The organism is Pseudoalteromonas sp. Z1A8 (assembly GCF_011378855.1).
Classification (GTDB): domain Bacteria; phylum Pseudomonadota; class Gammaproteobacteria; order Enterobacterales; family Alteromonadaceae; genus Pseudoalteromonas.
The window spans coordinates 1-57,671 of sequence record NZ_WTLB01000010.1 but is presented as its reverse complement, the minus strand read 5'-3'; the positions used below and the strand labels follow the sequence as shown (position 1 = coordinate 57,671).

The window sequence follows — 57,671 nt, the reverse complement described above, 5'->3', positions numbered from 1 at the left end:
GGTAATCAAAGTGAATATCGGCTACTAGCGGAATAGTCACTTGTTCTTTAATACTTTTAAACGCTTCGGCTGCATCCATTGTTGGTACTGATACACGGACTATGTCGGCACCTGCATCTTGTATTGCCTGTATTTGTGCAACAGTTGCATCAACATCCATGGTGTCGGTGTTGGTCATTGATTGCACTGCAATAGGGGCACCATCACCAATAGGGACGTTACCTACATTGATTCGGGTGGATTTTCTGCGTTTAATTGGAGATTCTGAAAACATAGCGACTACTCTGCTAGTGGTAATGTAAATTTGGCTAAACGGTTTTGAGGAAATGCAGAAACATCTACAGGTTCACCGTTTAAAGTAATGTCTACAGCGTCATGCTTACCAAGCACAACTGAAAAAGGAGGCGTACCGCTTACGGTCATAATGTAGCCTGCTTTTTTAACGCCGAATGCTATTTTTTCGCCTTCGCCGTCGTAAATTTCAACCCAACTTTCGCCATTAAAGTTCATGACAATTGTACTGCTAGCATCGTCTTGACTTGCGCTGTTAGAAGCAATAGGAGCCGTTTCTTTAACTATTTCTGGGCTTGTTGATGTTTCACTAGACGTGCTTTGTGATTCTAATAATGATTCATCGTCAATTTCGGCTTGTTGCTGTTGCTCTGAAATACTGGGTTGAGCGGCTTGGCGCTCGCTCATTTTTGAGTTGGCAACGTTTATGTTACTCGTTTGCTCTTCAATAGGTGTCGCGTTTTGCCAAAACCATAAAGCAGATGAGCCAATAACAATCGCTAAAATTAAATAGCTAAAAAACATTAAGCGGCTGTCGTTTGCTTCTTTTTCTGTACGGCGTGAAAAACTCTGCATATTAGCGGGTTTAGCCGGCTCCGGTGGGGCTGGCATCATTGCTAATATAGGTGCGCTATCTACTTTTAATTCACGGCAATAGTTTTTTATATAGCCTTTAACAAAAGTAATAGGGCCTAGTAATGTAAATTCATCATTTTCAAGGCGTTTAATTTGAAGTTCAGACAGCTTTAACGGTGCAGCAATAGTCGCTATGCTAACGTTCGCTTGCTCTCTATGATTTTTTAATATTTGGCCTACAGTTGGCTGTTCGCTCTGTGTTTGCGTATTTTCTTCATTCATAATGTGTATGAGTCTGGATCCACTAGTAAAAGTTTGTGCCCTGGTTTTAGTGCTATATCAGGACTTAATTTATTCCATCGCATTAATTCATCAATTAATACATGCCGCTGGGTAGCTATATCGTAAAGGGAATCACCAGCTTTAATTTCGTAATAAATATTTGGATCGTTTAGGTATATTTTACTTCCATTCATTACCCGATCCGACTCTTTTAGACCATTCCATTGCAGGAGCTTTTGTAGTTTAACATTGTATCGCACCGAAATGCTAAATAGGTTTTCGCCAACAGCAATTACGTGAAATGGCACGCGTAAAGGCGATACTTTAGGGTTAAGCATTGGGAGCTCTGTTTTTTGTACTGCTTCGTAACTTTTAAATTCAATATCTGCATCATTTTGATAGCTGCTATTTTCAAATACAGTTGTATTTTTAGTCGCTTCGTAGAATACCACGTCACTACTATTTTTTTGAGCGGTAACTGCAGGAACTGAATTACTATAGTTACTAGTTTGCTGCGAATTAAACTGGCCTGTTTTAGGTGCGCCAAACGAAATTATTGTAACTTCGTCATCGGCTTTAGCTGGTTGTTTTGTTGCTATAACTTCTTTTTGAGGTTCGTAAACGGACTTAGCTTTTTTAGGTGCAGCTACTACGGAATCTGCAGAGTCGTGCTCAGTAGTAAGTGCAAGCATAACAGCCGTTGTATCGGTAGGGTTGCTTGGTGCGACGACTTTAGGAGCTTCTTCTTTTTGGGTTGTTACTTGTTTTGCTATTACGGTTGCTTCGTCGGCTTGCTTACTGACCGTGTTTTGTACCGTCTCGGCTTGCTCTTTTCTTGCTATAACCGGATTTACATCTTGGTTATTTGCTGTTGCGAGCTTTTTATCTGTTTTTTGTTCGTTGTTTGTTACCAAGCTTGTTGAACCGTCTTGTGGTGAACGTTTCTTTCTGATTACTTTTATTTTTGGTTTTGAACTAACGTGCGCGCCGCTTTCGTCATTTTTTAGTTCTTTTAACTGCGCTTTGCGGTATTTTTCTCGCAGTATTTCAAACTCATTAAAACGTGTTCTTTTCTCTTTTAGTGCATAGGCTTCGTCACTTGTAGAATAAGTTTGTAAAATAGTGCTGGAGATTTTTTCAGCCTCTTCTATTCTGCCCATTCTGTTTTTTACAAGGTAGCTAAGCATTAATGCACGAGAAGATACTCGACCTGTGCTTTCGTAGCGTTTTAAAAGTTCACTGGCTTTGTACAAGTCGCTTTTAGCGTAATACAAAGCAGCTAAGCTTATTAATGTAGATGTACGCTGAGAGCTGTGATTAAGTGCTTGTTGAAAGTAGCTTTCTGCATTTTCAAAGTCATCAAATTCAATGGCACATAAGGCTAAGTTCTCATAGCTTTCGGCAACGCGAATATAAGTAGGTACTTCAATGGCTTTTAAAAACTGATCAGTAGCACGATCGTATTCATCTATACCACATAAAAACACACCGTAGTTATTAAGGGTATTAGGATCGTCTGGTTTGATTTCAAGTGCTTTTTGGTAGGCTTTATCAGCTCGCGGGTTTTCGCCTACTTGTTGATAGTAATAAGCAAGAGAGTAATGTACTTCAGGTAGGTCAGGAGCAAATGCGGCTGCACGTTCTAAATTGTATTTGGCTTGAGAGTTATTACCCGTTTTTAAATACTGTAGGGCTAAAGCAATTCGTGTGCGTGCTGCGCCAGTATTATTAATTTTATTTTCGACGACGGGTTTATTACTGCCGTTATAACTACTTTCGCTAACACAGCCACTTAGGGCAAGTGTTGATAGTGTTATAGCAAGTATAGATCGCATTACCTTATCTCTTTATTTTTAGTCCATGGCGCCTATCTTACCTAAAACCCTTACTCTTGCATCATTTATTTAAAAATAAACAACTTAACGGCTCTATATGACTTATTTACATAGAGCCGTTACAGATTATGCTTGGTGGATATTAACGCTAATTGCGTTATCGTCACGCATTTTCTTTTTAGCTAAACGTTTAGTACGGTCAACTACGTCACCAACTAACTGTCCGCAAGCGGCGTCAATGTCGTCACCGCGAGTACGGCGCACAATACAGGTAACACCTGCTGCTTGTAATACTTTTGAAAAACGGTCGATACGGCTATTGCTTGAGCGAGTGTACTCGTTACCCGGGAACGGGTTAAACGGAATAAGGTTTACCTTACAAGGTGTGCCTTTTAACGTTTGCACTAATGCATGCGCCTGATCGGTGCTGTCGTTAATACCATTAAGCATAACGTATTCAACTGTTACATCTTTATTTGCTTTTGAACCGTCGATATAACGACGACACGAGGCCAAAAACTCTTCAATAGGGTACTTTTTATTAACCGGTACTAAAATATCACGCAGGGCGTTATCTGGTGCGTGAAGTGATATAGCCAGTGCTACGTCAATTTTCTCTTTTAATAAATCAAGAGCAGGCACAACCCCTGAAGTACTTAATGTTACGCGGCGCTTAGATAAACCAAAGCCCCAATCGTCCATCATTAGTTCCATTGCTGGCACTACGTTTTTAAGATTAAGTAAAGGCTCGCCCATACCCATCATTACAACGTTAGTTACTGGGCGCTTTTCGCTATGACCATCAAGGCCAATATCTTTAGCTACACGCCAAACTTGGCCAATAATTTCAGATACTTTTAAGTTACGGTTAAAGCCTTGTTGCGCAGTAGAACAAAAAGTACATTCAAGCGCACAACCTACTTGTGATGATACACATAAAGTAGCGCGCTCTTTTTCAGGGATCCAAACAGCTTCTACTTCTTGGCCGCCTTCAAGAATAAGCGCGTACTTAATAGTACCGTCGCTTGCTTGTTGGCGAACGGTGATTTCTGGCGCAACAATTTCGCACTCAGCTTTAAGTTTTTCTTTAAGCTTTTTGTTTACATTGCTCATATCGTCGAAGTTGTCTACGCCAAAATGATAAATCCATTTCATCACCTGGTCACTACGAAACGGCTTTTCACCGAACGATGCAAATAACTCGCGCATTGCTTCTCGGTTTAAATCTAATAAGTTAATCTTTTTTTGCTCGGTCATGAAACAACCTCAATCGGTGACGGTGGAGATAAAAATTTACGAGGACGAATTGTACACAATTCACTCAGTTTAATCATTAAGTAAAACATCAAAAAATACACTGACAAATACTTTACGTAATGACTAAAAAAGGGCCCGAAAGCCCTTTTCATTTTGTTAACGAGTTCGAATTAACGAGTACGTGAACAAAGCTCTTCGTCAGCGAAGAAGTACGCGATTTCGCGAGCAGCAGATTCAACAGCGTCAGAACCGTGAACAGCATTTTCGTCGATGCTATCAGCGTAGTCTGCACGTAAAGTGCCAGCTAGTGCTTCTGCAGGGTTAGTAGCACCCATGATTTCACGGTTTTTAAGAACAGCGTTTTCGCCTTCAAGAACTGTAACCATTACTGGACCAGATGTCATGAAAGATACTAAAGCACCGAAGAAAGGACGTTCGCTATGTTCTGCGTAGAAACCTTCAGCTTTCTCTTGTGAAAGGTGAACCATTTTAGCTGCAACGATTTTAAGGCCAGCAGACTCGAAACGGTTGTAGATAGCGCCAATGTGGTTTTTAGCTACTGCATCAGGTTTTACGATTGAAAAAGTACGTTCTAAAGCCATCTTTATGCTCCAATAATTTTAAGTAAAAGTGTGAATATTAACGGGCGCGAATTATACGCGTTTTAAGTGAAAAATCCTAATTTTATTAAAAACCAGTTTGATTGCAGTTTTGTGATCTCGATCAAAAGCAAATTGCTAATCGTACTTATACTGCCGCGCTTATAAATTAATTAATCATACAACTGGCTTAAACCCAGTTCGCTGTATGGAGCGCACATGTTACCAGCTATCTCTTCAACGCCTTTTATTCCTGAATTACTATGCCCTGCAGGCAGTTTAAAAAACATGCGCTACGCCTTTGCTTATGGCGCAGATGCGGTTTATGCAGGGCAACCTCGCTATAGTTTGCGTGTGCGTAATAATGAATTTGACCTAGACACTCTGCAAATAGGTATTGATGAAGCGCATGCGCAAAATAAAAAGTTTTATGTGGTATCAAATATTGCGCCGCATAACGCGAAAGTTAAATCGTACTTACGTGATATAGAGCCTGTTATTGCAATGAAACCTGATGCGCTAATTATGTCAGACCCTGGTTTAATCATGCTTGTTCGTGAAAAATGGCCTGCTATGCCTATTCACTTGTCCGTACAGGCAAATGCGGTAAATTATGCGAGTGTGCAATTTTGGGCAAAGCAGGGGATTGAACGCGTTATTTTGTCAAGGGAGCTATCGCTCGAAGAAATAACTGAAATACGGACACTCTGCCCAAACACCGAACTTGAAGTGTTTGTACATGGTGCGCTTTGTATGGCGTATTCAGGGCGTTGTTTACTTTCGGGCTATATTAACAAACGCGATCCAAATCAAGGTACGTGTACTAACGCATGTCGCTGGGATTACGATGTAAAACCAGGGGTTGAAAACGAAACCGGCGAAATGGTGCATAAAATTGACCCCAAACAGGTTATTCCTACACTAGGTGAAGGCGCGCCAAGTAGCGAAGTATTTATGCTTGAGGAACAAGGCCGCCCTGGCGAGTATATGCCTGCGTTTGAGGATGAACATGGCACGTATATTATGAATTCAAAAGATCTACGCGCTGTGCAATACGTAGAGCAGTTAACAAAAATGGGTGTACATAGTTTAAAAATAGAAGGGCGTACTAAGTCATTTTATTATGTGGCACGCACCGCGCAGGTATATCGCAAAGCAATAGACGATGCTGTGGCGGGTAAACCATTTGATACTAACTTATTTAAAACACTTGAGAATTTAGCACATCGTGGTTACACCGGAGGCTTTTTAAAACGACATGCTCATCAAGATTATCAAAACTATGAATACGGTCATTCGGTATCAACTAAGCAGCAATTTGTGGGAGAAGTACTTGGGCGCTGCGAAAATGGTTTAGTTAAAATAGACGTTAAAAATAAATTTTGCACAGGGCATTCACTCGAACTCATGACACCGCAAGGTAATATTACTTTTAAGCTTGAATATATGGAAAACAAAAAGGGTGAAAGTATTAACGATGCTAAAGGCTCTGGTCACATTGTAAAAATCCCCTTAGATGATGCCATTAACTTAGAACACGCTATTTTAATGCGTAACCTTGAGGATCACCAAGATACCCGTAATCCATTTAAACAAGCTGTTTAGCTACAGCTTAATATAGTTTTTTAAAAAAACTCGGGATTATAAAAAACCCGAGTTTGCGACTTTATTTAAAATAATATTAATTACTTTTCAAGCTGCTTTAGCTTATCTCTTCGCTCTTTACGTTTTTGTTTTAATGTTTTGCTTGCATGTTTTTTAGGTTTTTCTTTACTCATTACAAATAACTCCAATTAAATATATAAAATTAATAAATAAAAATTGAAATGATTTACTCTATATTTCCTCCTTAATATTTATGGCTATTATTTCCCAAAGATAGGATTCCCCAGCTTCTTTATATTCAATAATATGATTTATTTTATGCCCTAAAAGAGCGACCCCAAGAGGAGAGTGAAATGATACGTCACTAATAAAGTGCCTTCGTTGGCTTGGAGGCACTAAAGTTATACGGCGTTTAAAACCGGTGGTTATATTTTTAATAACCACCGTGCTATTAATTTGTACATGCGGATTGAATTTTGACCAAGGCCGCTGTGAATACTCGACTTCTTGTAGCAAATACGCAAGCTTTAACGGCTGTACTAGTACCGCTGCATCTGAGAAGTCATTTTTAGACAGGAAAGGTTTTTTACGCTCGAACAGAAAAGAAAGCACGGACTAATCCCCACAAAAACTAAATCGAATTTAAATATATAAAGGTACAGTGTAACTGCCGAGTGTAAGGGTTACACTCGGCTTAAATTCCGAAGATGGTATTTGTTTTTAGCAGGTATGTGATTAAAGTAAGCATATTATCCTCTTTGTTTAAATCAATCATATTGAGTTAAAAAATAAAGTCAATTGAGTTTTAGGTTAAAAAACATTTTGACGGTAAAATAATAGTTTAATAGCTATCTTTTATGCTTTTATAAACTCGTTTTTTCTCACTAAAATGTTGTAATGCCTGCGTGTTAATTTCTCACTATGAATTGAAGCTAAACGACTAAACGACTAAACGACTAAATGATTAAGTGCTATTTATGGTATCTATAGTGTCATTTATGCCTGTTTATAATATTTATAGATTAAATATACTGGTGCTGTTGTTTATTAAAGTGTGATTATGTGAAGCTTAAGCTGTTTATTTTATAGAGTGAAATTAGGTGTTGGGTAACAGTTTTATAGTGGCCACGTTCTCTATCACTTAACCTTTATGTAATAGTCATTGCATTGAACAATGTTAAATAATCACTTCTTATTCGGGTTCAACAAAGTAAATTATAAAGGGTCTCATTTATATGTGGATAATTTTTGCATTACTCGCCACTGTTTTTTTTGGTGCACGAGGAATAATGTATCAATGGACGTCGCAGAAAAAAATTAACCGTAATCTATTATTGTTCGGTGTTTTTTTTGTGGGGTTTATAATTAGTGCGCTAGGTACTGTGGTTTTTGAGCACACATGGTACGGCTGGGCAGATATTACGGTTGGACTTGCTTTAGGTTTTGGATCTTTTGCGGCCAATGGGTTTTTGCACAAAGGGTTTTCGGTTGGGAAAGCATCTTTAATTAGTATTCTATCGGGGTTAACGCCTTTATTTGTGCTTTTATTTGCCTTTTTACTATGGCATGAAACCTTAACAACGATTCAATTAATTGGCTTTTTTATTATTTTTGGCGGCCTTTATATTATTCGCTACTCCAGCGATATCTCATTGAGTAACTTACAAGGCGCGCAATGGGGGTTACTGGCTGCACTATCCTTTGCATTTAATGATTTAATGGGCAAGCAATCAACGCTCCTTGAAGCTGATACGTTTGCAACTTTAACGTCTATGTTTGGGTTTGGTAGCTTCCTTTTTGCTGTTAGTTGGTTAGTAAAACGCAAAAAGATGTTAGTAGAGCAAGGTACTTCTCAAGCATATTGGTCTGCGAGTAAAACATTTTCGTGCGGGTTACTTATTGGTTTAACTAATGTGGCTGGCATGGTTGCTATAATATCGGCTTTTGCAATCGGTAATACAGGGCTAGTTTCGGCAATTTCAGGAATGAATATTTTAATTATTTTATTGTATTCGCGCATCGTTCTAAAAGAGTCTTTTACACGCCAAGAAGTTATAGGATTAACAACTGCATTTTTAGGTGTAATTGTACTAAGGCTTAGTTTTTAAAGTTTAGCTAACTTAAAGTTTTGTTGTTGAAAATAATTCCGTTTAAGTGCTAAAGGCATACGCTGCTACACTTTAGAAAAGTGTTGCAGCGTATGCTCTATAAGTAATCGCACACGATAAGGGATTTGTTTTCTGTCGCGATAAAGCATAGAAAAAGGCTGCCCTTCGCTTTGCCAGTCAGGAAGAATACGTTTAAGCTTTCCGGCTTCAATAAGAGGCAATGCTATATAATCAGGAATGTAACTAATACCTACGCCAGACTCAACGGCTTGTTTCATCATTTGAATTTCATCAACTTCTAATCGAACATGCGTGTTTGGATTAAAGCTGTATTCCTCACTCGTTTGCTGATTTTTTAACTGCCACGGAACTAACCCAACGCAAGTAACTTTTGGGTGCTGCTCTAATTGTTTAGGATGAGTGATAGATTGACAATCATGGTGTGGGTGAGCACACAACACATTATGAGTAAGCTTTAGCTCCCTAATAACCCAATTATCAATGGCAGGGTTTCTTACTCTAAACGCTATATCAATCCCTTCTTTTTCAATATCAATAAGGTTATTTGAAAAGCGTAAATCTAATTGAATATCGGGATATTGCAGTAAAAAATTACAAAAAATAGCACTTAAAAAATGTTTGCCCATGTAAATGGGGGCAGAGATCCTAATTTTCCCTTTAGGTTGATCTTTCTCATCACAAAGTGCTTGCTCAATACACTCTACTTCGTCAAATAACTTGCGATAGCGGTCGTAATATAACTCGCCAGTATGCGTAAGTGTTACCCGATGGGCATCTCGATTTAGTAGCGTTAATTGAAGAACTTGCTCTAATAAGCGTATTCTACGGCTTAAAGTTGATAGTGACATACCAAGGTCTGCTGATGCTTTTTTAAAGCTACCTAGTTTTACTATGGTGCAAAAGTAACGTAAATCATCGAGAGAGTAACTAGCTGCCATCGGAACTACTTTATTGTTTAGGAGGTAGACAATATTAACAGCGGCGCTTTAAAATTTCATTAGAGATTGAGAGTAGAGAAGGCCGAGGTTTTTATTGTAGAAGCAGGTACCGTACTTTTTTTAGTTAACGCTTCGCGTGACATTTTTGCTTTTTTGCGACGTTCTTTTAGATGCTCTGCAAAAGCTAGCTGCACATCACCTTCGCTTAATAGTAGGTAATTAATAATGTAACCCCCAAGAAAAAGAGACACAGCTGTATCTAAAATGGATTTAAAATAAGATTAATGGATACTATAATGTCTATTTTGTTGCGAGTAAGCGTTTGAGATGTGTTAATGCCAAGCAAAGTCGATACCGGCTAAGCTCATCTAGGATCCCTATACAATAGAATGTAAATCAAATTAAAAGCTTAAAAAATTAAAACGCACATTAGCGTTTTTTCGTTCCTCAGAATAAATGCCTTTTAGGGATCATTAAGCTGCATTTAAGGCCTTAAAGTGACTTATTGGTCACTTTAACTACCATAGGTTATACCCAATAAGTTAAGTATTGTTTTATTTAATCTATTTTTTAGCTTGTTTATTTGCCCTACGATTAAAGATAAAGGCAGGCAATGGCTTCCAGGGATATTTTGTGGCGTGTTACTCGATGGTGCGGATCACGGGGTTAAAAACTTTACAAACAATGAATTAAAATTATGTTTAGTTTTTGACTTTAATCGAACAGGCCAAGAAACGATTAAACATTCAGAGAATTATAAAAAATTTAAAGAGGGGCTTAAATCGTTTGTTAATGATTGGGATTACATAGATACGGCTGTAGAGGCAAACGCAAAACATAATAAATGGCACCCAATTATTATTTTAAAGCCAATGCTTCCTCTGTTTGAGAGTACCAATACTCACCAAGAACAGATAAATGTCGTGCTTGAGGTGTTTAGCGAATTACAGAAAAATCTTATTGAGAGACCCGAATTTATAAAATTAGTAGAAGAGCTCACAGTGGCAAAATCAAGTGTTATTAAATAGGCTTTTGCAACCCCGTTTTGTAGCACTTAAAAATTAGTAATGGGGTGAAACTCAGGTTGTTCGTCAAATTTGCTAAGCCACTACAGCCAACAAATTAAATGGTATACGGGAAATTTTATTGCTAAAGCCGAAGTTTCTCTTTACTTGTACAAAGCATATTTTTAATACCAATTTATTACTAATTAACACTCAAAAAACCACGACCTTTGCGGTATGATAAGCCAATAATTTATATTGATATTCTTGCCTAAGAGAGACCACATGGACGCTGCATCAAAAAAGCCTGCACCTAAAAAAGCTGCAAAAAAAACACAAGTCGGGTTTGAAGAATCCCTTTGGGATGCCGCCAATAAACTGCGCGGCAGTGTTGAATCAGCAGAATATAAGCACATTGTTTTAAGCTTAATCTTTCTTAAATTTATTAGTGATAAGTTTGAAGGGCGTAAAAAAGCCATTGTCAGCGAATACGGTGATGAATACATCGACATGGTCGACTTTTACGCAATGGATAACGTGTTTTATCTACCAGAAGACGCCCGTTGGTCACACATTCAAACCAACGCTAAGCAAGGCGATATTGCCGTAAAAATAGATACCGCCCTGCACGGCGTTGAAAAAAACAATAAATCACTCGCGGGCGCATTGCCCGATAACTACTTTTCACGCTTAGGGCTTGATGCCAGTAAGCTCTCAGCGCTTATCGATACTATTAATAATATCGACACCATCGCCAACCAAAACGAAAAAACAGAAGAAGACTTAGTTGGCCGTGTTTACGAATACTTTTTAGGTAAATTTGCCGCCTCTGAAGGTAAAGGCGGGGGCGAGTTCTATATAATGTCATCTTCAAATTTATCATACGAATGCCACCTAAGTTTAGCAGCTTAAAGTGTTACCTATTTTTTGAATCCAACGAAAGATTAATACTGAGTTTTAAGTACTCCTTTTTTGTAAGCGGTTGCTGAATAAATATACGTAGAGCTTGAGCAAAGTGTTTAAAGAAGCCTGTGAACAAATAATATATTTTTAATATAGACTACATGAAAATCAAATTTTAACTTAAGCGCAATATGAGTTTATTACCAATAACAGAACGTTTTAATTCAGCTATGTTTTACCTTGGCTTATTTATGATGATAGGAGCAAGTTCTTTTGTTTACACTCAACATGAAGAGCTTGCAATTCTCAAAATTAAGATATCGCATAAAAAAGAAGATCTTTTATCACAGGCTGAGTCACTGAGTAATACCCATGAGGCTTATGATGAGGCTATCTCCGACCTTAAAATAATTCACTTCCCTAATTCATGTAAATATTCGGTAGAATCAATCAATGACCTAAAATCAGCACAAGATGAAGTATCTTTTGGGCGAGCTTCAGATAACTTTTCTCGATGGAGGTTATCCTGCTTAGATAGTTTAAGTTCGCTTACTCAAAGCGAAATGCACACAATGAAAGAGTCAGAGTTGAGCGCAAATAAGCAGTTGAGTAAGCTTATTACCAAAATGATAGAAGAGCGAAAAGAATACATAAAAGACTTGCAACATTCTATTATTGAAACAAAAGAGTTCATTTATAAGAGTAATCGTTTCAAGATCATTCGCATTTTGTGTGGAGCTTTAATGATTATTGGTGCCTTTTTAACTGTGGTTTTTGGATGGCGGTGGTATCGAGAGCGAAATTAGTTGCATACGTACTAAGGATTCAATGAATAGTGATTGCACTCATATTCGATCATTTTAAGTGCCATTCAAAAATGACAGTATGAGATTGTCTATTTTAACAGGACTGAAAATTCCTTCTCTCCTACATTATCCTTATAGGGCTATCGTGACTATTTTAGGTCACTTAACCCTAGCGCTATGGCTTCTTGTTTGAAGCGACCAAATACATTTATCATTTGCTCATAAGATTTTGTCAGAAGATTTTCATCAGGTAGTATATTCGGCTGTTGATGTCCATTGCCTGAATGTGCAGAGACAAACTCTTCAACTTCAACTACCCCTGTTGAGGGGGGTAGGCTGTTATCGTTTGATATTATAGTTATTACTTCACCATTAACGTCGTTATTAGTATCTGCGCCAACGGTATCAAGCTTGACCACATCAGCTTCAAAAGGTACGTCCTCTTTGACACGATAAGCATACTCCAAAAGCTTAGGCTCAGCAGGCATATACATAATAGCCTCTTGGTTTACAGAGCCTGTTATTCTCAATATGCGCCCTAAAATTTGCCTAAAGTGCATTTCTGTTTTGATATTAGTTAAATGGCAACAAACCTGTAGCCGAGGAATATTTGTCCCTTCACTGATCATCCCAACTGAAATAATCCATTTATTGGTCGAATGCCTAAATTGTTGAATAGCAGCAGTAGGGTCATTTTCTCTATAAGTCACTACTGTGCTTTTTTCATTAAGATATGCCTTCATTAACGCAGCTATTTTTGTAGCATGTTCAACAGATGAAGCCACAATCAATCCCGCAGCATCAGGATTAAAAGTTCGTATACTTTTTAATTTTTTATGAGCAGATGAAATAATGTATTTGATAATCTTTTCGTTCTCGATTATGCCTTGATAAGGAGCCGTTGATTGATTAAGCAAACTCTTCAAGCTATTAAATACTTTAGTTTCCTCACCATTCACCACTGAGATATTGCTGTTATCTACAGCGATAATTTGCGGTATCCGGCAAACATTATCTCTAAGGGCATCAGAAAGTCCGTATATATAATCGCATGATATTTTGTTAGTAGGCTGCAAATAGTTAGAAAGAACAATAGGAGCTTCATCTGAGCGCCAAGGAGTTCCTGTTAATGCGAGAGTATATTTTGCCTTATTTTGAATATTTAATATTATCTGTTGTCCCCAAGCATTTGCATTATCAAGGTTAGAACCTGCACAGTGATGAATTTCATCGAAAATAACAAACACCCTGAATCGATTGAACAATTGCCAAAATGACTCATCAAGATATTGCAAGCTTTGATAGGTTATAGAGTTGCCCTTAGCCCCCATTTTCCCATCGAATTGCATCTGTGTAACTCTTTGTAAGCTTTCACCAAAGTCCTTAGCAACCAAAGATGAAGGAGAAAAGCATATAACTAAATCAACAAGTTTATTATTCAGTAATTGATTTGCTAACTCCGAAGCCATCATTGTTTTACCTGCTCCTGGAGTTGCTAAGGCTAAAAAGTGAGATATGTTTCTGGTATTATAATTCGTTAGCGCTATCTCAATACACTCTGCTTGCCATTGTCTTAATTTCATAGTTTATCTACAGATTTATCATGCTCAAGTAACCCTTCAATAGCCCTTATCTTCCCTAGTATTCTGGTATTATTATCTTTCGCTTTGTTAAAAAGAGGTTGTATCTCTTCAACTAATTCTGGATGCTCTGAATAAAGCTCCCTATAAGCTTCTGATTCACCAATATTCAAAAGCAATTCCGATTTATAGTGGTTTAGTTTTGTAATTAAGTTCTTATGCGCTTCTTCGAAGCTGGTTTTAATTGGTTGCATAACCTGTAAAGAATTAAGATATTCAGCATCAAATAATTTTGTTTTACTAAAGCGTGTTGTGCTTTTTTTATTTGTGTTTTTCTTAATTAACCAGCCATTTTTAACTAGTTTTAAAAGTTCAGCATACAATTTTTTCCTAATAACTATAGGGTCTAAATGAGGGTCATTTTTTAGGGTAATGTAAGATGACCGGACCTCGCTGGTAGTAAAGTTATCAAAATTTGGTGCCTTAATTATTTGTGCAACACTAAGATCTATTTTCAAGATAACCTCTAAATTAATTTAATTGTTCCGTATTCGGAGCAATTTTATGCGCTTTTTTTGTGACAATCAAGCTCCGCATTCGGAGCAAATGATGTTATGAATATTATTGGAAAGAATATAAAGCGAATTAGAGAAGATAAGCCGTGGACACAAGAAGTTTTAGTCGCTAGATGTCAGGTAGAGCAATGGGAAATAACTCGAAGCACGTTAGCAAAAATAGAATCTAATGTAAGAAGAGTTACCGATATAGAAGTTAAACGCTTTGCACAAATCCTTGAAGTATCAGTTAATGAGTTATTCACTGAAAATTAGTTAAATTCTCTTACAACCTCAATAAGTTTGTTTGCGCGTATTTTAAATCACAGCTATCGGAGTTATAACAGTATAACTCTCTTATGTGGCCTTTAAGGAATCTTGGATTTAAAAAAACTATTATTCATTCAAATACATCTCCGCCATGTCATCCAATTTAGCTTTTACTTCTTTCCAGTTGGGCATAACTTGGGTTAATAAGCGCCAGAATCGCTCGCTGTGGTTGTGCTCAGCTATATGGCAAAGCTCATGTAATATCACGTAATCAATACACTCTTTCGGTGCTTTAACTAGGTGCGGGTTGAGCATTAAGTTACCTTTAGTTGAACAGCTACCCCATTGCTTTTTCATTGGTATTACACGAAAAGAGGGAATGCCTACTACCCACGTAGTTTTAGGCAGCAGTTCGGCAAGGCGCTCATGAAAAATGGCTTTTGCCTTATGCTGATACCATTTGTCGATTAGCGGTTTAATTTTCGCAACGCGGCTATTTTGACTATCAGGGGCAAGATCTTTACTCACTTCATGCTTGATTGTGACGTTTAATTTACCTCGGCTGAGCTTCACACTGGACACTTGCTCAGCATCAACAATGACCTTGAGTACATAGCGCTTACCTAAATAAAATTGGGTTTCGCCACTCACATAATGCTTATGTAATACCGTGTCTTTTTGCTTTGCAAAGTCATTAATACTTTGCCATATCCACCTTGCACGCTTGTATATGGCTTCTCGAATAGTATCTTCGCTTGTATCATGGGGCACGCTTGCCACAACACGTTGATCAGGGTGAACTTTTATAATGATTTTACGAGCTACTTTTTTAGCGGTATCACTAGGCTTTGTTTTACGAATAACGTCATAGCGAATGGTGTCGTTACCATAAGTAAAAACACCGTGTTCGTTGGTTGTTGCGCTGCTTTTTTCAGAATGAATAGCAGCGGCAACAGAGTGCTTGCTCACTAAACGTCACCTCGTGATATACCTAAACGGGTCTTCTTTAACACTTCTTCAATCAGCTTTTGTGCGTTATCAAGGCCAAGCTCGGTAAACAGTATGGGTAATAACTTCATGTGAATAGCGTTTTCAATTTCCGCAGGGTTAATGGAATACTCAGCAACCGCATCATTCACGACGGCGTCAATATTAAAAGCAAGTGCTACTAGCTTCTCGTTATCCAGTGCCTTTTCAGTTAAAAGCTCAGCATCAAATAGGTGCTTAAACAAACCAAAATAGGCTTGGGCATGTTTGTTTAACTTGCCTGAGTCATTCATAAAGTCATTGGGGGCATCAGCGATTTTGCGGTCTTTTACTTCTTGCTCAAAATCAGCAAAAAGAATGTATTGCTTAACAGGGGCATCAAACATGGCTCTTGCATCTTCAATGGCCTTTTTAAGCATCTTAGAAAAATATTCCTGTGCATAAGGGTCATCAGCTAAGTCTTGCTCAATCATCTTAGTGATACGGCCAGTGATTTTATCTGTTTGGTTACGCGCTTCGTCATCACTCATATCCAGCGGCTTGACGTCTTTGCCCAAGTTACCAACTAAATACGCGCCATCAGGCTCTTTTACTTCAATACCCGCTATGTGTTTATCGAGTAAGCTACGGATATCTTCAGCGTATTCATCATAATTAATTGTTTCGTCTGCCAATTCCATTACCATTTTACGCAAACTCACAAAAGCCTTTAGATCACGTTTGTATAGGTCGCGCTTGTTGTCAAACGACTTATCTTCAAAGTAGGTAGCCGATTGCAGTGCAACTTTTATACAGCTTGAGAACGCTTTTAATGCATCATAAAAGTCTTCACGTTTTTTCAAATTAGTATCAATAAGGCTGCCGTTAATTTCTTGTATTTTGGGTGCTAGTGCCTGACTCAATGATGCGGGCTGGAGTTTGTTTTTAACCCCGTCAAATATCGCCCACAAATCACAGTGTAACCCCGGCAGTTTTTTATATTCCGTATCCATTCGGTTATACAAACCTTTCAGGTCGTCGATATCAAAACCGCCTTGAGTGCGTTCAGCAAGGTCTTGGTACTTTTCAATGGTGGTATCAAGCTCTTTTAATATGCCTCGGTAGTCAATCAGGTAACCAAACTGCTTTTTGCTATGCAACCGGTTAACACGAGCAATCGCTTGAATCAGGTTGTGCTCTTTAAGAGGCTTATCGATATACAGCACGGTGTTCTTTGGCTCGTCAAAGCCCGTTAGCAGCTTATCCACCACTATCATAATGTCAGGGCCATCATCTCTGCCAAAGTCTTTTATAATGGCTTTGGTGTAGGCTTTTTCATCCATTTTATCAACATTGGCCTTCCACCAGTTTTGCACAATGTCTTTGCTTTCTTGATCAACCGCCTCGTGCCCCTCGCGTGTGTCAGGAGCTGACATCGCAACGACCGACGTAATGGTGCCAATTTTATCTAGTGCCTCTTTGTAGCGTATTGCAGAGGCCTTAGAGTCACAGGCTAGTTGGCCTTTCAAACCTTGGTGCTTAAAGTTTTGAAAATGGTCGGCAATATCATAGGCAATCAACATAATGCGATCGGCAGTTTGATAAATTTGACCTTTTTGCGAAAACTTTCTTTTTAAATCGGTTTTTTGTTTGTCGCTTAGCTTACTGGTGCTGCGTTCAAACCATGCATCAATGGCTTTGTCGTTAACGTTTAGCTCAGGAATACGTTCTTCATACAGCAGTGGAGTCACTGTTTTATCTTCAACCGCTTGTTGCATCGTGTAAGAGTGAATAATTTTACCGAATTTATTTTCGGTCTTATCGTCTTTTAATAGCGGCGTACCTGTAAAAGCAATAAAAGCCGCTTTAGGTAGCGTTTGTTGCATACGAATATTATTTTCACCATTTTGACTGCGGTGGCCTTCATCCACTAACACAATTATATTCGGGCTGTCGTTGTAGCAGTTTTTATGTTTTATAGCTGAGCCAAACTTATTAATAATCGAAAAAATAACGCGCTCGTTACTTTGACCAATTTGCTCTGCCAAACGTTTTCCTGTTGTTGCCATTGCATCTTTTTTATCACGGTCGGTGAGTACACCACCGGAGGCAAACGTACGGCTTAGCTGGTCTTCTAAATCCACGCGGTCAGTCACAATAATTACGCGGCACTGCGTAAGCTCTTCAAGCCAAATAAGTGCTTTTGATAAAAATACCATCGTAAACGACTTACCACTGCCTGTGGTATGCCATATAACGCCGCCTTCACGCGAACCCGAGTCATCAAACGTATTAATACGCTCTATTAGCGCCTTAATACCAAACACCTGCTGATAACGCGCAACAATTTTGCCCTTTTCTTTATCAAATAGCGTAAACAGTCGGGTCATATCCAATAAGCGCTCAGGGCGCAGCAAACTTACAATCAGCCTGTCTTGGTCGGTTACCGTCAACTCACCCGCAGCAACAAGTGAAAGGTAATCATCTTTATCTCCTGCAGGACGATGATTAAAGAGCGCATTTAATTGCTCATCATGCAGCGTGTGATTTTTAAGCCTAACAAATTCCGCTTCAGGTATTTGCTCTTCTTTCCATTTAGCCCAAAACTTATCTTTTGTGCCGCACGTTGCATACAAGCCCTCATGCCCGTTTATGGCTAACAGTAACTGGGTGTATGCATATAAATGCGGTATTTCATCTTGCTTTTGGTTACGAATATGCTGAGAAATTGCCTCAGCATTGGTCGATTTACCTTCTTTGTTCGAATCGGGGCGTTTTGCCTCAATCACCACTAATGGCAAACCATTTACAAAACACACAATATCAGGTCTACGGTTGCCCGTACCCTCGGCATTTTGTACTACAAATTCCTCGGTACAATGAAACGCATTGTTATCAATATTATGCCAATCAATCAGCTTAATAGTGGGAGATGCTTTTTTACCATCAATAAATTCAGTCACACTCACGCCATACATTAGCGCATCATAAATTTTTTCGTTAGCGGCTTTTAGCCCAAGGTTCATCGCAGGGTTCAGCTCATGCATTACCTTATCAATGGCCGCTTCTGAGAGCGTATGCTGCTTACCTGCAAACGAAAATGTCTGTTTGGCTAAAAAGGCACGCATTACAGGTAACAGTACCACCTGATGGGTGCTTTTTCTGTGGCTTGCTAACGTATTACCGCGTAACGCCTCGCATTCACTTGGTGGAATGTAGGTGTAACCCAAGTTGGTCAACAAAGTTAATGCTGGGATTTTGGCGCTGAACTCTTCTTTGAAGTTTGCTATTTTATTATTCATATAATCAAGTCAACCTTTTTAAAATCACAGGTTTTAAACCATTTATTGCTTCAAATGTCTCAACTAACTCTTGTGTAAGGCTATCCACATTTAAATTATTAACAGGCCACCTGAAGTAGCGCACACCTTGAGAATACCATTGATTACGCGGTATTTTCGCTAAGTTCTCATTGAAAATTTCAAGTCCTAATTCAGAATCGTTGGTCTGAATTTGAATCTGAATAAAGATGTATTTCCCTGTATTAAGTTGATCATTTTCAGTCATGTGATCAGATATGGAAGTTCTTGCAAAAAGTGCTACTTCAATTGTTTCTTCTTTATCATATAAAATAGTCGTAGGTAATCCATACCAAGAGGCTTTTTTACTATGTAACACCCCCATTAATTCTGGATTTTGCTCAAGAACAGAGTGTATTCTTTGCGAAACGCTTTGTAAGGTAGTCCTTAATAAAGACCAAGCTTCAGATATTTCGCCAATGTGAGTTAAAGCAAACTCTTCTTGCGCCTTATTTAGTTGACTGTCGTTCACAAGGTTCTCCAAGTGTAATAAAAAATCTTTCAAAATCAGAGACCATTTATTAAATGGCGCTTCAAAGAAATGTTGCTGTAATCCTTTTTTTACTTCATTGACTAATTGTTTAAAGCTAATCCCACACCAACGTTTGTGCTGGTTATTATCGTCTACTTTCCCATCAGGAGATAAGATAACAAAAACCGCTTGTTTGCTTGTTTCATCTGTTAACTCACTTCCTATACTAGAAGTCGCATTGGAAGAAATTAAGTTATCTACATGCATTTCATATTCTTCAAAAGGGTTAATTTGCTGATGATTAACTTTACTTTCAATCGCGATAATCCATTCTTCAGAGCTTAACAATAAATCGATGCGTTTATTGTTTTGGGTCGTGACTTCTCGCTGTGGTTTATTGTGAACTTCAGCATGGTGTAGATTTGTATAGTTGGGGGTTTGACGTATCAAATTGACGATACTGGATACGACTAAATCGTGCATTTCGTGAACTTCAGATGAGTCACAAAAGAAACTGAGTACTTCAGTCATTGGATTTTCAAAATGACCGCGACTACCAATATCAAAAAAGGTTGTTTCTCTCTCATCTTTCGGGAGCTGCTTAAAAGCTTCAACTAAAGCTGTTAACTGTTCAATATCCATTTATTGGTATTCCTTATTATCGATGTGCAAGCATCCTTAAACTAGCACTGGGTATAGATTGGTAATATCTGTCAATCAATTTTGCCGTAATTATTTACAGTGTAATTGGTTCAATAGCACGACCTTGATGGTCATGGAGTGTAATGCCTTGTTCAGTTTTCCAGTCTACCCAACCATTAGAGCTGGCTAGTAACAAAAACATCGAAGCACCGCTTGGCGTAGGGAATAAATAATCACGTTGAAATACAAAGCGCCCATTTTGCTCTGCGATAACACCTTTAGCTAGTAGCTGGTCACGCTTATCGTAAAACCGTTGTTCGGTTTTACGCTTGGTGGTCATAGGAGCGGAAGAGCCTTTTAATACCACCATGCCTTCGTTGGTATAAATGCCCTTGGCATCGACACCTGTGCGGCTACAAGAAAACATCTGTTCGGTTTTGGTAGGTGATGTTTCTGTCAGTGGTTCAAAAACAGGGTAGCCAAGGGTAGCTAATAATAAACTGCCTATTTCATGAATTTCATCGCAATCGGCTTTAAGCGGAATAGGCGTATGCGGCTTTTGCCCGCCATTACCATTAAGCAACTCATAACGTTGGCACTGTTTTGCTTTTTCTATCGACAGCGATTCTAAATACAGCACATGAGTTTGGGTTAAGTTATTGGTGAGCGACACCAATACCAATACTCGTTCCCAGTCTTTCTTTTCGTCTTTATAATGCTGCATCAATCGGCTGCCTACATCGCCAGACTGCCCAATATACAGCTCGTCTTTGCTATCGCCAGAGACTAAAAAATATAGTCCCACTTGTTTGGCTTCTGGCATTTTTACAAATTCAGCAATGTCACTGCGCGGCACTTCAATTAAGCGAATAATCGAGGTGGTTTGCTCGGCAATGCGAATCCCCGCAGGGTCACCTGTGGGTAAAAAAATTTGAATTGTGCGAGGTCGCTTATGTGTAATCATACAAAATCCCTATAGTTTTATTAAAGTGGACTGTCTTTTGCCGAGTATTCTTCCCAAATCTCAGCAGCAGCTTGCTCAATTTCAATATATGACTTAGGGATAAGTGGAGTTCTGATGGGAGCGTTTGACTTATCCCACACTAAAGTTGAGCCTTTCTTATCTTTTCTTTTTAATTTTGAACCTGCTCCCAAGCTCATTGAAAATAGATCTAAGAACCTTCTAGGTCCAACACCAATAAATGGCTCAAAAGCTATAAGTTGATCATCTTGAGTTGATTTATCAAACTCGGACTTCAGTTGAATTGATTCTGAATGAAAATCAAGAGCACGACTTTTTGGATATGGTTCGACATATACTACTCGTTTCATACCCCCAGCGATTATATGCTTAGCACAGTTATGGCAGGGAAAAGTTGTACAATACAATGTAGTCCCTACTGTGGGAATTCCAGCTCTTCCACATGACAATAGTGCATCCATTTCAGCATGAACAACACGACCAAACTCAGTCAAATCTGAAATTTTACTGCCTATTAATATCTCATTTAAACCCAGCTCTTTATCACTAGCTACGATTCCAGAATCCAATAGTTTTTTTGCTATTTCTAGTGCTATTTCGGCTTGAGCTTGCTTATTTGAATCACCGTCTCTCGTGTAGTCTTTCCCATCTTGATGATCACTAACTTCACCAGTTTCAGGGTCAGCTTCAGCCCAATATAACCCCCCACCAGATTGAGGGACATCATTCGCACCTGTTGCAATAATTTGATTATTTTGACTAATTACAGCACCTACTTGACGAGAAAGGTCGCCAGAACGAACCGAACTATTAAATGCCATAAACATCGCAAACTCATCAAAAGTTGGGTTTTTGTATGGATGTGAGAAAATAAGCTCTAAAAATCGTTGAAGCCTATTTTTAACATGGTCATCATTTTTACCAAGGTTTAGGAAAAAGTCAGCAAGATGATAAGTGTCCCTAGTTTTTTGACCGTGACCAAAGCTTTCATCTTCATCTATCTTAATAAGTTCATTTGCCTGCTCTAAAGTGCAGCCTTTATCATCTGTTAAGTATTTATGGCGTCTTTTCTCATCAGCATGAATGCCTATTAAATAAAAACCGTCACCATAAACTTTCCGTAAAAGATCTACCTCACTTGGATGTTTTAAAGAATTTATTATGTATGCTTTTTTTGTTGAACCTTCGGTACGATTATTTAAGATTTGTTTTGCTACCCCAGCGGCTAAAATTGCATTACTTTGACTATCTTTGCGTAACGAATCTCCTGACTCCATATAGTGCTTTATGCGGTCATATTCACGACTTGTTCCTGTATTGGCATAGCTTGTTAAAATCCCAGAAACACGTACTTCTTCGACGTCATAACCAAAGCCCATTAGTCTATCTTTAAGTGGGTCAATCACTCGCTTAGACTCAGTACCTACTGCACTCACAATACCAATAATTAATTCACTATCATTGATATTAGATTCAAGATACTTTCTCTCAATCGTTTGTTCTTTTATATTTATTGATTTTTGCGTATTTTCAATAGGTATATTTTCTACTTTAGCTACAATTTCAGGTTTTGGAAATTGCTGCGGATAAATTAGATGTGGCACTTCGCTTTCTAATTTTTCTTTTTCAGCTCCTTGACCTTGAAACTGAATAGTACCAGTTGATTCATACCAATTAAGTAGCCCATTACCCACTCGAAGAACTTTTTTATTAGTCTGTGATTCATCCCAAGTGCCATTTAAACTACTCAATTTGGTTTGAAGTTCAGAATATGATCCTGTAAATTTTAAACTCATAAATCTTCCCTAATCTCTGGTTTCACTCTGCGCTTACCTGTTAACAACTGCTGCATCAGCGCTTTTTTCTCTTGTTTTAAGTCGGCGAGTTGTTGTTGTAATAACTCAATTTCTTTATCTGCATTTGTTAGTACAGTTGCTATTTTTTGCTGTTCTTCTGACGAAGGTAACCCAATAACTAAATTTGAGAATATGGAAATCCAATGTCGTTGATGACCTCCCACAGGGTAATTTAGCACTTGCATAGCTTCATATATGTACTTAATAGACACACCATCTTTTGCAACTAGTATTTTCATTGCACTAGACTTAGCCTTGAATGGAAAATCTACAAACTTACTGGCTGTTGTAAAGTCATCAAAAATTATCGCTGGTAACTCTTCTCTGAAGATACCAAAGTCTTCGTTTGAGTAACCTAAGATAAACGTCTTACCAGCCGTTAACACAGGTGTTTTATATTCGTCTGAATATTCAGTTGATTTAACTAAAAACGGCGTTGGTTGTTTGTAATCGAGTAACTTGCCTAACTCAATTCTTTTCCACTCTCCCTCAAACTGTTTACCTGAATCATCAAGTAGGCGTTTTTTACCTGTGAGCAGTTGTTGCATTAGGGCTTTTTTCTGCTGTTTGCTGTTGTCGATTAGGCGATCGGTGGTGCTAATCGCTTTATCCCAAGTGGATAGGATTTTGGCGATTTTGCGTTGTTCAGGAAGTGGAGGAGCATCAATTGGAATAGATCGTATAGTTGGTAAATTAAGCCCAGCTTTTGCACCAGAATCATTTAACCGATTTATTTTATGATTCATTTCTTTTGATGATAAGAGATACGCAATATATTTACTGTGCGACTTTTTCTCATCCAATCGTATTAAAGCGGTGTGCTGATTTATAAATGCCTCACCCAACCCTTCGTGAACCCAGCCAATTTTTCCAAGTTCGGCTGTAATAGACATAAGAATATCGCCAGCTTTTAGCGATGTTCTTTTGCCATCTGAAGAATCGCTTTTTACATCAACAAATTTCAAATCTGATAAATTTAAATAAATATTATCTCTTTGAAGATTTGTCATTCGAATGAACTTGCTGCCTTGCTCTGCGTAGTACTTTGCCCAGTCACGAGAGCCACTTGTTACAGTCAAGCATAAGTTATTTAAGCGAACATGTTCCCATCCATTAGGCACCATAACCCAACTCCTTTAAGTAGCCTTCCATTTCTGTCTCTAGAGTTTGCAATTCGCTTTTAAGCTCCACACGCTCAGTTCGTACCGCCACTAAATCAATCTCGGCTTCTTCTTCAAACGTATCAACGTAACGCGGAATATTGAGGTTAAAGTCGTTTTCGGCAATTTCGTCAAAGCTTGCTAGGTATGAATACTTATCGGTAGTTTCACGCGCTTTGTAGGTGTCGATAACTTTTTTAATGTTGTCAGGCGTTAACTGGTTTTGGTTTTTACCTGACTTGAATTCACGGCTCGCATCAATAAACAATACGTTGTTGTCGGTTTTGTGCTTTTTGAATATCAAAATGGCAGCGGGGATGCCTGTACCAAAAAACAGCTTTTCTGGTAGGCCGATTACGGTATCTAGCAGGTTTTCTTCAATAAGCTGTTTACGGATTTTCCCCTCGCTTGATGCGCGAAACAGCACACCATGTGGTACAACTACCGCCATACGGCCAGTTTCTGGTTTTAGCGTCTCTATCATGTGGCTGATAAACGCATAATCACCTTTGGTTTTAGGCGGTACACCACGGCGAAAACGCCCGTATGGGTCGCTGCTTGCATCGTCATGTCCCCACTTATCCAAGCTAAACGGCGGGTTGGCGGTAACCACGTCAAAGTGCAGTAAGCCGTTGCCGTCTTTATCAAGTAGCAGAGGGTTACGAATAGTGTCGCCCCACTCAATACGGTGGTTGTCTTCACCGTGTAGGAACATATTCATTTTGGCGAGTGCCCATGTAGAGCCAATGGCTTCTTGCCCAAATAGAGCGTATTTTTTTGAGCCAGAGTTTTTACGCACCATAGCGCCACATTTTAACAGCAGCGAGCCACTGCCTGTACATGGGTCACATATTTGATCGCCCTCAACGGGTTCTAAAACGGTTGCTAAAAGGGTTGAGACCTCAGGTGGGGTGTAGTATTCGCCAGCGGTCGCGCCACTGCCTGCGGCAAAGTGTTTAATAAGGTATTCATAGGCGTTACCGATAATATCTAAGCTACCTACACGCTCTGTGCTTAGGTTTAAAATGTCTTTACCAAAGTCTTCTAATAAGTGGCGCAGCAAATCGTTTTTTTGCTTTTCTTGGCCTAGGCGGTCGGTGTTAAAGCTGATGTCTTGGAATACGTTTTTAAGCTTACTGCCGTTAGCTTCTTCTAGTGCGTGTAAAGCTTTATCAATACGTTCACCGTTACCTGCTTCATAGCGTTTTTCGTATAAATCCCAAAAGCTCGCGCCTTCTGGTAACACAAAACGTTGCTTAGACATCATAGCGTGGATTAAATCTGGCTTATCGCCATACTGAGTAACCAGTTTATTGTATTCGTCTTTGTATACATCAGAGATATATTTTAAAAACAGCATAGTAAGGATGAAGTCTTTATAGGTATCGGCACTGATCACACCGCGAAAGGTGTCGCAGGCGTTCCACACCGCTTTGTTAATATCGTCCTGATTGATTTGATTTATAGTTGTTGCCATAGTCGGAAATACCTTAGTTTAGTTAATTATAAACATCTTAATTCAATAATTTTAATGCAATTGTTGTTTGTTCTTTATCTTTATTTTTAATTAGCTGCATCATTGCAGCTCGTTCTTTTAAAGCACACTTATGCATATCTGCGATAAGTTGTTGGTCTTTAATATCTAACAGCTTTAGCGGGGTGTTCTCTAGTACTTGCCTACGCACACTTAAATGCAACGACCCCTCAGCGGTGGTGCTGAAATAGCGCTGAGCTGGTAGTTGATTTAATTGCCAACAGATGAACTCAGGTTTCACTCGATTTTGATACTCAGGTTTCACTCGTATCAAAAAAAAGTGTGGGGAGCAGACTGTATTTACTGGCAAGTCTTCAACTAGAGCAGCAAAATGCTTTACACCTTTAGCAACAAACAGCACATCACCGGAACGTAGCCAATTTGGCGCCTTTTTACCGGGAAGTATTACTTTAACCATTTCATCCTGAAAAACTTCTCCTGTAGCGCGTGTATCTCTAACTTGAACTACGTGCACATCCCCATTTTCATCAGCAGGAATAGTTCCTCTAAAGGGATAGCCAGAAAACACATCAGCAATCTCGCAAAGTATTGTAAACATTGGAGCTGATACCTTTTTATAAAATATATAAACCACTTATTTAGTTGCTAAAGCACGAATGTTTTAGCTTAGTTTTAAGATTTAAGCATATTCGTACAAAAAAAGATAATTTATAACTGAATATTTTTGCAATATAAAAATGGCGCATGTAGTGCGGTAGTTTGATGCTGCACTATTTTTCGCGTTTTTGGTTGACATTTAATAGTATACTGCTATTTTTTATGCATCATTGTGATGGAGTGGTATTTTGTACTTAAAACCTAGAGTTGTACGCAGAAGTGTAAATATAGGAAGTCTCCCTTATTTTTGTAATGTTGATGGGAATGGGCTACACACTGTAGCTTTTCATGAAGATCACATTGTGGAGCGCTTCCCTAGAGTGTTATCGCTATTGCGAATTCAGGATGTTCTCGAAATCAATTTATTCCTAGAGCACAGATATAAAGGGCTTTTTATGCCACCTAAACGTGGTGGTAGGAAAAACCCGCTTGGTGGTGTAGCACTCATTACCGTGCAGTCGTTAGCAAATTCGATGAGTTTGTTTCTGCAATGGGTTGAGAAAAATAATGTGGACTGGCATGAGGTTTATGCCGTAAGTGACAGCGATAAAGCAAAATACTGGTTGCCAGTTTATCGCTATCGCAAGCACCTTATAGAACAAGTGATAGCGAAGGATATTGACCGAGATACGGCAAACTTATATATAAACCATGTTAGGCAGTTTTACGAGTGGGCAAGAAAGCAACGCAGAATTGATAAAGTGCCATTCAAATATAAAACTAAGGTCATTAAGAAAAAGCGCAAGGATGGCGGTTTAGACTTGCTATTTACTGACTACGGTAGCGAGGAAAAAGGATTTATTATTACCACCACTGACTTACTGATCCCTAAAAAGTATAAACAAAAGAAGTCAGGCGATGCGGGTTTATCACCTTACAGTCAAGATGAATTGAAACTGCTCTATGCCAGCAAGGAACTGACAAAGCAAGGATCTAAATTGCGAGTGGATTTAGCGGTTCAATGTGGCCTGCGTGCGGAGGAAATTGCTACTTTTAGCGCTAGTCATGTTGTTGATACTGCCTTGGATAATAAAGCGATTTATTACGTAAATATTATTGGCAAGTACGACAAAGAGCGCACGATAATGGTGTCAAAAGGGTTGATGACATCACTTTGGCAATATCGTAACGGCAAAGAACACCAAGACAGATTAGCTAAGTGGCAGCTTGAACATGGTAACTGTGATGATGCACCACTTTTTCTTAATCGCTCTGGTGATTTTATGTCTCGTAAATCAATCGGAAACGTGATTTCAAAGGTGCGCAAAGAATTAGCGCTATTTGGGAAAACATTAAAGCGTGATTTCCATGATTTACGCTCAACATTTGCTACAAACATTGCTGGTTTCCTTATTTATAAAAACCTGCCCATTGGCTTTGTGCAATACAAGTTAATGCAGTTGATGGGTCATGCGGATTTTTCAACGACCCAAAAGTACATCAATTTCTCTCGATCACTAACATTCGATAAACAAATGGGAAGCTGGGTAGATAAATTGTTTGGTGAGTTTGTTACCCCGCTGCAAGAAGATGCATTTAATGCCGAGCAATTAGGAGGTGCAGATGCTTGATACCGTAACCGATTTTTCACCGTTAGAAGAACAGCTAAGCAGTTATTTAACTGATGAAAATAGTAAGCGCATTAAACTGCACATTAGCTCTTTTAAACTCTTGTTGCTTCGACATTCAGTGTTGCGAAGCCATTGTCACAGTTTATTGCAAGATATTCACTCGCTATTTCGTGATGATTATTGGCTTAAGTTAGAGATATTGTCGCAAAATATACCCCACGAAGATGACTTGATGTTTAGACGCTGTTTATCTTATTTTGCAAGCGCAATTAGCGAGAACAATTCAAGACCTAGCAGGGTTTTTGTATTTGATACAAACATTGATTTATTGCATTGGTATCGCAAGAGTTTCCGATTAGGTAAAGAGCTTAACGATGTCATAAGTGCATGGGGTATGCGGTCAACGCTTGCCAAAAGTAGCACTCTTATGGTCGCGCAAACTGCCCAAAGATGTTTGAAATTGCTTTTTGATGCAGCCCCTGTAGTTGAAAAACAGATCTATGAGCATGGTTTACTTTGGTTTAACTCAACCATGCACTTTAGACAAACCTTTAACGAATACCCGATTAAAGATAAACACTACGTACTTCAGTCAGCATTATTTTCGGTGCTTGAAGTATACCAACCAAATCATTTTCAAGTTGTAAGAATCACTATTAATGACAAGTCTATAAACGTTACTGATTTAGCAGATATTGCGCCTGTACTGGTTGAACAGCTTCAGGAACTGGCTAACTCAGATAAGTTTAAAGGTGAGCTAGAGCATAATGTTGTTTCAATTACTATGCGCTTTATAAATATTGTGGGCAGCATTCGAAAAGTAGCTAAGAAGAATAAATGTGCTTTAGTTGATGAAGGACTTGATGGCTTTAAGAAAAATAAGTTTGCTTTGCTTAAAGAAGCAAAAGCTTTACTTAGAAAAGAGCAATTCGCTGAATTGCTCTTATTACTAGAGCAGCACCTTGGGTATGAGGTTCATAGCCATGAATACATTGAATATTTACTGCCTTTTTATTTTGAAAAAGAACAGATGTATAGGCATATCAACTACTCTAAGTTGGCAAGCCAATGTCCTGAAATTGCGACGAAATTATTAGAAGTTCATAGTTCTGAAATCGACCTTTTGCCAGAGAAAAATTATGGAATGATTACTTTGTATGGCCGCTTCACCACACTTAATCGTTTATTGATAAATTTTTTTTTACCTAACTTTTTAGAGCAACTTAAGAAATACGGCTTTAAGTGCCTCAGCTTAGATAAAAATCGTATACAAAAAAGTGTTTTTCAATATATTCAGTCTGATGTTAAAAGCAAGATCATAAGCCTAAATACGGGCATGTCTTATTTCGAAGCAATAAGGTGGATAATGGCCATTACAGGGCAGGCAGTAGTTGAAGCTTACAAACTGTCATCTAAGCGCCAACAACGTCATGCCAGAAGAATGAAAATCGAAGATTTATACAGTGATCAAGAATTGCGGGAATTGATTTTTTACATTGAAAAGGGGATCAAGGAAACAGATAACGTAAAGCAATTAATCGCACTGTACTTTGCTCGCATCCAAGTAAAAAGTTGTTGGAATACGTCACCTATGGCGGACATAGAGCTTAATGATATTACGGAAGTTTCTCTGCCAACGGCTAAAAAAAGTATTACGGTGTTGATCCAAAAACCTAGAAAAGGTTATGACACCGATCCCTATTCCTTAGATGGACGAACAGTAAATAGTGTGATGCGAGATATCGTTTACGTAAAAGATACCCTGACTCACGACTACCGTCATTTGGGAGGTAAGCATGTACAGAATTATCTATTTATCTTCAAAGAAAAAACCAATGTAAGTTGTGTATTAGCAAGTAATATCATTGCCCATATCAAATCTATTTTGAGTCGACTTGGTTGCACGGTGAATTATGACTCAATGCGTATTCGCAAGAATGGTGCAAATCACCTTTACCGTGAAGTAGCAAAGCAAATGCGCGCATATGAATCGGCAAAAATTCATACCTTCGACACGTTCATCAAGCACTACCAACGAGTGAGCGAAGAAAAAACACAACAAACTCTGCACACGGCATTAGATGTAATGCAGCGTTATTTTACAGGCCGAGAAATTGTTCCGGAAATTAAGGTGTTAATGGTTGATGACAGTAGCACTCAGAAAACGCCTACGGGAGAGTGTGCATCGCAAGGAAATGATGGAGAAGCGTCACAATACGGTAAAGAGCATCGGCATCTATCAGGCAGTAAGGAAAACGGATGGTGCAGTGACTTTTTGGCTTGTGTGTGGTGCAAGCACTTTAGAACAGTTGCAGACCCAGACCATGTTTGGCAGTTGCTTAGCTATCGTGATTATGTGTTGACAGATATGGCGGCCAGTATTTCTGATATTGAAAATAATGAATTTCAGCAGGAAGCGATTGCGGCACTGCATCAGCGAGTTAATGACATATTAGAGCAAGTAGCGATAAAAAATCCGATGGCAGTTACTAAGGGAAAGGAGCTGATGGCGGAAAGAGGAATGCATCCGTTTTGGGCATTTGCAGTAACGTCAGTTAAGAATGTTGGAGATATTTTATGACAGAAATTTCAACTGCTGTAGATGGTTGTTTAAAGATTGATGGGCTTATCAGCATTAATCCTTATACTTCAACAATCGATGTGCAACTGGCGCCCTTAGTACTTTGGCAATACATACGTTCTAATAAAAGGCAGATCACTTTATTCGGGGATGATTCATGGTATTCACAAGGCAACAATTTATCCATAAATTTTAATGGTGTTGGAGTTAAGTATCAATATCAACTTAAAGCCCTAACACTTGGTATGTATACGCAAGGCTCAGGACAAGGTATGGATCCGCTCGCATGGAGTACGATTCGTAGAAATATTGCTAACCTAAAACGTTTTGGCAAATGGCTTGAACGTTACAGCATTGAGAGCTTTGATGATTTAGACAAACTGCCAGAATTGCGTTTGCGCAATATCATATTGGACTTCGTGCAAGCGTCCGATTTAAAGAAACATCCATCTTATGCGGAGGCACTTCGAGCGGCAATCTATTGGTTGAAGCTTTATTCAGTAGTTAAAAATGAGCAGTTTTACAATTTAATGAATGAGTATTTTTTTCCATTTACCTTACTAAGAAAAGAGCGCAGAAATAAGCATTCAGTAATTCCGACTCAAATAATGAAGCAAGTTCTCAAGGCAAGCGAAGAGCATATCAATGTTGTTGAGAAGATCACCGATAATTGGCACAGCCTGCAAACAAAACTAAATGATGCCGTTGAGTACGCACCAAAAAAGTATCTTAAAAACTCAACATACGTTGACGGATTAAATGAAAAAGAGTCTGCTGAATTAGATGAATATTATGAACTGATTAAAAACCTTCGTAGATATACCTTTGTACTTGTGCTTAGTTATACAGGTATGCGCCATGGCGAAGCAATGGCGTTGAGTGATGATTCAGCAATTGAGCGAAACGGTAAATATTTTATCAAGACGTTGTTATCTAAAACAACAGATGAAACCCAAAGCTTAGAATGGATAACGAATGAAGTCACATATCGAGCAGTAAAGCTACTCACGAGAGTTTGTTCTGTTTACCATGAACGTGCTGCTTTGCTACTTAAGCATCATAGCGATTTATTGCCAATAAAGCGTAAGTTGAATTTAGAGTTTGGATTAAGTAGTCGAACCTTATTTGGTGTGTCTCCCCATAAAAAATCCTGCGAATTTTCTATACATACTCAGTCAACTAGCAATGGCTTTAACAACATAAATAAGATGTTTTTGATAAGGGTTACTGAGCACGATATTGCCGAGCTTGAGCGCATGGGGTGCAATTACCAATCTGTCGGCTCAAATCATATAAAGTTCAAAAAGCCCTATAAAAAAGGCGATTTCTTCAATTTTACGGCCCATCAATTTAGACATACCTTTGCGTGGTTTATTGTTGCAAACCGCTTAGGTGATTTAGACGATATTAAGTATCAGTACAAACATTTAGAAAACATGATGTCATTGGTTTACAGTCAACGAGGCTATGAGTCTATGGAGGAATTAATTGGACTAACCGAAAGCTTCTCTGAGTTTATGATATCGCAAGCAATGGAAGATATGGTGAACGCAGCACAAGATGGTACGCTCGCAGGTAAAGGTGGACAAAATTTTATAGCAAAGCTGACTGAGATTCTGGCAGATGATCTTACCACCGGAAGCACCCCTCACTTTAAAAATATGGAAGAGTTGATCACGTTTACTGCTAAGCATACCAACAATTTTAGAGGTGTGTCACATGGATATTGCACTAAGGGATCGGAATGTAAAGTTCGTAATGCAGCAGACCCAAGCCACTGTGTATGGTGCGATAGCTACATTGCAACACCAAGGCACTTACCACACTGGCTGGTTGTTAAAAAACGATGCGAATCGCAACTAGCTGCATTTGAAAAATTTCCGTCAGAGATTAAACAAAGATTTAAAGCCTTTAGTACGGCATTAAAAGACAACCTTGAAGCCGCCAATATCATCATTGACCAGTTAACGATAAAAGTGAAGGAAGCCTAATATGAGCGAATCAGTTGAGATCACAATGGCGGACAAAATTGATGTGGCATTGTCTGAAATGGCAGCCAATAATGAAAAAATTAATGTTAGCCAAGTAGCGAAACGATTAGGAATATCAAACTCTGCTATCTACAAGTTCAACCCTGAAAAGATCCCGGATATTCAGACTGCGCAAAAGCGGCAGAAGAATAAAGCTGAGACCATTACGCTAGGTACTGAAAATGAAAAGCTCATGAAAGAAGTTAAATCTTTGAAAGCATCAAACCTTGATTATAAGGAGCTAGCTGACGATTTGAGAACGCAAAATCAGTCATTGTGGGAGCACATTCAGCAGGTTTACAACATGTACGATGAAGTATTGGCAGAGCGTAATGGTTTTGCTGAAAGGCTAAAACACGGACTCTAATTTTCATAATTGAATTAACAACCATGAGGTATTTACTATGAGTAAAAACACAAAGAAAACATCTAAAAATGTCGCATCAAAGGCCGCCAAAACATTAACCGATCCTAATGCTTCCAAGACAGCTAAAAAATTAGCAGGCTCTGCGCTATCACAAAAAGGAACTAGCAAGCAAACAGTCGCTGACATGGAAGACTTCGCATCAAAGGTATTGCAAAGCGACAAGTACAGTAAAGATACAAAAGAACTAGCAGGCTCGGTTTTATCTCAATCCAATAAAAAGCGATAGATTTAGTAACAAAACTGCATTCCCCCGCCTCAATTTACTGCTGTTTTTAGAGTAAATTCCTCAAAAACTATTACCACTCTTCAAGTCAATAAATATGGGGTGGTAACAATTTTTCATTTGTCGAAAACGACATTACCTCAACGCCTAAGTCAATTGTTACCCTAATAGCTGATATGATCGAACCATTTGAAGGTAAAATTTACGACCCCTGTTGTGGCTCGGGCGGTATGTTTGTGCAATCGCTTAAGTTTATTAATAGCCATAACGGCAATCAAAAAAATGTGTCTATTTATGGGCAAGAGTACACTAACACCACCTATAAACTAGCTAAAATGAACCTTGCCGTGCGCGGTATTTCGGGCAATTTAGGCGATATAGCAGGCGATACCTTTTTTAAAGATCAACACCCCGACCTAAAAGCCGATTACATTATGGCAAACCCACCGTTTAACCAAAAACAGTGGCGCGCCGATAACGAATTAGTTGACGATGCGCGTTGGGCGGGTTACCCAACACCGCCAACCGGTAATGCCAATTATGCGTGGATCATGCATATGATCTCAAAACTTAGCGAGCATGGCACTGCAGGCTTTGTATTGGCTAATGGTTCAATGAGTTCTAACACCAGTGGTGAGGGCGATATTCGCAAAAAAATAATCGAAAACGATTTAGTCGATTGTATGATAGCCCTACCAGGGCAGCTGTTTTACACCACACAAATTCCGGTGTGTTTATGGTTTATAAGTAAAGACAAACGCGGCAATAACGAAAAAGGCCTACTAAAGCGCCGCGACCGCCAAGGCGAAACGCTCTTTATAGATGCCCGCGAAATGGGCTCTATGGTTAACCGTACCTTAAAAGAACTCACCAACGACGACATAGCTAAAATTACACAAACCTACCATATTTGGCGCGGCGAAGAGCTAACTACAGCAAGTACCGAGCGAGCAAGCGCACAAAAAGAGCAAAGCGCAAATAAAGAGCAACGTGAAAATAAAGAGCAAGAACAAGAGTACAAAGATGTAGCCGGTTACTGTAAATCAGCCACTCTTGCCGATATAAAAGCGAACGACTACGTATTGACCCCCGGGCGCTATGTCGGCGCTGCTGATATTGTTGACGATGGTATCCCGTTCGAGACCAAAATGAGCGAACTTAGCCAAACCCTTTACAGCCAAATGAATCAAGCCGATGAACTTGATAACGCTATTCGACAAAACTTGGAGGCACTGGGTTATGGAAAATAGTAACGCATTAGATAACCCCGCCATATTAATAGAAATTAAACAGGTTATCGAACAAGCGCGTAAACAGGTTAAACAAACCGTTAATCACGCTATGGTGAACGCCTATTGGCAAATTGGACGGTTAATTGTTGAACAAGAGCAGCAAGGAGCGGCACGAGCTGAATATGGAAAAACACAACTTGCGTTGCTCTCAACACAATTAACTGCACAATTTGGTAAGGGATATTCAAGTCGAAACTTACGCAATATGCGCAGTTTTTATTTAGCCTTTTCAAAATGGCAGACAGTGTCTGCCAAATTGAGTTGGTCGCATTATTCAACGCTTATCCGCATTGAAAATGAAAATGCCCGCTTATGGTATATGCAAGAGGCCAGTCAACAAAACTGGAGTGTACGCGCCTTAGAGCGTCAAATCGGCACGCTTTACTACGAGCGTTTGCTCTCAAGTAAAAACAAACAACCCGTAGAGCAAGAAGCCCAACAAAACACGCAAGTATTGGCAGAATCCGCAAAAGACTACCTGCGCGACCCCTACATTTTAGATTTTTTAAACCTGCAAGATAAAAGCTATCAAGAAAACGAGCTAGAGCAAGGCATTATAAATAACCTACAACAGTTTTTATTAGAGCTAGGTAAAGGCTTTGCTTTTGTAGAGCGCCAAAAACGCATTCGCTTTGATGACGAAGACTTTTATATCGACCTCGTTTTTTACAATTTTAAACTCAAGTGTTTTTTATTGCTCGACTTAAAAATTGGCAAACTCAAACACCAAGATATAGGCCAAATGGATACCTACATTCGCTTGTACGATGACCTACACACCAGCAGCGACGATAACCCTACTATTGGCTTGGTCTTATGCAGTGAAAAAAGCGAAGCCGTTGTTAAATACTCGGTACTGAGCGATCAAAAACAACTCTTTGCCGCAAAATATTTAGCCCACTTACCCAGCGAAGAAGAGCTGCGAATAGAACTCCAAAAAGAGCGCGAACGCGTCCAAGCGCAATTGCTTAATCAGCAAGTTAAAGGCAAAGATAATGAATAAACAAATCGGCGAAGCGCAAGCGCTTAATAAAGCGAACTGTAAAAATTTGGAGGCGCTGGGATATGGATTTTAATACTGAGACTTTAGAATCTTTATGTGAGCTTGTAGTGGATTGCCCCCACTCAACACCCAAATGGACAGATTCAGGAATTATAGTTCTAAGAAACCAAAATATAAAAAATGGAGTACTTGATTTAAGTAACCCAAGTTTTACAAATGAAGAAGATTATCAAAAAAGAGTCAAACGTGCGATCCCACGAGCTGGTGATATTGTAATTACTCGCGAAGCTCCTATGGGAGAAGTTTGTATAATTCCAGAAGGGTTAAAGTGTTGTTTAGGCCAAAGGCAAGTTTTACTTCGCCCACGAAATGAGATATGTGGTGAGTATTTGTTTTGGGCATTACAGTCACCTTATGTACAACATCAAATATCATGGAATGAAGGCACGGGGACAACAGTCAGTAATGTTAGAATCCCCGTTTTAAAGGCATTGATGATTCCAAGGTTTCCTAAACATGAAAAACAATCTGCGAAAATATTATCTGTATTAGCAAGTAAATTAGAAGTAAACCAAAAAACCAACCGAACCTTAGAACAAATGGCGCAGGCGTTGTTTAAAAGCTGGTTTGTTGATTTTGATCCGGTGTTCGACAATCTACTTGCTAGTGCTGATTTTAAATTAGACAACCTTGAAAACCGCTTGCCTGATGAGTTAAAACAAAAAGCACAGCGCCGCTTAGCGGCACTAAACAGTTTAGAAAATGTGGCACAATACAAAGCCTCACTCATTGCACTCGCTCACGAATTACAAGCACAGCTACCAACAAAAGAAGCAACACACGCAGCAGGGCAAGTATCAGAAGAAGCCGCTGAAACACCAGTTAAGCCAAGCTTTAACGCCAATCCTAACATATTAGCGCAGCACGCCAACACCCACGCCCATTTCCCCAATGAGTTCGAACACAACGAACAACTAGGCTGGATACCGAAGGGTTGGGGAAAAGCTCAAATTCAAGATCTTGCTAAAGTTGTAAAAGGTAAGTCTTATAAAAGCGCTGAACTTTCAGATTCATCGACCGCATTAGTTACTCTTAAGTCATTTAAGAGAGGTGGAGGATACCGACTAGATGGTTTAAAAGCATATACGGGTAAATATAAGCCAGAACAAGAGGTTTTTGCAGGTGACTTAATTGTTGCATATACAGATGTTACTCAAGCCGCTGATGTTATAGGTAAGCCAGCAATGGTGATAAGTGACACTAAGTATAAGCATTTAGTGGTGTCACTCGATGTTGCTGTTGTGAGATGCTTTGATGCAATCCACAAGAATTATTTGTATGGTGTGATGAAAACTGATGCATTTCAAAATTACTCTCGTTCTTACACATCCGGTACAACAGTGCTACATTTGAAAAAAGAGGCCGTACCAGAATACTGGCTAGCATTACCTGATACCGTAGTACTTTCTGCTTTTCTTGAGGTAAGTACACCACTTTATGAAAAAATAGATCGTTTAATAGATGAAAATAGAACTTTAACTAAACTCCGAGACACTTTGTTACCCAAACTCATCTCTGGCGAATTACAAATACCCGATGTTGCCATTGATGAAGAAATAGCCGATTAATACATAAGCTGAGCACTTAACCATTTAAAATAACAAGAATAAGGTTGTTTGATGAAATTGACTGAAGCCAAATTAGAACAAGCGGTGGTTGAGTTATTAGCCGAACAAGGCTACCCGCATTTATTAGGCGGGCAGCTAAACCGCAATAATAGCGATGTATTAATTAAAGAAGACTTACGTGCTTTTTAACCACATGCTTTGCCAATTAACACAATGAGTGAATAAGAATTAGTATGTTTGATTTAAATAAAATAGAGCAACGCGTGGCCAGCAAAACTTACGATTTGGGTTATGGTTTGTACGCATCTAATAATGTGAATAAGTTACTTATTGTGGGTGATCAAGCAATGGCGAACGTGATGGGGCAGCATAAATACAAAGTCACTTTAGAAAATAGTGCAGGTGCGCAATGCGTGGCAAGCTGTACGTGCCCCGCAGCCGATTATCAAGAGGTATGTAAACATGCTATTGCCGTGGCGCTCAAAGTAAACAGTTTATCTGCTACTGAATTAGCCAAGGCAAACGCCGATGCTACAACACAAGGCAACGAACGCGGGGCATTAATGGCGTGGTTTTTAGATAAACCGGCTAATGAACTTACCGATATAATCATGGGTTTTTTAGATGAGTCAGAGCATGAATACGATAAATGGGTATTTATGATGTCAAACAACAAGCAAGCCATGAGTACAGGTGAGCTAAGTAAACTTATCACTAAAGCTTTGCCTAAAAAATCAGTATGGGGCTGGAATGAAGTACGTAGCTATTTTGCTGATGCTGACTCACTGTTTGAAATGATATTTCCTGCGATAGAAAAACTGCCCGTTGATCAGCAATGGCAGTTGAATTTTAAAGCCTTGGTGCGTTTGAACACCGTACTTGAAGAAATTGATGACTCCGGCGGCTTTCGCTTTGATTTAGAAGGGCAGCTTAACCAAAACCTGACCGAGCTTTTTAATCAACTGCCTTGGTCTGATGAGCAAAAAGCGCAGTGGATTTTTGAGCATTTTGAAGATTACAAATACGATGTATTCCCGAGTGTACCGCATGACTTTGACATAACACCCAGTGTAAATACCTTGTTTTTAGCACTGTGTACAACTGCAATAGATAAGCGACTGTACGCGGGCGTTGACTTTAGTGATTGGAAGCAAAAAAGCGCGCTTACACGCCTTACGTCGATATTAATAAAACAAGCGCAAGGGCAGGATGATTGGCAAGCACAATTGCGTTTAATTAAACTAACAGCCCATGATTCAGCTGATTATTTAAAAATAGCTGCACTTTGCAAAGACCGTAATGAGCTGTTAGATGCCGAGTATTATTTAAAGCAAGCGTATCAACGGGCAAGTAAGCCGCATGAAGTGCTTGCATGTAAACGCGATGAAATAGAACTTCGCCTTGAGTTATCAGAATTTAAAGCCGCATGGGTAATTGCGTGGCAGTTATTTGTAGATAACCCGAGTTTTAATGGCTTTAAAGATTTACACGCATTGCAACAAAAAACCGGCATAATTGATGCGCAGTTTACGCAAAAGGTAGAGCAGCTATTGCTTTCTTTGTCAGAACAAGCGGCTAAATCAAACCAAGGGGCTTATCGCTTTACTAATTACCCGAGTGAATTACTTGATTTTTATATTGATCAAAATGACATTGAAAAAGCACGTTCATGGGCTGCAAAACATGAGGTTAAGTCGAGTCAATTGATAACGTTGGCTGGTTTAATTATGGCGCAATATCCACACGAGTCGATTGACTTGTACCACAAATCACTTAGCAACATAATTGGACAAACCAATAATGATGCTTATCGTGAAGCAACTAATTTATTAATTAAAATAGAAAAAAGCTTAAAAGACAAAAATGCCGACTGCACGCTATTATATGAAATGATTACTACATTGGCTAAGAAGTTTAAGCAAAAACGAAATATGCTGAAGTTGTTGCGAGAATACTTCCCGCATTGTAGCTAAGAATAAACGTTATAAAAAATAATAACTAACATGAATAAACCAGCGGACGGTGCTAAATAGATGAAATTTACTGAAGCCAAATTAGAACAAGCGGTAGTTGAGCTATTAGGCGAGCAAGGCTACCCGCATTTATTGGGCGGGCAGCTCACCCGTAGTAATAGCGACGTATTAATTAAAGACGACTTACGTGCATTTTTAACCAAGCGTTACGCTAAAAATAATATTACTACCGGTGAAGTAGACTCAATTATTGCAAAGCTCGAAAAACTCCCTGCTAGTGATTTATACGAAAGTAATAAAACCTTTTGTAACTGGCTAAGTGATGGCTTTTTACTTAAACGAGAAGTACATACACGCGAGCGTGGCAGAGTAGCAGGTAGCGCAACGCAAAAAGACTTGTATGTTCAGTTACTTGACTACGACAACGTTGAGCAAGGTATTAAAAGTAGCTTAGTAGCAGGCCGTGCGATGGCTGAAGCTGCTTTAGATACAGTAAGTGAAGCGAGCGTTACTTACCTGCAAGACGACAACATTTACAGGTTTGTTACCCAGTTAGAAATAGAAAGCCCCACAAGTTACGACAATATTGAAATGCGCATTCCCGATGGCATTTTATACATAAATGGTTTGCCGCTGGTGGTGTTTGAATTTAAAAGTGCGATACGCGAGCAAGCCCCTATTTTTGAAGCCTTTGAGCAGTTAACGGTACGCTACAGGCGCGCTATTCCGCAGTTATTTGTATTTAATACCTTGTGCGTTATAAGCGATGGCGTAAATAATAAAATGGGTAACTTATTTGCGCCGTATCAGTTTTTTTACTCGTGGGGCAAAGTAACGGGGCAAGAGCTAACTGCACAAGAGGGCATAAATTCATTACATACCTTATTGCAGGGCTTGTTTGATAAAGCGCGCCTGCGCGATGTAATGCGCAATTTTGTATTCTTCCCTGATTCTGATAATAAAAACGCGGGCAAAAAAGAGATAAAAATTGTGCCGCGTTACCCGCAATATTATGCGGCTAATAAGTTGTTCGAAAATATAAAACGGCATTTAAAGCCACAAGGCGATGGTAAAGGCGGTACGTACTTTGGCGCAACGGGTTGCGGTAAAAGCTATACCATGCAATTTTTAACACGCTTGTTGATGAAAAGCGTTGAACTTAAAAGCCCGACCATTATTTTAATTACCGACCGAACTGATTTAGACGATCAACTTTCGCAGCAATTTGGTAATGCTAAAACCTACATTGGCGATGACACGGTAAAAACAGTCACCAGCCGTACTCACTTACGCGAGTTACTAGCGGGCCGTAACAGTGGCGGTGTATTTTTAACGACTATTCATAAATTTACCGAAGACACTGCGCTTTTAACTGAGCGCGCTAACGTTATTTGTATATCTGATGAGGCGCATCGCAGCCAAGTAAATCTTGATCAAAAAATTACCATTACCGAAAAAGGCGTGAAAAAAACCTTTGGCTTTGCAAAATACCTGCACGACTCACTGCCAAACGCTACTTATGTTGGTTTTACGGGCACGCCTGTTGACGCCACGCTAGATGTGTTTGGTGAAGTAGTTGACTCGTACACTATGACTGAGTCGGTCAAAGATGAAATAACCGTACGCATTGTGTACGAAGGCCGCGCGGCCAAAGTGTGTTTAAACAACAGCAAGCTGGCCGAAATTGAAGCCTATTACAAAGAATGCGCCGATGCAGGCAGTAACGAGCTGCAAATAGAAGACAGCAAAAAAGCCACCGCTAACATGAATAGCATTTTAGGCGACCCTGATCGCATTAAAGTGTTAGCAAAAGATTTTGTACAGCACTACGAAAAACGTGTTGATGAATGCTCAACGGTTGCAGGTAAGGCAATGTTTGTGTGTAGCTCGCGCGGGATTGCTTATCAGTTGTATCAAGAATTAGAAGAATTACGCCCAGATTGGTTTGATGTAGTCGACTCTTTAAACAAGCAGGACAATGCTCAAAACTTATCGGATACCGAGCGAAAGCGTGCTATTAGCGAAGGCCGTATTGCAGCCCCTTCTGAAAAAGTAAAAATGGTGATGACGCGTGGCAAAGACGACGTCGCACGCTTATATAATTTACTTGGCAGTAAAGACGAGCGTAAAGAGCTTGATAAGCAATTTAAAAACAAACATTCAAACTTTAAAATAGCCATAGTGGTAGACATGTGGCTAACCGGTTTTGACGTGCCATTTTTAGACACCATGTACATTGATAAGCCACTGCAAAAGCACAGTTTAATACAAACTATTTCGCGGGTTAATCGCCAGTTTGAAGGTAAAAATAAAGGCTTAGTAGTCGATTACATTGGTATTAAATCTGAAATGAATAAAGCCCTAGCGCAGTACTCAAAAACAGACGAAACCAATTTTGAAGACATTACCGCCTCGGTTATTGAAGTAAAAAACCACTTAGCGTTGCTCGCCGAGTTATTTCATAAATTTGACAGCAGCCCTTACTTTACAGGCGAAGCCGTTGCCCAATTAAACTGTTTAAACCACGCCGCTGAGTTTGCGCTAATTACCGAAAAACGCCAAAAGCGCTTTATGGATTTAGTAAAGCGTTTAAAAGCCGCTTACGATGTATGTTGTGGCAGTGAAAAAATAAACGAAAACGAGCGTAACCACATTCACTTTTACCTTGCCGTTCGCTCTATTATTTACAAGCTAACTAAAGGCGAAGCGCCCGATAGCGCGCAAATGAACGCCAAAGTACGTGAAATGATAGCCGAGGCCCTACAAAGCGACGGCGTTGAGGAAATATTTAAGCTAGGTAATGAAGACGGCGGCGAAATCGACATTTTTAATGACGACTACATCGCTAAAATAGAAAAAATAAAACTCCCCAATACCAAAATTAAAATACTGCAACAAATGTTAGCCAAAGCCATTGGCGAGCTTAAAAAAGTAAACCAAACCCAAGGTATCGACTTTACTAAACGCTTTGAATCGCTAGTACAGCGCTACAACGAACGCAAAGAAGATGATGTACTGGTAAGTAGCGTACTTGATGACTTTTCAGAAAGCATGGTTGATATGATTTACAGCGTACGCGACGAAATGAACGCCGGCGATGAGCTAGGCATTGATATTGAAGAAAAAGGCTTTTACGACGCGTTAAAAGCACTCGCCGTTAAATACGACTTTGACTACCCCGAAGATAAGCTCATTGAGCTCGCTCAAGCGGTAAAAGTAATTGTAGACGACAAAGTTAAATTTGTTGATTGGAATCACCGCGACGATATTAAATCATCACTTAAAGTAGAGCTGATTTTAATACTCGCTAAATTTAAATACCCACCAATCAGCCGCGATGAAGTGTACAAAGAAATATTTGAGCAAGCGCAGAGTTTTAAAATTAATAGAGTAAAAGGATAACAGTAATGACTTATAAAAATAGAGATGTGAGTATTCGCTCTGAGAGTATGAATAAGTGGATTGGGCGCATTGAAGACGAAACAGAACTAGACTCAATAGGCGATACACCTACTGCAAGGATGGAAGACTTAATAGAAAAAATTAAATGTGCTATGGGCCAAGATGTTGATAGTGAAAGTTCAGAAAATAAAGCTGTAGATGATTCAATAAATACATTGATTGCTGAAGCTTTTGAGCAAGGCGTTAAACGTGGCTTTAACCGTTCTTTAGATCGCTTTATGAGTGGAGCCATTAAAACTAAAAAGGTCCCGCACGAAGATAAGTGGAGTTTACACAGCGCGTCAAAGCAGTATCAAATAAAAACTGATTTACCCACTGTTTGTGATGGCAGCCAGTCTGTAACAGTAAAAATTAAGCTTTCTGAATGTGGTTTTGAATAAGCATGACGTAGAACAAGTAGAGCTCGGTTTTTAAATCGGGCTCAAAATTTGTATTTTAGTTTTTTACAAGCCATATATTTGTTAGATTCTTGCAGTCCATCAGCTCATTTATTTGTATTATTTTTAAATAAGCGCGTTGGTTTTTATTATGCTTTTGACTAATACCAAGCTTGGAGTTTTCGAATGTAACCGGTGTGACATTGATATAGTGAAAACTATCTAACCTTATTAGTATTTTATTAAGTTTTTCGTTGCTCACCCTTATGTTAAATGCCTTTTCAAGTTTTTTAAAAAGTGATGTTTGATTAATCCCAGAAAAAAAACTTTCACTTTTATAATTTTCCATCCAAATACAACCTTCATCATCACCATAATTATCAATATTTATTTTTTTACTGGTACAAATGTAAACAAACTTATCATCTTCTAGATCATCTTCAGAAATATTAAAAAGTGCAATTGCAACCTTCATTTCTAAAGGTTGTAAATATGGATTGCTGATAACATTTTTTATATAACAGTTTTCCTGAGTTGCAAGTTTATGAAAAGCGAACATCCCAAAACTTGAATCATCCTCATCTATTTCATGATTATTACCAGTGTGTAGCTGTAATAATGGCCTATGCACATACACGCCATCACTAGAGTGCCGGGAGATGTACTTTTCAGATTCGATATCTTGATGCTTATTTTTCAGGATTATTGGGTTGTTGTACGACCCTAGATTCAAATCATTGTTTTTCATAAAGGTCCAAATAAACTTTAATTGTTTTTTTACCATTGTAACTGATTGAAAAATAAAGGTTAAAATAAAAAGTAAAAAATGAATTACTGAAAATATTTTTTTTGTAATTTGGCTTTAAGTTTCAGTAACTTATGTTGCTTTTCAAATTTTCACTTTAGGTACGCTCACAGTTTTTAGTTAGTAATATGCTCTTTAAACCCACTAACTATTAGGTACATAGCATGAACACAACCCCTCAATTAAAACGTATTGTGGCACACTTTACCACTGAATTATTAGAAGAGTTCGACACAGAAGAACTTTGGCACGATAAGCTATTTAAAAAGGCTTTATGTAACATTTCTGGTTTTAGTTATACAAATTTACAGGGCTTAGATGTTGATGATTTGATAGCCCGATTAGATCATTTAGCAATAAACACAATATCTAAAACGTTACAAAAAAATGTGCATATATTTTGTACAGCGTTTGATTTGCCAAAAATGGTTACTCCATTAGTTATTTTTTCGTGCTGTATGACGCTCAGTAAACCATTACGCGAACTTGTTGAATACTTACGTGACGATTACGCGAGCGTTATTTTAGAAAAAATAGCTAATGTGCTTGATATTGATGAAGCACTACTCAACAAACAAATAAGTTTAATTATTGAATCTGGCATGTATTCAATGGATATGGAGATATTTGCTGGGGAAGATGAGTTTTTAATATTACCAAACGCAATTGCTAAAAGCCTTCTCGAGGGTAAATTAAATAGTGAAAGTGATATTTTATCTAACTTGGTTACCCCTTGTGAAGCTTCTGAACTTAGCTCTGCTGATTTATCTCACTTAGATTTAAATACTTTGCTTAAAGCTACGCAAAACGCAACAAAGAGCGGAGGGCAACCATTGAGTATTTTATTTTATGGTGTGCCAGGTTCGGGTAAAACTTCATTGGCGAAATATTTAGCGCAAATGTGTAACTCGCAGTTGCTAAAGGTGCAAGCTAAAGGTAGTAACTTAATAAACCCAACAAACGAGCTCGATAGCCGAAGTGCAAGTTCTGAGCTGCGTTTAGAGCACTTTAATGTGGTGAGTAAGTTGGTAGGTAAGCGTAAAAAAACAATGTTGTTATTGGATGAGTGTGAAAACATTTTTGAGCGTGATTTATTCTCTAAAAGCTTCTCAAAGGAGTTACTTCATACTTATATTGAAAATCACCCTGTTGTGAGTATTTGGATCACTAATCATCTAGAAGAGTTACCACAGAGCGTTATTAGGCGATTTAATATTGTTTACGAAATTCCTGAGCTAAACAAAACAACTAAAGAAAAAATGATTGGCAAATATGTTAAAGGTTTGAGTGTTGGTAACAGTTTTATAAGTAAATTAGCTACTCAACAAAACTTACTGCCAGCTCATATTGCTAAAGCTGTTCATGTAGCTAGGTTATGCGGATTTAAAGCACAAACCGCGCGTGACTGCATAGAAGAGAATATTCAAGATACTTTAACTGCATGCGGCTTTTCGGCTCACGAATTAATTTATCAAGCAGCGCAAAAATTTAATCCTAAAATGGTGAATATAGAGTCTGAGTATGCATCACTCGAACAGGTTGAAGAGGCTGTAATTGAATATTCGAGTTCACGAACTCTGCTAACGGGCCCGCCAGGCACCGGTAAAACAGCTTTTGTAAATTACTTATGCGAAAAAGCTGATTTTAAACTTATATCTTTTAAAGCATCTGACTTATTAAGCAAGTGGGTTGGCGAAAGTGAGCAAAATATTGCTCAATTATTTAAACAAGCTACACAAGAAGGAAGTGCAATATTTATTGATGAGGCGGATAGCTTGCTATGTAGCCGCGAACAAGCGACGGCAAATTGGGAAGTGCAAACAGTTAATGAATTACTATGCCATATGGAGCAATTTCAACTCCCACTTTTTGCAGCAACTAACTTTGCTAAAAATTTAGATAAAGCGGTAATGAGGCGATTTGATTTTAATTTAAATTTAACCTATTTAACCTCGGTTCAGGCTAAGCAATTATTTAAAGATACATTAGGCCCAGGAGTGTTAAATAAGCACTTAATGCATGAGTTATTCAAGCTTACAAAGCTCACACCAGGTGACTTTGCGATTGTAAAAAGGCAAATGAGGTTTTCAAAAAAACGAATGACTCAAGAGCGAATGTTATCGATTTTACGAGAACAAAACGATCTAAAAGAATGCGGAAAGCAGAAGATTGGGTTTGTTATTTAGTTTTTAGAATTAGTTACACCTAATTTTCGATACAGAATAGTGGACTTCTCACAGCTTATAACTTAAAAACAGTTAAAAGCTTTAATTCTTAAAAGGATATCTATGAAAGTTAATGAACAGTATGTCTATATATACAGAGACCCAAAGACTTCCAAAATTAAATATGCGGGGAGGGGAAAGTCTGCTACACGAGCCTCATCGCACCAAAAAAAGACACATAACAGTGAACTTGAGAATTGGCTGAAAGATGCAAGCTATAAGCTCGAAATAGCAGGCCCGTATGAAAATGAACAAACAGCAATTGCTGTTGAAGAAGCATTAATTTCTACTCACCAGCCTGAATTTAATATGCGAAAAGAGTCTTCTAAGTACAGTTTTCGCCCTTTGGGTGTGCCAGAAAAATACGTTACTAGGCTTGAGCAGCAACCTTTAGGATATGGCGATTTGTTTAAAGGGAATACAGAGTCAATTATATTAGTTAAGGTCACAGATAAAACGTTAGGTGATAGAGTTGGGTATAATTTAGTAGAGCCACCTAGTGATGCTGCAATCGTTGAAAGAGTAGAAAAATACTGGCAATTAGGAAATGATAAATATCTAGGTACTTGGATTAAAGATAAAAAACTGTCTCCGACGTTAATACTTGGTATTACGGGGAGTCCTGGAAACCAAGTAATAATAGCCTCTCTTGAAGTTGATATTTCTGCATGGGATGCGGTTGAAGTTATGAAAAAAAAGCTCATAACAGTCCCTTTAAAAGATCGATCAAAGTTAGATAAACATTATTTACGAGGGTACCGCATCGCTTTATCTGCTGACATAAAATTTGGACGAAGTATCCAAGAGCACTTTAGAGTAATTCAAAAATGACTCCACACCACTTAATATAATGATCTCACACCGCCATTTATCAATTTTAGAGCTTGTGCCAATAGCGCCTAGCTCTATCTCGATCCTTCAACTTCAGCAAAAGCTGGTTGATCGCGGTATTGTTTTATCAACCCGCATGCTTCAACGAGATCTTCAATCACTATACGAGCAAGGCTGCTTCGGTCTTGAAAAAGACACGCGCAGTAAACCCTATGGCTGGTCTATCAATGCGCAGTGGAGAGGTGGTAACTCAAAAGTAATGAGCAGCGAAGTGGCAGAGCATTATTTGTTGTTGGAGCAATTACTACCGCAATCTGTACCCAGTGATGTTAAACAGTCGGTACATATTAAAGCAGAGCAGGCGCTTAAACGTTATAATGGCCATATGCCTGAGTGGCTTTCAACCCTGCCAAAACCGTCGTTAAAAGTGAATGTTGATACTCAGTTAGTTGAGCAAATTGAGCATGCGATTATGCATAAGCGTGCAGTAAGCGCTGAGCTTTATAGAGTACTTTATGATGAGGCTCATTGGCTAAAATTTGCGGAGTTAAGTTTTTACAACTTAGTTGAGCAAGGCGGTGTGTTAATGGCTCAGTTTATGGTGGGAGAGCTTCATGACAAGTGTTATCAAATGCCGGTTTACCGCATTCGCAATGTACACATTTTGCAAAAAACACGACGAGAGCCAAGCACTGAGCAATTAAAGTCGTTACGTAGTGCGATTAACAAAGGTATGTCGCAAGAAGCGATTGAGTTAGTTGTGAAAGTGCCTAGTCACTCTGCTGTTAATCAAGGGTTTATTGAGCTTGGTGATCTGACTGACAAGCAAAGTATTGATGAAAAAAGCGTATTACTTACCTACCAAACTATTGATACTGAACAACTAACCGATGAGCTATTTAAATGTATCCATTGGCTTGAGGTTATTAAACCTGAAAAGTTGCGGCAAAGAATCACTACAAAGCTTAAAGCGGCCGCTAACATCTATAAATAACTCCAACTTGTTTAGGTGCGTCAAAAATTGACGCACCTGTTTGTTATGCTCCTTTAAAAGTTAAGGAGTAGTTATGTTTCAATTAATTCAGCAAAATGATGGTTTATCGATTGGTGTATTTGGTATTGGTGGGTGTGGCTGTAATACGCTTAACAGTATTTTTGAACAGCGCGAGTCTGAGCAGGCGCACTTGTATAGCGTTAATACCGACAAAGTGGTACTTGAACATACACAGAGTGATGAAGCAGTACTGATAGGTGCAGAGCTCACTCATGGGTATGGTGCAGGGGCAGATCCCAAAGTTGGACTGCAAGCTGCGGAAGAAAGTAAAGAGCAGCTTTTAACGCTTATTAATGGCTGCGATATAATACTTTGTGCAACAGGGTTGGGTGGCGGTACAGGGACTGGCGCTAGCCCGTATATTGCACAACTTGCTAGTGAGCAAGGTAAGCCCATTATATTTGTTGCTACATTGCCATTTAGTAGTGAAGGGCAGTTTAGAAGCAATATAGCGCAAGCAGGCCTAAATGAACTCAAAGAGCATGCTAATGCGGTTATTACGCTCCCTAACGATCAACTTATTGAAGTGCTAGGCAACGATATAGGGTTATTTGACGCCTTTAAGCATAGCAACCAAATACTCCACTCACTGATAAAATCACTCATCGATATGCTTTGCTTTCAAGGCCTAATAAACGTTGATTTAAATGACTTTGCTAAAATTATGGATTGCCAGGGAGATGCTGTACTAGGTGTTGGTAAATGCGATGAAGAAAGCGAGCTTACTATTGCACTTGATGGTGCACTCAATAACCCACTGGTTAATCAAGTTGATATGTCATCAAGTACGGGGGTGATAATACAAGTAAATTGTAAGGAAGAAATTTCACTAGGTAGTTATAATCTCATTACCGATACAGTACGCCAGCAGGTAAGCCCAAACGCATTGGTTATTTGTGGTGTTTCAAAAATTGAAAACTTAGCAACCAATTATGAGCTACTGGTTATTGCTACGGGCGCGAGTTCAAAAATGATACTTGATGACACTAAAAATGAGTCAAACTCTAAAGTAGTCGCCACTAAACCAAAAGCATCTGATATTTTTGATATCCCTGCTTTTATAAGAAATCAATCTGCACCACCTAGTAAAAGCTCTTTATAGGTTTTGTAAATAACGACAACGCTGTACAGCTATATATAAGCGCTACTCTAATATTTGCAAAGGGCGGCTCCTTTTAAGCTTTAGTGATTGCTTAATCATACCACTCCAAATGCTTGAATAAGCACTTAGTGTACTTTTTACTTTGACGATAAATTTATTTGAATAATCAAATTTAAAAAATGAATTTTGTGTTGTTCTTTTTCTTGTTTTATTCTGTATTTTTACTTCTTTAAGTATTTCTTTCTCAAATAGGGAAAAGTTTTTATAAAGTGCCCTAATATCAGTGTTATATATTTTATTCGAGTGGTCATAATGTTTACTCATCGGATCGTGATCTGATACTGAGTGATGAAGCATTTTTTTAGACTCAATTTCAGCAATTGTTGATGACCCAATTTTTTTAGTTAGCACTTCTTTCATATGTGACTTTAAGAAGCTGCGAAGTAGTGTTGGAAATGCTCCGGCTGAGCCTTTTATATTTATGTTATCTCGCGGGGCCGCTACCATGTCTTTTGGCGCATGATATTTAAGAGTTCGGTTTAAACTCTCTTTACTAATGGGTTTTGAGTGGTCTTTAACCTTGCAAAATAAGTAGGTGCGGTCTATGTCTGGGTTTAATTTTAACTCTTGCTGTATTGCTTTTTTCATCTCGGGTGTGAGTTGTATTTTAAACTCTTTTTGGTTTTTCATAGCACCGCGAGTGGTATGGGTTGTTTCAGGAAACGTTAAAAATTTAGGGTTATCTAAATCATCTATATACGACAGACGCAGATTACAAATATTTATGGGCCTTAGCCCAGTAAACATCATCAGTAGTACGGCATTTATTAATGTATTATTTTTAGCTGTTTTTAGGTTTATGTATAGCTGAGAAATTAGAGATATATCAGTATATGCCTTACAAGGAATAGGCTTCGCCGTTCGAGAAGATATATAATTTTTATCTACTTCTAGGAATGGATTATAGCCATTATTATATTTATTTTTCGCAAACACCCACAGCTTTTTCATTTGCTCGAATAGCTTAGCCACATGCGGGCCACTTTTCTCTGTTAGTAGTTGGTCAAGCGTTGCTTCTATTATCTCAGGCGTAATAGTCTGAAATAACGTATTTTTACCAAATGCATTTTGAATTGCATTAAGGTAAGAGGTATATGTGGTTACTGTGGTGCTAGCTAACTTGCTAGGGCTATGTTTATTAATTGCCTGAAAGTTTTCTATTTGTTTATTCACTACAAATTCGAATGTGTAATTAGAGGTGTTCTTTTTGTATATTTCGGCCGCTTTTAATTTCGCTGCTGAAAAACTCATATTATTTGAATCACCAATCTTTGTGTTTTTTATGCCATGTACTTTTTTAAAATGAGTAAAAAATTTAATAATGCCATCATGCTGGAACACAATTCTTATTTGATCTTTAAGCTGATATTTTGAAAGCCTTCTTCCTTTATCCTGCGATAATATAATAGTCGCAAGACTGGCTAGCTCTTCCATTGACTCGTCATTGTACGGTGGCTTAAATGCATTAAATTCAGCCATGCAAAGATCACGACTTTCAATCGTGACCTCACATGCTTTTATTGAATTTAATACTGGTGTTGCCATTAATACATAAGCCTTAAAAAAGTTAAAATCATCAAATAACTGATGAGGTATCGCTCTAATAAGGCAATGATATGAAAATAATTTTTTTTACAAAAACTTTGGTAAGTCGAAATTAAACTTTTTTTAATTAATTTTTTCTTTACCCTCTTGGTCATTTAAATATTTCTCAACGACAGCTCTTCCTTCTTCGGTTAAGATCAAATCTTTTGTTACTCTGCCCGTATCACCAAGTGGCTGATTAATGAAGTTTACATAACCGCGCTTGTAAACTAGATGTGCTTTAATCCTATCTCTCAGGGCTTTCTTTTGGTTGTTTTCTTCTAGATTGCTAGCCTGTTTACTCTGCATTCCTGTAAGTCTTAACTGCTGATTTTCAAGCTCTTTCGCTCTTTTTAAAATACTGGCTTCATGAATTTTGAATACATTAAATTTTAGCTTTGTTGAAGTGCCAAATAGCTCTTCAGATTTATCATAATTCAAGCCGTTTGGATCGTCCTCTTTTCTGAGGTGATGAAGCGCGAGTCTGGTGAGTTCCTCTGCGTGTTTAAAATGATAGCCGTTGGCAACCATAATCGCTTTTGCGTTGGATTTAAAAAAGCTTCGGCACATTGTGCAAAATGCACCTGCAGATCCTTTCATTACAATATTTCTTTTATCTCCTTTTACTGCATCAACAGGTGAGTAATCTTTAATGATTTTATCCAGCGACCTTTTAGCAAATGGTTTGTTAAGATCGCGAGGCTGAAGAAATATATGATCAGGGTTACAGTTGGGTAATGCATTTTCCATCCAGGCTCTCTGCTCTAAAATAATGGCGCGCATGGCCTTGGTTAATGGCAGCTTATATTCTTTTTGGTTTTTCATTTCTCCACGAACTCCGACAACAGATGCCGGAAAGGTAATTAAGGTTGGGAAATCGATACTATTGAGCCAGCCCCACTTCATTTGTGGAATGTTGATAGGGCGTATGCCTGTTAATATCATAAATCGAGCAGCATTTTTTTGATGTACATTTGGGGCCGATGCTAGATTTATCCATAATTCAGCTATCGAATCTAAGTCTGTATAAACTTGGCAAGGACGAGGGCTTTCTACACGGTCAGATACGTAAAAGTCATCGATATCAGCAGCTGGGTTTTTACCTGAGTTAAATTTGTTTTTGGCAAATCGCCATACTCTTCTAATTTGTGCAAAAAGTTCGATTGCTTGGTTATTGGACTCTGCCTTGATAATTATATCTACAATCTTTTCTAACTCTCCAGCTGTAAGAGACTGGAACGCTCTCTTAAGCGGGAAGTGATGCCTGAGTTTTTTTATTCTGCATTGATATGTTCTGAGCGATGAAGCTGCAAATTTGGTAGGTGCGGTGTTATGGCGCTCTATCAAGCTTTGTTCATAAGCATCAAACACTGTTTTAATATTATGATTATTTAAAACGCCATACTTCATTTGATCAGTAAGCTTACGTGCTTTTGCTATTGTTAATTCAGGTGCTTCACCCAATTTAGTATTCGCTATGCCAGATGATTTAGGGAAATTGGAATAGAAAATGGCTGTACCAGATTTGGTGAAAATTAGTCGAATATGGTGTTGTGCTTCGTATTTCGATAATCTTTTAGTCCGATTAGGTCTAAGGGCTTGTTTATCTGCACTTTTTTCTTCAAAAAATATGATGTTTTGAGCCAGCGTAGCACACCGATTTATGTGCTGCATAGAAAATGGAGGTTTGAGCTGGTTCCATTCTAGTTTTGCTTTCGTGTATTGAACTTTGGTAAGCGTTGATAAAGAGTGCTTCACTTTGTAATAACCTATATAAATAAAGGCCTTGCGGCGATTTTTATTGATTGAGATCAACAAAGCAACAGAGAAAAATAGGCATAATTCGTGGCTGCAATTTACACCTAAAAATAAAATGGTGTGTTACGAATGTGTGCTACGATTTAAAGAAAAATAAAGGTTTATTATTGAACTGGGCTTGTATTAAAAGTAGTCAAAAAACATTTCATTTAACGCTATCTATATGTTTAATAATGATTTTAATTTAAGAGGCTTATAAGTGGCTTTACTCATAAATAGTAAGTGCATTAACTGCGACATGTGCGATCCTGAATGCCCTAATGAGGCTATTTATATGGGAGCTAAAATATATCAAATTGATGCTAGTAAATGTACTGAGTGTGTAGGGCATTACGATAAACCTACTTGTGTAAGTGTTTGCCCTATTGACTGCATAAAGCCCGATCCCAATAAGCGTGAAAGCTTAGATGAACTGGCTGATAAATATGTGCTGTTAACTAGCTAATAGCTTGCCTAGGTATTAGCAGTTAACTTCTTACTATAAGCTAAAAATATTACTCAACAAAGCTCAATTAGCTTGTAGCTAAAGTCCGCTGTCATGCATTTTTAGTTTCAATCAAATTTTATAACCTTCATTAATTATCGATAATATTGTGTTACCTTAAAGCTTTAAAAACTCAAGTATTAATCTAAGTTTTAGATTGCATTATATAGGAGTCTATTTTGCATATAGGTGTTAACGCTATTCAGGCTGTATCTTCAAAACAAGCCGTATTCATAAATGATAAGTGCCGAGTATTTGTAATTGGCGATCTTGATGGTGATTTACCAGCGTTAAAAAGCGCACTTAATAACGTAAATTTTAACCCGCAAAGCGACACTTTATTTTGTTTAGGTGATTTTATTGATCGTGGGGATAAAACATATGATTTATTTACGTACTTACACGAAATTAAGGCATATTTGATATTAGGTAATCATGAGCATTTAATGTTGGAGTCATTATTAAGTAATGATAAAGCGGCTTTTAAATTATGGACGGACAATGGTGGCAATTGGCATAAGTATGTATCGAGTGAAAAGCTCGATGTTATGTGTGATGAGTTACTAACTAAACCTCTTTCGATAGTACTTGAGTATCGTGGTTATAAAATTGGGTTGTCTCATACATTTCCGCAATCGTGGAATTGGGCAAATTACCCTGATGATAAATCAGTGATTGTGCAATCTTTATTGTGGGATCGCGAAGTAGTTAAACAAAATAAGGTAGTTGAAAGTCATGGAGTCGACTTTTCAATACATGGACATAACTCAACTAAAGCACCTTTCTGGGTTGGCAATAGTTACCATATAGATACTAACTATCACGGTGGAAAGCCGACATTGCTTGAGCTTTCAGACGTTATTACTACGCTTGAAAAGTCATTTACTCTTTAAAGTCTTCAACTTTTTAATTATCATCCGGCAGCTTTGTTTTAAAATGTAAGCTGCTGACTACCACACCTAATAATACCCCTTTGTTTTTACACTCTTATGATTTGTGCACTGTAATTACGTTACTAAGCCGTACAAAGCGCTTTGAAAACCGGCACTGGTGCATCCGCTTTTCGTTATTTTTGTAAAAAAGTGACCGCAGGAGAGTTTGTATTCGGGCAAACTGAATATGATTATAGTTATAGTTATAGTTATAGTTATAGTTATAGTTATAGTAGCGACATTACTATTTTTGGCTTTTCAGCAAATGTTTTATAGCCAGTGTAAATGCGAACATAGGAAGAGAAGCTAAGATCAGCTACAACAAATTAAGGCATTACACTCTTTTAGCGTCCGATTAGATATTGTATATGTAAGGTTTTAACTTTTATTTGATGGGTATTTATACTATTAAATGAGACATTTATTTAATTTAATATTGTTGGTTAACAAACGGTTAAGTTTGGCTGTGTAAAATTGGCTGCAATTTTTGCCATTACGTAAATAATTTGCGTAAAAGGACTAACTTCTCGCTTTAGCTTTACGAGCAGATTTAAATGGAACAGCCTCTCACATGATAGCAACAAGTATAAACTCTTTTCCTTTTTCAAAATTGTGTAAGTCGTCACTTTATGTATCAATTTTTTCTGCTTTGGGTTCTACGTACGCTTTTGCAGCGCAAGAAAACGAAAGCTCGCAGCATACAAAAGATATAGAAGTAATAGAAGTACGTGGTATCCGTTCAAGCATGGCCGAAAACTTAGATGTAAAACGTATGTCAGGCTCTGTGGTTGATGCAATTACCGCTGAAGATATTGGAAAATTCCCTGATAAAAATGTAGCAGACTCTCTTCAGCGTGTACCCGGTGTGGTAATTGAGCGTGATGGTGGGGAAGGTTCGTCAGTCAGTATTCGTGGTTTATCATCAGAACTTACTTTTACACAGCTTAATGGTAATTTTATTGCGTCTTCCCCGGGTGAACCTTCGCGTTCATTTGATTATGCTTTGTTACCGTCTTCGATGATTGAAAGTGTAGAAGTTTATAAGTCGCCAGAGGCACGCTTAGATGAAGGTGGGGTTGGTGGTACTGTATTAATGCATAGCCGAAAACCTTTGAGTATGGATGCAAACTCAGGTGTATTCAATGTAGAGAGTACTTACGCTGATGTTACAAAAGAGTACGAACCGCAGTTTACGGGTTTATATTCATGGAAAAACGACGACGAAAACTTTGGTGTATTAGTTGGCTATACCTATCAGGTAAGAACAAACAGAACACTTTCGGGCGGAACTGATGCAAATGTATGGCGCTATACGGGCGGTGGGCAACCTACAGATATAAACAGTAACGCAGTTGATAACAATAACGGCTGGGATACTATTAATGATGCAAATGGCAACAGTTACGATGGCGTTTGGTTTCCACAAGTTGTGCGAGGTTCAGTTCTTAACGAAAAACGTGAGCGCGAAGGAATTCAATTTAGTACGCAATGGCGACCAACAAATCGTTTAGAACTTGGATTTAATTACTTTGGCTTTACGCTCGGGCAAGACAGAACAGAATCTGTGATTGATATACCTGAGTGGTCTTTAAATTCTGATTTTTTAACTGATGTAAATCTTGATGAGTCGGGCACTATTGTCACTGGTATGCAATACGATGCGATGGCAAGCGGTATTGAAAGTGATATGCAGTTTCCGTGGATGCGCGGCAGTTATGTACGTGAAGAATCTACTTCAGATACCTTTGATTTTAATTTAACTTATGAAGGCGATAATTTTAAAGCGCGTTTTGTTGTGGGTAATACAAAATCAGAAGGAGGGCCAGAAGAAAGCTGGGAGGCTGCATATAAAAGTTCAAACGCCGGCGAAAACGCCTCTACTCTACAAAATGCTTCTCAAACTGCTGGCTGGTCACTGAACCAAAATAATGTATCACTTAATATCGACCCTAATACATTAACTAACTTACAAAATGGTATTGGAGGCGGTCGTGATGCGGGTTCATCAAATTCGAGTTTTGTACGTAGTGAATTAGAAGAGGATTATTACCAAGCTGATGTGGATTTTTATGTTGATTGGGGCTTTTTAAAAACGATTAGAACAGGTATTAAATACCGTAACTCCACGCTTCATCGTGAAACTGGCAATACCTTCTTTTTAGATCCTAATTTTGATATAGCTGCAGGGGAAGCAAGCGAGCAAGGTATTACGCGTTTTGATAGCTACCAGTGGAATGGTGGAATGCCTTTGGCTCAAAATGTATTTACGAGTGAGAGTAATATTGCTGGTGGTTTTAATATAAACCAAATGCCAAGTATCGATTGGGATAAATACCGCGATATGGTCACTGCTAACTATGTTCCTTATACACGTATTGAAGATAACTTTGTTTACGACATTGAAGAAAAAATATCTGCTTTTTATATTCAAGGCGATTTTGAGTTTAGTGAAGTAAGAGGTAATTTGGGCGTGCGTGTTGTGCAAACTAAAACATTTACTTCATCTACCGACTTATATACCTACCAATTAGATCACACAAACGATGTAACAGGTGAGCCAGAAACAGGTGACGCACGCTTTGTAGAAGACTATCAGTTAGTCACTCAGCAAAACAAAGACACTCAAATACTACCGAGCTTTAATATAGCGTGGGATGCAACCGACGATTTAGTTATACGTGGGGCAATAGCAAAAGTCATGTCTCGTCCTGATTACAGCGATTTAGGTGCGCAGCAGCGTATTACATTTGTATCGGATGAATGGGCCGATGATAGAGCTGCATTTAATGAATTGCCTGGTTTTAGCGGTAGTGGCGGTAATAAAAACTTGAAACCATTTGAATCAGTTCAAGCAGATTTATCTATTGAGTATTATTATAGCGAGGGTTCTGCTATTGGAATGGCGCTTTTTCATAAAAAAGTAGATAACTTTGTTGTGCCACTGGTAATAGATGTAGAGCAAAGTTTTGCCGGTAAAAATAACATAGTGGATGCCGGTATTATTAATATAGCCCCGTACAGCACTGTAGGTAATGGTACCGATGCGGTATCTAAAGGCGCGGAAGTATTTATCCAGCATGCTTTTGATAATGGTTTTGGCTTTTACGCAAACTACACCTATAACAAAACTAACAAAGCAGATGTAACTGTAAATGGTGAAGAGTTTGGTCAGTCGGCATTAATAGGTAGTGCAAAGTATCAGTACAACACTTCTGTTTATTATGAAGGTGACGCTTTTAATGTGCGCGCTTCTTATAACAAACGAGGGGAGACAGTATTAGGCCTTAATAGTGGTTTAAATGTATATCAAGATCCGTACGAGCAAGTTGACGTTAATGCATCGGTTAATTTGTATGAAGGGCTAAGCTTAACAGCTGCTGTTATTAATTTAACTAAGTCGGAATCGGTAACGCGCTTAGGTGATGATACAGATGCACGATTACTTAACTCGAGCTATTCGGGTCGGCGCTATTACGCAGGCTTTAATTACAGCTTTTAATTAACGACATACGCAATATTTTATCAAAAGCCAACTGACTAACTTTAGTTGGCTTAACCTAACAGAGCCAAATAGTATAATTTTATGTATGCACATAGTTTTGTCGCTCATACATTGGTTGTTTAATAGGCACAAAAAGCCTCGCAACCCTTTATTTGTATAGCTTTCATACTAAATTCATTTAATTGTCAAAAAGCTGAAATAAAACATTGACCCCCGCTCGGATCTCCCTATAATGCGACCCCACTGAGACGGGAAACGCCGAAGCATAGCAAGGCACGAACTACCTCAGAGAGTTAAATAAAACTTTGGTTTTGAATCTTCTAAAAAGAAAGTTTAAAACTAAGTGTTGACTCGAAAAATAAAGGGTGTATTATTCGCATCCCTTGAGACGCTAAAGCGACTCGAGACGTTCTTTAACAATATAAAGCAATCATCTGTGTGGGCACTCGTACAGATTGAGTTCTAACAGCCAACCTACTTAGGTAGCGA

The 57,671-nt window shown here is 38.5% G+C and carries 44 protein-coding genes and 1 pseudogene (1 of these 45 running past the window's edge); 25 read left to right on the top strand and 20 right to left on the bottom strand.

Features of this window, described 5'->3' with window-relative positions; genetic code table 11:
* The 5 genes from ispG to ndk all read right to left on the bottom strand — a co-directional run.
* Nucleotides 1–274, bottom strand: the start of a protein-coding gene (gene ispG / locus GQR55_RS05945) for a flavodoxin-dependent (E)-4-hydroxy-3-methylbut-2-enyl-diphosphate synthase (RefSeq protein WP_166419844.1). The gene continues 845 nt to the left of window position 1, outside the view; 274 of the gene's 1,119 nt are visible here — the first part of the coding sequence; the start codon lies at nucleotides 272–274; its stop codon lies beyond the left edge, outside the window.
* A 5-nt stretch (nucleotides 275–279) separates the two neighbouring features.
* Nucleotides 280–1,149: a RodZ domain-containing protein gene (locus GQR55_RS05940; protein ID WP_007583424.1), complete on the bottom strand. Its 870-nt coding sequence runs from the start codon at nucleotides 1,147–1,149 to the stop codon at nucleotides 280–282.
* Entirely contained in the window at nucleotides 1,146–2,984 is a 1,839-nt protein-coding gene (pilW, locus tag GQR55_RS05935) for a type IV pilus biogenesis/stability protein PilW (protein WP_166419843.1), read from the bottom strand. The genes GQR55_RS05940 and pilW overlap by 4 nt, the downstream gene beginning before the upstream one ends.
* 126 nt (nucleotides 2,985–3,110) lie before the next feature.
* Entirely contained in the window at nucleotides 3,111–4,241 is a 1,131-nt protein-coding gene (locus GQR55_RS05930) for a bifunctional tRNA (adenosine(37)-C2)-methyltransferase TrmG/ribosomal RNA large subunit methyltransferase RlmN (RefSeq protein ID WP_007583420.1), read from the bottom strand.
* 170 nt (nucleotides 4,242–4,411) lie between these two features.
* Nucleotides 4,412–4,843 (bottom strand): nucleoside-diphosphate kinase, encoded by a 432-nt coding sequence (gene ndk / locus GQR55_RS05925; protein WP_007377442.1) that lies wholly within the window; start codon nucleotides 4,841–4,843, stop codon nucleotides 4,412–4,414.
* 216 nt (nucleotides 4,844–5,059) lie between these two features.
* Here ndk and yegQ point away from each other — a divergent pair, with 216 nt between their 5' ends.
* On the top strand, nucleotides 5,060–6,445 hold the full coding sequence (gene yegQ, locus GQR55_RS05920) for a tRNA 5-hydroxyuridine modification protein YegQ (protein ID WP_166419842.1): 1,386 nt from the start codon (nucleotides 5,060–5,062) through the stop codon (nucleotides 6,443–6,445).
* Nucleotides 6,446–6,676: 231 nt separating this feature from the next.
* Here yegQ and GQR55_RS05915 read toward each other — a convergent pair whose 3' ends face one another.
* Complete coding sequence (locus GQR55_RS05915; protein WP_166419841.1) at nucleotides 6,677–7,057, bottom strand: GreA/GreB family elongation factor; 381 nt, start codon at nucleotides 7,055–7,057, stop codon at nucleotides 6,677–6,679.
* A 623-nt stretch (nucleotides 7,058–7,680) separates the two neighbouring features.
* Between GQR55_RS05915 and GQR55_RS05910 the strand changes: the two genes are divergently transcribed.
* Nucleotides 7,681–8,553: an EamA family transporter gene (locus GQR55_RS05910; RefSeq protein ID WP_166419840.1), complete on the top strand. Its 873-nt coding sequence runs from the start codon at nucleotides 7,681–7,683 to the stop codon at nucleotides 8,551–8,553.
* A 65-nt stretch (nucleotides 8,554–8,618) separates the two neighbouring features.
* On the opposite strand, the gene GQR55_RS05905 is transcribed toward GQR55_RS05910, so the two are convergent.
* On the bottom strand, nucleotides 8,619–9,512 hold the full coding sequence (locus tag GQR55_RS05905; protein ID WP_166419839.1) for a LysR family transcriptional regulator: 894 nt from the start codon (nucleotides 9,510–9,512) through the stop codon (nucleotides 8,619–8,621).
* A gap of 638 nt (nucleotides 9,513–10,150) precedes the next feature.
* Between GQR55_RS05905 and GQR55_RS05900 the strand changes: the two genes are divergently transcribed.
* The 3 genes and pseudogenes from GQR55_RS05900 (at nucleotide 10,151) to GQR55_RS05890 (ending at nucleotide 12,225) form a co-directional block, all read left to right on the top strand.
* Nucleotides 10,151–10,540 carry a hypothetical protein gene (locus GQR55_RS05900; RefSeq protein WP_166419838.1) on the top strand — a complete coding sequence of 130 codons (390 nt, stop codon included), beginning with the start codon at nucleotides 10,151–10,153 and terminating at the stop codon, nucleotides 10,538–10,540.
* Nucleotides 10,541–10,801: 261 nt separating this feature from the next.
* A pseudogene (locus tag GQR55_RS05895) lies at nucleotides 10,802–11,374 on the top strand (type I restriction-modification system subunit M N-terminal domain-containing protein); the annotation flags it as partial.
* A 236-nt stretch (nucleotides 11,375–11,610) separates the two neighbouring features.
* On the top strand, nucleotides 11,611–12,225 hold the full coding sequence (locus tag GQR55_RS05890; protein WP_166419836.1) for a hypothetical protein: 615 nt from the start codon (nucleotides 11,611–11,613) through the stop codon (nucleotides 12,223–12,225).
* A 149-nt stretch (nucleotides 12,226–12,374) separates the two neighbouring features.
* Here the strand turns inward: GQR55_RS05890 and GQR55_RS05885 are convergent, their stop codons facing one another.
* Nucleotides 12,375–13,808 carry a DEAD/DEAH box helicase family protein gene (locus GQR55_RS05885; protein WP_166419835.1) on the bottom strand — a complete coding sequence of 478 codons (1,434 nt, stop codon included), beginning with the start codon at nucleotides 13,806–13,808 and terminating at the stop codon, nucleotides 12,375–12,377.
* Nucleotides 13,805–14,323, bottom strand: coding sequence for a hypothetical protein (locus GQR55_RS05880; RefSeq protein WP_166419834.1), 519 nt, complete (start codon nucleotides 14,321–14,323; stop codon nucleotides 13,805–13,807). Before GQR55_RS05880 ends, GQR55_RS05885 begins: the two co-directional genes overlap by 4 nt.
* 96 nt (nucleotides 14,324–14,419) lie before the next feature.
* Here GQR55_RS05880 and GQR55_RS05875 point away from each other — a divergent pair, with 96 nt between their 5' ends.
* A complete protein-coding gene (locus GQR55_RS05875; RefSeq protein WP_166419833.1) occupies nucleotides 14,420–14,635 on the top strand; it encodes a helix-turn-helix transcriptional regulator in 216 nt (71 codons plus the stop codon).
* A 120-nt stretch (nucleotides 14,636–14,755) separates the two neighbouring features.
* Here GQR55_RS05875 and GQR55_RS05870 read toward each other — a convergent pair whose 3' ends face one another.
* The 8 genes from GQR55_RS05870 to GQR55_RS05835 form a co-directional block, all read right to left on the bottom strand.
* Nucleotides 14,756–15,598 carry a SprT family zinc-dependent metalloprotease gene (locus GQR55_RS05870; protein WP_346774253.1) on the bottom strand — a complete coding sequence of 281 codons (843 nt, stop codon included), beginning with the start codon at nucleotides 15,596–15,598 and terminating at the stop codon, nucleotides 14,756–14,758.
* Nucleotides 15,598–18,897, bottom strand: coding sequence for an HsdR family type I site-specific deoxyribonuclease (locus tag GQR55_RS05865; RefSeq protein ID WP_166419832.1), 3,300 nt, complete (start codon nucleotides 18,895–18,897; stop codon nucleotides 15,598–15,600). The genes GQR55_RS05870 and GQR55_RS05865 overlap by 1 nt, the downstream gene beginning before the upstream one ends.
* 4 nt (nucleotides 18,898–18,901) lie before the next feature.
* Nucleotides 18,902–20,068 carry a PD-(D/E)XK nuclease family protein gene (locus GQR55_RS05860; RefSeq protein WP_166419831.1) on the bottom strand — a complete coding sequence of 389 codons (1,167 nt, stop codon included), beginning with the start codon at nucleotides 20,066–20,068 and terminating at the stop codon, nucleotides 18,902–18,904.
* 94 nt (nucleotides 20,069–20,162) lie between these two features.
* The gene (locus GQR55_RS05855) at nucleotides 20,163–21,032 is read right to left on the bottom strand and encodes a GIY-YIG nuclease family protein (RefSeq protein ID WP_166419830.1); all 870 of its coding nucleotides are present in this window, start codon (nucleotides 21,030–21,032) and stop codon (nucleotides 20,163–20,165) included.
* 20 nt (nucleotides 21,033–21,052) lie between these two features.
* The gene (locus GQR55_RS05850; protein ID WP_166419829.1) at nucleotides 21,053–22,846 is read right to left on the bottom strand and encodes an anti-phage dCTP deaminase; all 1,794 of its coding nucleotides are present in this window, start codon (nucleotides 22,844–22,846) and stop codon (nucleotides 21,053–21,055) included.
* Nucleotides 22,843–24,030 carry a restriction endonuclease subunit S gene (locus GQR55_RS05845; protein ID WP_166419828.1) on the bottom strand — a complete coding sequence of 396 codons (1,188 nt, stop codon included), beginning with the start codon at nucleotides 24,028–24,030 and terminating at the stop codon, nucleotides 22,843–22,845. Before GQR55_RS05845 ends, GQR55_RS05850 begins: the two co-directional genes overlap by 4 nt.
* Nucleotides 24,020–25,543, bottom strand: a complete 1,524-nt coding sequence (locus tag GQR55_RS05840; RefSeq protein WP_166419827.1) for a type I restriction-modification system subunit M — start codon at nucleotides 25,541–25,543, stop codon at nucleotides 24,020–24,022. Before GQR55_RS05840 ends, GQR55_RS05845 begins: the two co-directional genes overlap by 11 nt.
* A 37-nt stretch (nucleotides 25,544–25,580) precedes the next feature.
* The gene (locus GQR55_RS05835; protein ID WP_166419826.1) at nucleotides 25,581–26,159 is read right to left on the bottom strand and encodes a restriction endonuclease subunit S; all 579 of its coding nucleotides are present in this window, start codon (nucleotides 26,157–26,159) and stop codon (nucleotides 25,581–25,583) included.
* Nucleotides 26,160–26,613: 454 nt separating this feature from the next.
* On the opposite strand from GQR55_RS05835, the gene GQR55_RS05830 reads away from it, so the two are divergent.
* From GQR55_RS05830 to GQR55_RS05775, 12 genes are all read left to right on the top strand, one after another.
* Nucleotides 26,614–27,789 carry a site-specific integrase gene (locus tag GQR55_RS05830; protein WP_166419825.1) on the top strand — a complete coding sequence of 392 codons (1,176 nt, stop codon included), beginning with the start codon at nucleotides 26,614–26,616 and terminating at the stop codon, nucleotides 27,787–27,789.
* Entirely contained in the window at nucleotides 27,782–30,370 is a 2,589-nt protein-coding gene (locus tag GQR55_RS05825) for a hypothetical protein (RefSeq protein ID WP_166419824.1), read from the top strand. Before GQR55_RS05830 ends, GQR55_RS05825 begins: the two co-directional genes overlap by 8 nt.
* Nucleotides 30,367–32,361, top strand: a complete 1,995-nt coding sequence (locus GQR55_RS05820) for a hypothetical protein (RefSeq protein ID WP_166419823.1) — start codon at nucleotides 30,367–30,369, stop codon at nucleotides 32,359–32,361. The genes GQR55_RS05825 and GQR55_RS05820 overlap by 4 nt, the downstream gene beginning before the upstream one ends.
* Before the next feature lies 1 nt (nucleotide 32,362).
* Nucleotides 32,363–32,767 (top strand): hypothetical protein, encoded by a 405-nt coding sequence (locus GQR55_RS05815; RefSeq protein ID WP_166419822.1) that lies wholly within the window; start codon nucleotides 32,363–32,365, stop codon nucleotides 32,765–32,767.
* 37 nt (nucleotides 32,768–32,804) lie between these two features.
* Nucleotides 32,805–33,053, top strand: coding sequence for a hypothetical protein (locus GQR55_RS05810; RefSeq protein WP_166419821.1), 249 nt, complete (start codon nucleotides 32,805–32,807; stop codon nucleotides 33,051–33,053).
* A 92-nt stretch (nucleotides 33,054–33,145) separates the two neighbouring features.
* Nucleotides 33,146–34,300, top strand: a complete 1,155-nt coding sequence (locus tag GQR55_RS05805; protein WP_346774254.1) for an N-6 DNA methylase — start codon at nucleotides 33,146–33,148, stop codon at nucleotides 34,298–34,300.
* Complete coding sequence (locus tag GQR55_RS05800) at nucleotides 34,290–35,345, top strand: PDDEXK nuclease domain-containing protein (protein ID WP_166419820.1); 1,056 nt, start codon at nucleotides 34,290–34,292, stop codon at nucleotides 35,343–35,345. Before GQR55_RS05805 ends, GQR55_RS05800 begins: the two co-directional genes overlap by 11 nt.
* A gap of 62 nt (nucleotides 35,346–35,407) precedes the next feature.
* Complete coding sequence (locus tag GQR55_RS20075; protein ID WP_206012040.1) at nucleotides 35,408–36,973, top strand: restriction endonuclease subunit S; 1,566 nt, start codon at nucleotides 35,408–35,410, stop codon at nucleotides 36,971–36,973.
* Between the two features lie 51 nt (nucleotides 36,974–37,024).
* Nucleotides 37,025–37,162, top strand: a complete 138-nt coding sequence (locus tag GQR55_RS05790) for a hypothetical protein (protein ID WP_166419819.1) — start codon at nucleotides 37,025–37,027, stop codon at nucleotides 37,160–37,162.
* Between the two features lie 44 nt (nucleotides 37,163–37,206).
* Nucleotides 37,207–38,946: an SWIM zinc finger family protein gene (locus GQR55_RS05785; protein ID WP_166419818.1), complete on the top strand. Its 1,740-nt coding sequence runs from the start codon at nucleotides 37,207–37,209 to the stop codon at nucleotides 38,944–38,946.
* A gap of 60 nt (nucleotides 38,947–39,006) precedes the next feature.
* Nucleotides 39,007–42,348, top strand: coding sequence for an HsdR family type I site-specific deoxyribonuclease (locus tag GQR55_RS05780; RefSeq protein ID WP_166419817.1), 3,342 nt, complete (start codon nucleotides 39,007–39,009; stop codon nucleotides 42,346–42,348).
* A 5-nt stretch (nucleotides 42,349–42,353) separates the two neighbouring features.
* Nucleotides 42,354–42,788, top strand: coding sequence for a hypothetical protein (locus tag GQR55_RS05775; RefSeq protein ID WP_166419816.1), 435 nt, complete (start codon nucleotides 42,354–42,356; stop codon nucleotides 42,786–42,788).
* A gap of 55 nt (nucleotides 42,789–42,843) precedes the next feature.
* Here the strand turns inward: GQR55_RS05775 and GQR55_RS05770 are convergent, their stop codons facing one another.
* Nucleotides 42,844–43,533, bottom strand: a complete 690-nt coding sequence (locus tag GQR55_RS05770) for a hypothetical protein (RefSeq protein ID WP_166419815.1) — start codon at nucleotides 43,531–43,533, stop codon at nucleotides 42,844–42,846.
* A 221-nt stretch (nucleotides 43,534–43,754) separates the two neighbouring features.
* Between GQR55_RS05770 and GQR55_RS05765 the strand changes: the two genes are divergently transcribed.
* The 4 genes from GQR55_RS05765 (at nucleotide 43,755) to GQR55_RS05750 (ending at nucleotide 48,802) form a co-directional block, all read left to right on the top strand.
* Nucleotides 43,755–45,776 carry an AAA family ATPase gene (locus GQR55_RS05765; RefSeq protein WP_166419814.1) on the top strand — a complete coding sequence of 674 codons (2,022 nt, stop codon included), beginning with the start codon at nucleotides 43,755–43,757 and terminating at the stop codon, nucleotides 45,774–45,776.
* A 102-nt stretch (nucleotides 45,777–45,878) separates the two neighbouring features.
* A complete protein-coding gene (locus tag GQR55_RS05760) occupies nucleotides 45,879–46,646 on the top strand; it encodes a hypothetical protein (RefSeq protein WP_058374759.1) in 768 nt (255 codons plus the stop codon).
* Nucleotides 46,647–46,665: 19 nt separating this feature from the next.
* Nucleotides 46,666–47,640, top strand: coding sequence for a WYL domain-containing protein (locus GQR55_RS05755; protein ID WP_240916830.1), 975 nt, complete (start codon nucleotides 46,666–46,668; stop codon nucleotides 47,638–47,640).
* A gap of 73 nt (nucleotides 47,641–47,713) precedes the next feature.
* The gene (locus GQR55_RS05750) at nucleotides 47,714–48,802 is read left to right on the top strand and encodes a cell division protein FtsZ (protein ID WP_166419813.1); all 1,089 of its coding nucleotides are present in this window, start codon (nucleotides 47,714–47,716) and stop codon (nucleotides 48,800–48,802) included.
* Nucleotides 48,803–48,844: 42 nt separating this feature from the next.
* Here the strand turns inward: GQR55_RS05750 and GQR55_RS05745 are convergent, their stop codons facing one another.
* The gene (locus GQR55_RS05745) at nucleotides 48,845–50,407 is read right to left on the bottom strand and encodes a tyrosine-type recombinase/integrase (RefSeq protein WP_166419812.1); all 1,563 of its coding nucleotides are present in this window, start codon (nucleotides 50,405–50,407) and stop codon (nucleotides 48,845–48,847) included.
* A gap of 123 nt (nucleotides 50,408–50,530) precedes the next feature.
* Complete coding sequence (locus GQR55_RS05740) at nucleotides 50,531–52,204, bottom strand: hypothetical protein (protein ID WP_166419811.1); 1,674 nt, start codon at nucleotides 52,202–52,204, stop codon at nucleotides 50,531–50,533.
* A gap of 259 nt (nucleotides 52,205–52,463) precedes the next feature.
* Between GQR55_RS05740 and GQR55_RS05735 the strand changes: the two genes are divergently transcribed.
* The 3 genes from GQR55_RS05735 (at nucleotide 52,464) to GQR55_RS05725 (ending at nucleotide 57,179) form a co-directional block, all read left to right on the top strand.
* Nucleotides 52,464–52,709 carry a YfhL family 4Fe-4S dicluster ferredoxin gene (locus tag GQR55_RS05735; RefSeq protein WP_166419810.1) on the top strand — a complete coding sequence of 82 codons (246 nt, stop codon included), beginning with the start codon at nucleotides 52,464–52,466 and terminating at the stop codon, nucleotides 52,707–52,709.
* 218 nt (nucleotides 52,710–52,927) lie between these two features.
* Nucleotides 52,928–53,641: a metallophosphoesterase gene (locus GQR55_RS05730; protein ID WP_166419809.1), complete on the top strand. Its 714-nt coding sequence runs from the start codon at nucleotides 52,928–52,930 to the stop codon at nucleotides 53,639–53,641.
* A gap of 610 nt (nucleotides 53,642–54,251) precedes the next feature.
* Complete coding sequence (locus GQR55_RS05725) at nucleotides 54,252–57,179, top strand: TonB-dependent receptor (protein WP_166419808.1); 2,928 nt, start codon at nucleotides 54,252–54,254, stop codon at nucleotides 57,177–57,179.
* Nucleotides 57,180–57,671 lie beyond the last annotated feature (492 nt).

Excerpts from the sequence above, each read along its gene's own strand:
- GQR55_RS05860 (WP_166419831.1), bottom strand. The coding sequence starts at position 20,068 with ATGGATATTGAACAGTTAACAGCTTTAGTTGAAGCTTTTAAGCAGCTC.
- GQR55_RS05840 (WP_166419827.1), bottom strand. The coding sequence starts at position 25,543 with ATGGCAACAACTATAAATCAAATCAATCAGGACGATATTAACAAAGCG.
- GQR55_RS05830 (WP_166419825.1), top strand. The coding sequence starts at position 26,614 with ATGCCACCTAAACGTGGTGGTAGGAAAAACCCGCTTGGTGGTGTAGCA.
- GQR55_RS20075 (WP_206012040.1), top strand. The coding sequence starts at position 35,408 with ATGGATTTTAATACTGAGACTTTAGAATCTTTATGTGAGCTTGTAGTG.
- GQR55_RS05905 (WP_166419839.1), bottom strand. The coding sequence starts at position 9,512 with ATGGCAGCTAGTTACTCTCTCGATGATTTACGTTACTTTTGCACCATA.
- GQR55_RS05825 (WP_166419824.1), top strand. The coding sequence starts at position 27,782 with ATGCTTGATACCGTAACCGATTTTTCACCGTTAGAAGAACAGCTAAGC.
- GQR55_RS05845 (WP_166419828.1), bottom strand. The coding sequence starts at position 24,030 with ATGGTGCCTAATGGATGGGAACATGTTCGCTTAAATAACTTATGCTTG.
- GQR55_RS05775 (WP_166419816.1), top strand. The coding sequence starts at position 42,354 with ATGACTTATAAAAATAGAGATGTGAGTATTCGCTCTGAGAGTATGAAT.
- GQR55_RS05755 (WP_240916830.1), top strand. The coding sequence starts at position 46,666 with ATGATCTCACACCGCCATTTATCAATTTTAGAGCTTGTGCCAATAGCG.
- GQR55_RS05940 (WP_007583424.1), bottom strand. The coding sequence starts at position 1,149 with ATGAATGAAGAAAATACGCAAACACAGAGCGAACAGCCAACTGTAGGC.
- ndk (WP_007377442.1), bottom strand. The coding sequence starts at position 4,843 with ATGGCTTTAGAACGTACTTTTTCAATCGTAAAACCTGATGCAGTAGCT.
- GQR55_RS05885 (WP_166419835.1), bottom strand. The coding sequence starts at position 13,808 with ATGAAATTAAGACAATGGCAAGCAGAGTGTATTGAGATAGCGCTAACG.
- GQR55_RS05780 (WP_166419817.1), top strand. The coding sequence starts at position 39,007 with ATGAAATTTACTGAAGCCAAATTAGAACAAGCGGTAGTTGAGCTATTA.
- GQR55_RS05865 (WP_166419832.1), bottom strand. The coding sequence starts at position 18,897 with ATGAATAATAAAATAGCAAACTTCAAAGAAGAGTTCAGCGCCAAAATC.
- GQR55_RS05815 (WP_166419822.1), top strand. The coding sequence starts at position 32,363 with ATGAGCGAATCAGTTGAGATCACAATGGCGGACAAAATTGATGTGGCA.
- yegQ (WP_166419842.1), top strand. The coding sequence starts at position 5,060 with ATGTTACCAGCTATCTCTTCAACGCCTTTTATTCCTGAATTACTATGC.
- GQR55_RS05760 (WP_058374759.1), top strand. The coding sequence starts at position 45,879 with ATGAAAGTTAATGAACAGTATGTCTATATATACAGAGACCCAAAGACT.
- GQR55_RS05910 (WP_166419840.1), top strand. The coding sequence starts at position 7,681 with ATGTGGATAATTTTTGCATTACTCGCCACTGTTTTTTTTGGTGCACGA.
- GQR55_RS05770 (WP_166419815.1), bottom strand. The coding sequence starts at position 43,533 with ATGAAAAACAATGATTTGAATCTAGGGTCGTACAACAACCCAATAATC.
- GQR55_RS05820 (WP_166419823.1), top strand. The coding sequence starts at position 30,367 with ATGACAGAAATTTCAACTGCTGTAGATGGTTGTTTAAAGATTGATGGG.
- GQR55_RS05765 (WP_166419814.1), top strand. The coding sequence starts at position 43,755 with ATGAACACAACCCCTCAATTAAAACGTATTGTGGCACACTTTACCACT.
- GQR55_RS05750 (WP_166419813.1), top strand. The coding sequence starts at position 47,714 with ATGTTTCAATTAATTCAGCAAAATGATGGTTTATCGATTGGTGTATTT.
- GQR55_RS05785 (WP_166419818.1), top strand. The coding sequence starts at position 37,207 with ATGTTTGATTTAAATAAAATAGAGCAACGCGTGGCCAGCAAAACTTAC.
- GQR55_RS05725 (WP_166419808.1), top strand. The coding sequence starts at position 54,252 with ATGATAGCAACAAGTATAAACTCTTTTCCTTTTTCAAAATTGTGTAAG.
- GQR55_RS05790 (WP_166419819.1), top strand. The coding sequence starts at position 37,025 with ATGAAATTGACTGAAGCCAAATTAGAACAAGCGGTGGTTGAGTTATTA.
- GQR55_RS05930 (WP_007583420.1), bottom strand. The coding sequence starts at position 4,241 with ATGACCGAGCAAAAAAAGATTAACTTATTAGATTTAAACCGAGAAGCA.
- GQR55_RS05875 (WP_166419833.1), top strand. The coding sequence starts at position 14,420 with ATGAATATTATTGGAAAGAATATAAAGCGAATTAGAGAAGATAAGCCG.
- GQR55_RS05890 (WP_166419836.1), top strand. The coding sequence starts at position 11,611 with ATGAGTTTATTACCAATAACAGAACGTTTTAATTCAGCTATGTTTTAC.
- GQR55_RS05855 (WP_166419830.1), bottom strand. The coding sequence starts at position 21,032 with ATGATTACACATAAGCGACCTCGCACAATTCAAATTTTTTTACCCACA.
- pilW (WP_166419843.1), bottom strand. The coding sequence starts at position 2,984 with ATGCGATCTATACTTGCTATAACACTATCAACACTTGCCCTAAGTGGC.
- GQR55_RS05835 (WP_166419826.1), bottom strand. The coding sequence starts at position 26,159 with ATGTTTACAATACTTTGCGAGATTGCTGATGTGTTTTCTGGCTATCCC.
- GQR55_RS05800 (WP_166419820.1), top strand. The coding sequence starts at position 34,290 with ATGGAAAATAGTAACGCATTAGATAACCCCGCCATATTAATAGAAATT.
- GQR55_RS05745 (WP_166419812.1), bottom strand. The coding sequence starts at position 50,407 with ATGGCAACACCAGTATTAAATTCAATAAAAGCATGTGAGGTCACGATT.
- GQR55_RS05850 (WP_166419829.1), bottom strand. The coding sequence starts at position 22,846 with ATGAGTTTAAAATTTACAGGATCATATTCTGAACTTCAAACCAAATTG.
- GQR55_RS05810 (WP_166419821.1), top strand. The coding sequence starts at position 32,805 with ATGAGTAAAAACACAAAGAAAACATCTAAAAATGTCGCATCAAAGGCC.